General features: G+C 53.0%; 47 protein-coding genes (1 of these 47 running past the window's edge). 34 read left to right on the forward strand and 13 right to left on the reverse strand.

Features of this window, described 5'->3' with window-relative positions:
- Positions 1-371: 371 nt before the first annotated feature.
- Together FS806_RS02360 and FS806_RS02365 are read right to left on the reverse strand one after the other, a co-directional pair.
- Positions 372-1340, reverse strand: coding sequence for a tyrosine-type recombinase/integrase (locus tag FS806_RS02360; RefSeq protein ID WP_144932801.1), 969 nt, complete (start codon positions 1338-1340; stop codon positions 372-374).
- Positions 1337-2317 carry a tyrosine-type recombinase/integrase gene (locus FS806_RS02365; protein WP_144932803.1) on the reverse strand — a complete coding sequence of 327 codons (981 nt, stop codon included), beginning with the start codon at positions 2315-2317 and terminating at the stop codon, positions 1337-1339. Before FS806_RS02365 ends, FS806_RS02360 begins: the two co-directional genes overlap by 4 nt.
- Before the next feature lie 231 nt (positions 2318-2548).
- Between FS806_RS02365 and FS806_RS26040 the strand changes: the two genes are divergently transcribed.
- The 14 genes from FS806_RS26040 (at position 2549) to FS806_RS02425 (ending at position 18573) form a co-directional block, all read left to right on the forward strand.
- Positions 2549-2713, forward strand: a complete 165-nt coding sequence (locus FS806_RS26040) for a hypothetical protein (RefSeq protein WP_222126577.1) — start codon at positions 2549-2551, stop codon at positions 2711-2713.
- A 102-nt stretch (positions 2714-2815) separates the two neighbouring features.
- Entirely contained in the window at positions 2816-3073 is a 258-nt protein-coding gene (locus tag FS806_RS02370; RefSeq protein ID WP_260981953.1) for a hypothetical protein, read from the forward strand.
- A 200-nt stretch (positions 3074-3273) separates the two neighbouring features.
- Positions 3274-5079, forward strand: a complete 1806-nt coding sequence (locus FS806_RS02375) for a cache domain-containing sensor histidine kinase (RefSeq protein WP_186328168.1) — start codon at positions 3274-3276, stop codon at positions 5077-5079.
- Positions 5057-6574: a response regulator transcription factor gene (locus FS806_RS25605; protein ID WP_186328169.1), complete on the forward strand. Its 1518-nt coding sequence runs from the start codon at positions 5057-5059 to the stop codon at positions 6572-6574. The genes FS806_RS02375 and FS806_RS25605 overlap by 23 nt, the downstream gene beginning before the upstream one ends.
- 149 nt (positions 6575-6723) lie before the next feature.
- Complete coding sequence (locus tag FS806_RS02385) at positions 6724-7650, forward strand: ABC transporter permease (protein WP_260981960.1); 927 nt, start codon at positions 6724-6726, stop codon at positions 7648-7650.
- Positions 7644-8504, forward strand: coding sequence for a carbohydrate ABC transporter permease (locus FS806_RS02390; RefSeq protein WP_144932807.1), 861 nt, complete (start codon positions 7644-7646; stop codon positions 8502-8504). Before FS806_RS02385 ends, FS806_RS02390 begins: the two co-directional genes overlap by 7 nt.
- A gap of 32 nt (positions 8505-8536) precedes the next feature.
- On the forward strand, positions 8537-10081 hold the full coding sequence (locus FS806_RS02395) for an extracellular solute-binding protein (protein ID WP_144932809.1): 1545 nt from the start codon (positions 8537-8539) through the stop codon (positions 10079-10081).
- Between the two features lie 181 nt (positions 10082-10262).
- Positions 10263-11837, forward strand: a complete 1575-nt coding sequence (locus tag FS806_RS02400; RefSeq protein WP_144933015.1) for an FAD-dependent oxidoreductase — start codon at positions 10263-10265, stop codon at positions 11835-11837.
- Positions 11838-12466: 629 nt separating this feature from the next.
- Positions 12467-14020, forward strand: a complete 1554-nt coding sequence (locus FS806_RS02405) for an FAD-dependent oxidoreductase (RefSeq protein WP_260981954.1) — start codon at positions 12467-12469, stop codon at positions 14018-14020.
- Positions 14021-14090: 70 nt separating this feature from the next.
- A complete protein-coding gene (locus tag FS806_RS26525; RefSeq protein ID WP_260981955.1) occupies positions 14091-14222 on the forward strand; it encodes a hypothetical protein in 132 nt (43 codons plus the stop codon).
- 106 nt (positions 14223-14328) lie between these two features.
- Positions 14329-16590 (forward strand): FAD-dependent oxidoreductase, encoded by a 2262-nt coding sequence (locus tag FS806_RS02410; RefSeq protein WP_144932811.1) that lies wholly within the window; start codon positions 14329-14331, stop codon positions 16588-16590.
- Positions 16591-16881: 291 nt separating this feature from the next.
- On the forward strand, positions 16882-17211 hold the full coding sequence (locus FS806_RS02415; protein WP_144932813.1) for a PadR family transcriptional regulator: 330 nt from the start codon (positions 16882-16884) through the stop codon (positions 17209-17211).
- Entirely contained in the window at positions 17198-17740 is a 543-nt protein-coding gene (locus FS806_RS02420) for an HAAS signaling domain-containing protein (RefSeq protein WP_144932814.1), read from the forward strand. The genes FS806_RS02415 and FS806_RS02420 overlap by 14 nt, the downstream gene beginning before the upstream one ends.
- Complete coding sequence (locus FS806_RS02425; protein ID WP_144932816.1) at positions 17737-18573, forward strand: DUF4097 family beta strand repeat-containing protein; 837 nt, start codon at positions 17737-17739, stop codon at positions 18571-18573. The genes FS806_RS02420 and FS806_RS02425 overlap by 4 nt, the downstream gene beginning before the upstream one ends.
- Positions 18574-18821: 248 nt before the next feature.
- Here the strand turns inward: FS806_RS02425 and FS806_RS02430 are convergent, their stop codons facing one another.
- From FS806_RS02430 to FS806_RS02440, 3 genes are all read right to left on the reverse strand, one after another.
- Positions 18822-19649, reverse strand: a complete 828-nt coding sequence (locus FS806_RS02430) for a sugar phosphate isomerase/epimerase family protein (RefSeq protein WP_144932818.1) — start codon at positions 19647-19649, stop codon at positions 18822-18824.
- 14 nt (positions 19650-19663) lie between these two features.
- Positions 19664-20671, reverse strand: a complete 1008-nt coding sequence (locus FS806_RS02435; protein WP_186328170.1) for a Gfo/Idh/MocA family protein — start codon at positions 20669-20671, stop codon at positions 19664-19666.
- 115 nt (positions 20672-20786) lie between these two features.
- Positions 20787-21596 (reverse strand): helix-turn-helix domain-containing protein, encoded by an 810-nt coding sequence (locus tag FS806_RS02440; protein ID WP_144932823.1) that lies wholly within the window; start codon positions 21594-21596, stop codon positions 20787-20789.
- A gap of 681 nt (positions 21597-22277) precedes the next feature.
- Between FS806_RS02440 and FS806_RS02445 the strand changes: the two genes are divergently transcribed.
- The 4 genes from FS806_RS02445 (at position 22278) to FS806_RS02460 (ending at position 27082) form a co-directional block, all read left to right on the forward strand.
- Complete coding sequence (locus FS806_RS02445) at positions 22278-22943, forward strand: response regulator transcription factor (protein WP_397346655.1); 666 nt, start codon at positions 22278-22280, stop codon at positions 22941-22943.
- Positions 22940-24316, forward strand: a complete 1377-nt coding sequence (locus FS806_RS02450; RefSeq protein WP_144932827.1) for a sensor histidine kinase — start codon at positions 22940-22942, stop codon at positions 24314-24316. Before FS806_RS02445 ends, FS806_RS02450 begins: the two co-directional genes overlap by 4 nt.
- Positions 24317-24390: 74 nt before the next feature.
- A complete protein-coding gene (locus FS806_RS02455; protein WP_144932829.1) occupies positions 24391-26613 on the forward strand; it encodes an MMPL family transporter in 2223 nt (740 codons plus the stop codon).
- Positions 26614-26641: 28 nt separating this feature from the next.
- Positions 26642-27082, forward strand: a complete 441-nt coding sequence (locus FS806_RS02460) for a hypothetical protein (protein WP_144932831.1) — start codon at positions 26642-26644, stop codon at positions 27080-27082.
- A 479-nt stretch (positions 27083-27561) separates the two neighbouring features.
- Here FS806_RS02460 and FS806_RS02465 read toward each other — a convergent pair whose 3' ends face one another.
- Positions 27562-28245 carry a response regulator transcription factor gene (locus FS806_RS02465; RefSeq protein WP_144932833.1) on the reverse strand — a complete coding sequence of 228 codons (684 nt, stop codon included), beginning with the start codon at positions 28243-28245 and terminating at the stop codon, positions 27562-27564.
- 71 nt (positions 28246-28316) lie between these two features.
- Entirely contained in the window at positions 28317-29822 is a 1506-nt protein-coding gene (locus FS806_RS02470) for a sensor histidine kinase (RefSeq protein ID WP_144932835.1), read from the reverse strand.
- Between the two features lie 138 nt (positions 29823-29960).
- Between FS806_RS02470 and FS806_RS02475 the strand changes: the two genes are divergently transcribed.
- From FS806_RS02475 to FS806_RS02515, 9 genes are all read left to right on the forward strand, one after another.
- The gene (locus FS806_RS02475) at positions 29961-31283 is read left to right on the forward strand and encodes an ABC transporter substrate-binding protein (RefSeq protein ID WP_225312643.1); all 1323 of its coding nucleotides are present in this window, start codon (positions 29961-29963) and stop codon (positions 31281-31283) included.
- A 170-nt stretch (positions 31284-31453) separates the two neighbouring features.
- A complete protein-coding gene (locus FS806_RS02480; protein WP_144932837.1) occupies positions 31454-32338 on the forward strand; it encodes a carbohydrate ABC transporter permease in 885 nt (294 codons plus the stop codon).
- 21 nt (positions 32339-32359) lie between these two features.
- On the forward strand, positions 32360-33238 hold the full coding sequence (locus FS806_RS02485) for a carbohydrate ABC transporter permease (RefSeq protein ID WP_144932839.1): 879 nt from the start codon (positions 32360-32362) through the stop codon (positions 33236-33238).
- A gap of 61 nt (positions 33239-33299) precedes the next feature.
- The gene (locus tag FS806_RS02490; RefSeq protein WP_144932842.1) at positions 33300-34712 is read left to right on the forward strand and encodes a sulfatase family protein; all 1413 of its coding nucleotides are present in this window, start codon (positions 33300-33302) and stop codon (positions 34710-34712) included.
- 94 nt (positions 34713-34806) lie between these two features.
- Positions 34807-38088, forward strand: coding sequence for a chondroitinase family polysaccharide lyase (locus FS806_RS02495; RefSeq protein WP_144932844.1), 3282 nt, complete (start codon positions 34807-34809; stop codon positions 38086-38088).
- Positions 38089-38153: 65 nt separating this feature from the next.
- Positions 38154-39335 (forward strand): glycoside hydrolase family 88 protein, encoded by a 1182-nt coding sequence (locus FS806_RS02500; RefSeq protein WP_144932846.1) that lies wholly within the window; start codon positions 38154-38156, stop codon positions 39333-39335.
- A 368-nt stretch (positions 39336-39703) separates the two neighbouring features.
- On the forward strand, positions 39704-40711 hold the full coding sequence (locus FS806_RS02505; RefSeq protein WP_144932848.1) for a LacI family DNA-binding transcriptional regulator: 1008 nt from the start codon (positions 39704-39706) through the stop codon (positions 40709-40711).
- 246 nt (positions 40712-40957) lie between these two features.
- Positions 40958-42748, forward strand: a complete 1791-nt coding sequence (locus tag FS806_RS02510; protein ID WP_144932850.1) for an L-fucose isomerase — start codon at positions 40958-40960, stop codon at positions 42746-42748.
- 11 nt (positions 42749-42759) lie between these two features.
- Positions 42760-44427: a ribulokinase gene (locus FS806_RS02515; RefSeq protein WP_144932852.1), complete on the forward strand. Its 1668-nt coding sequence runs from the start codon at positions 42760-42762 to the stop codon at positions 44425-44427.
- A gap of 362 nt (positions 44428-44789) precedes the next feature.
- On the opposite strand, the gene FS806_RS02520 is transcribed toward FS806_RS02515, so the two are convergent.
- Both FS806_RS02520 and FS806_RS02525 read right to left on the reverse strand, forming a co-directional pair.
- The gene (locus FS806_RS02520) at positions 44790-45278 is read right to left on the reverse strand and encodes an NUDIX domain-containing protein (RefSeq protein WP_144932854.1); all 489 of its coding nucleotides are present in this window, start codon (positions 45276-45278) and stop codon (positions 44790-44792) included.
- 239 nt (positions 45279-45517) lie between these two features.
- Positions 45518-45841 (reverse strand): hypothetical protein, encoded by a 324-nt coding sequence (locus FS806_RS02525; protein WP_144932856.1) that lies wholly within the window; start codon positions 45839-45841, stop codon positions 45518-45520.
- 63 nt (positions 45842-45904) lie between these two features.
- Here FS806_RS02525 and infC point away from each other — a divergent pair, with 63 nt between their 5' ends.
- The gene (gene infC / locus FS806_RS02530) at positions 45905-46378 is read left to right on the forward strand and encodes a translation initiation factor IF-3 (RefSeq protein WP_144932858.1); all 474 of its coding nucleotides are present in this window, start codon (positions 45905-45907) and stop codon (positions 46376-46378) included.
- Between the two features lie 159 nt (positions 46379-46537).
- Here infC and FS806_RS02535 read toward each other — a convergent pair whose 3' ends face one another.
- On the reverse strand, positions 46538-47608 hold the full coding sequence (locus tag FS806_RS02535) for a hypothetical protein (protein ID WP_222126578.1): 1071 nt from the start codon (positions 47606-47608) through the stop codon (positions 46538-46540).
- 898 nt (positions 47609-48506) lie between these two features.
- Between FS806_RS02535 and FS806_RS02545 the strand changes: the two genes are divergently transcribed.
- From FS806_RS02545 to FS806_RS02555, 3 genes are all read left to right on the forward strand, one after another.
- Positions 48507-49592: a lactonase family protein gene (locus tag FS806_RS02545; RefSeq protein WP_144932862.1), complete on the forward strand. Its 1086-nt coding sequence runs from the start codon at positions 48507-48509 to the stop codon at positions 49590-49592.
- Positions 49593-50186: 594 nt separating this feature from the next.
- Entirely contained in the window at positions 50187-51407 is a 1221-nt protein-coding gene (locus FS806_RS02550; protein ID WP_144932864.1) for a sn-glycerol-1-phosphate dehydrogenase, read from the forward strand.
- Positions 51408-51449: 42 nt separating this feature from the next.
- Positions 51450-52532, forward strand: a complete 1083-nt coding sequence (locus FS806_RS02555; RefSeq protein ID WP_144932866.1) for a DUF3900 domain-containing protein — start codon at positions 51450-51452, stop codon at positions 52530-52532.
- A gap of 210 nt (positions 52533-52742) precedes the next feature.
- Here FS806_RS02555 and FS806_RS02560 read toward each other — a convergent pair whose 3' ends face one another.
- From FS806_RS02560 to FS806_RS27055, 3 genes are all read right to left on the reverse strand, one after another.
- Entirely contained in the window at positions 52743-53111 is a 369-nt protein-coding gene (locus tag FS806_RS02560) for a hypothetical protein (RefSeq protein WP_186328171.1), read from the reverse strand.
- A gap of 55 nt (positions 53112-53166) precedes the next feature.
- The gene (locus FS806_RS02565) at positions 53167-54090 is read right to left on the reverse strand and encodes a DMT family transporter (protein ID WP_144932868.1); all 924 of its coding nucleotides are present in this window, start codon (positions 54088-54090) and stop codon (positions 53167-53169) included.
- 332 nt (positions 54091-54422) lie between these two features.
- Complete coding sequence (locus tag FS806_RS27055; RefSeq protein ID WP_222126579.1) at positions 54423-54515, reverse strand: putative holin-like toxin; 93 nt, start codon at positions 54513-54515, stop codon at positions 54423-54425.
- Positions 54516-55000: 485 nt separating this feature from the next.
- On the opposite strand from FS806_RS27055, the gene FS806_RS02570 reads away from it, so the two are divergent.
- The 3 genes from FS806_RS02570 to cysW all read left to right on the forward strand — a co-directional run.
- Positions 55001-56035, forward strand: a complete 1035-nt coding sequence (locus tag FS806_RS02570; RefSeq protein WP_144933022.1) for a sulfate ABC transporter substrate-binding protein — start codon at positions 55001-55003, stop codon at positions 56033-56035.
- A 109-nt stretch (positions 56036-56144) separates the two neighbouring features.
- Entirely contained in the window at positions 56145-56972 is an 828-nt protein-coding gene (gene cysT, locus FS806_RS02575) for a sulfate ABC transporter permease subunit CysT (protein WP_144932870.1), read from the forward strand.
- A 49-nt stretch (positions 56973-57021) separates the two neighbouring features.
- Positions 57022-57671 carry the 5' portion of a sulfate ABC transporter permease subunit CysW gene (cysW, locus tag FS806_RS02580; RefSeq protein WP_144932872.1) on the forward strand. 244 nt of this gene lie beyond the right edge of the window, so the window shows 650 of its 894 coding nt (coding positions 1-650); its start codon is at positions 57022-57024; the stop codon falls past the right edge of the window.

Genomic DNA, 57671 nt, shown 5'->3' on the forward strand with positions numbered 1-57671 from the left:
CCCGGCAATGTGGTCGGTTCCGGTCGCTACCAGCATATCCGGCTTGCGCCGAATCCGACGCTCGCTGGCATCGTCGATGCAATGCAGCAAAAGCTTAGAGCATTGGCCATAAGCTTCATTCCGACTCTACATGCGGCCTAACGGTTCGATTCATCCCTGGCCATAACGACATTTCGACCTGTAAAAGTCAGGTCTTCTTTGGGCTGTGCAAAAAAACGCAGGATCACATCAGAACGTAAGAAGACTTAAAAGCCCGGCCCCAAAAACTCATTGAAACAGGCATTCCGTGGTGCGATGGCGGGTTATCCACAGGATTGAGTTATCCACATTCCGATTTCATGTTAAAGCATCCTCTCTTCATTGATTAACTATTAAATAGTCCGTTTCATTTTCTCAATCGGACTGAACTTCTTGTGTTGCTGCCGTATATCGCTGTTGAATAGCTCTACATAATACTCGACCATTTCCAGCGTGGCATGTCCTAAGATACGTCGCAGTGTGAACGGATCACCGCCGTTTAGGATATAAAATTTCGCCATCGTATGGCGAAACGTGTGGGGCGAAACACGTACTCCCTGTATTCTAGCCGCTTTACCGTATACCTGCATTTTTTCTTGCAGAGCTCTGGTGCTGATCGGTTCGTTGTTGATATTGACGAACAGAGCGTCCGTTTCCAGGTCACCCCGAATGTCCAGGTATTTGCGGACGATTTTTGCGCACGTTTGCTGAAACGGTACGCGGCGGGCTTTTCCTCCTTTTCCCTTGCTAATCCGAATCTCCTGCTCTTTGAAGAACAAGTCCCCGGTTTTCAGGTTGCATAGTTCGCTGATCCGCATGCCGGTTTCTAGCAGCACAATCATCATAGTATAGTCACGGAAGCCGGTGAACGTTTTGCGGTCCGGTTGTTCCAGCAGATCGGCTACTTGTTCTCTGGTAAAAGTTTGAATCATCAGCTTTTCCGCTTTGACTACATGCAACTCGTCCGCGATATTATTTGTCTTCCAGCCTTCCTCGAACAAATACCTGAAGAACTGCTTGACGCCTTTAATACGCCCGTTCACCGTATTGTCGGACTTTCCTCGGTCGATCAGATAGGCTACAAAATGGTTTTTGACCTCGCGGGAAGTCACAGAATAGATATCGAGCGGAACTTCCTGTTCCAGAAAAGCATCTTTCATTTGTTGAACGCAGTCCTGATAAAATCGAAGCGTGAGTGGCGAAAGGTTTTTTGCTTTGCAATCGAGAATAAAAGAATGAAGTAAATCGTCGAAGCTTAATTGTTGCTTTGCGGAACTGGAACCATCGACGGTAGTCAGTACGTTTTGCCTGCGTTTATTCATTGGCTCACCCCGCTTTTGTCGATGGCGTCTGGAAATTCGTTTACCAGATGTTCGACCGGGCTGAACTTTCCATGTTGAATTTGCAGGTCTCGAGAAAACAATTCGACATACATTTCCGTCGTTTCCATCCGCTCGTGCCCCAAAATGCTTTTAAGCGTAAATATGTCGCCGCCGTTTAGTAGATACTGTTTCGCCATCGTATGTCGAAAAGTGTGGCAGGAGCATTGGATACCTTTGATACCCGCTGCTTTGCAATATCGGGAAATCATAATCCGAATTCCCGCAGTTTCAAATGGTCGGTTGTCCAAGTTGACCCAGACGCGCTCGTGTTCCAACTTGCCACGTTCCTGAATATATCGTTTCAGCTCGAATGCGCATGTGCGTTGAATCGGCACATGGCGGGCTTTCCGTCCTTTACCTTGTTGGATGCGCAGCGATCCTTCTTCAAAGCGAATGTCTGTAATCCGGAGGTTCGCCAGTTCTTTTAAGCGGATGCCGGTCTCGAGCAGCACCAGCATCATGACATAATTACGATAGCCGGTGAAGGTGGATCGGTCCGGTTGTGCAAGCAATCGTTGCAAATGACCATCCGTGAAGGTATGCGTCAATGAAGGCTGAACCTTGAACGGTTTCATATTTGCGGCAATGTTCGTTTCCATCCAACCTTCGCAGGTAAGGAATTTGAAAAACTCTTTAAGGATGCAAAGGTTACAGTTCACCGTCCTCAGTGCCAATCCCTCGTCCAGCATGCTGGGGATAATGCGGTGGGTCAGATCATAAGGGGTTAGCGTACCCAAATTCAGTTTCTTAGTTTCGAGGTGTTGCTTGAACTTGGTCAACCCTTTGAGGTAACGGCGGATAGTTTCTTCCGTCAGATTTCGGATTTTACATTCCTGTAAGAAAAGATAAACGGCTTCATCGAAAGTAACGTTTGAACTTTGCAATCTTTTTGCTGGATCATTTTTTTGGCGTAACACTTCGCATATCCTCCATTGAGTGTTATGCGAGGTAAAGCGGATATACGAGTCGACTAGGGGGTGGTTCGTATAACAACCCGGTATACGATTTCGTAAAACTTTCACGAAAAACCGAGTTATTTACGCTCAGATGGAACAATTTATCCATCGGCTAAAACCTTTGATACATAAGGTTTTTCGGCATTTTAGAGGGTTTTGTTCACCTCCTTCCGGCTCGTATAACTCCGTATTATGCGAACCATATTTCGACCCGTCATCGCGGCCGAGCAGGCGAAGCTGATCGGATCGCTTCAGTACCTGCTGGTTGTCGGCGACGATGCGACCACAGTCTCTGTGTTGCGGGAGCTTGCGCCGACTTACAACCGTCTGCGAGAGGCGCTGATCAATCAGCTGTGACCGCAATGAGCTTTAAGTTGATGACGGGAGGCTTGCATAGATTTCTCCATTTTTATGCAGAATAATTAAAACTAATCATACGCCCAGGGAGGTCATGCCGGCTTGAAAGCAAAAGATCATGGTCAGGAACAGGAGCGGGAGGAAGGTAAACATCGGGATGAGCTGCTCAGGCGGGATATGGAGGTAGACTCCGATGTTAACGAAGACCGCAATCGGGAAAATCTGTTGGACGCCTCTTTCGAGGCATGGTACGAGAATATAGAGTACTGGGTGAAGCAGAAAGATGAAATGACCCGGGTGCCGGAGGAGAACGTCTTCGAGGCTGCCGAGGACATGGACGCTGAAGAAGAGCAGGGTTGATTGGAGTCAGGGCGAAAAAGCGGCGATCAAATCGGGACTGCCCCGGAAGGTCTTGAAAAGACCGGAAGGGGCGGTCCTTTTTTGCATTGCCAAATCCTCCGATAAGAGTTTTGCTCTTTTCAACATTCGACATTATGTCCCCGAGGTTTATGCTAGAATCTATTGAAAACGCATACAATCTATTCCGGGAGGAGATTGGATTGTCCCGTATTAAAGCTTTGATGCCCAGTTCGCTGAAAAACCGCTTATTCTTATCTTTTGTCCTTTTTATTGTTCTGCCGTTCTTTCTGGTGCAAATCCGCAGCTACGATCAAATGGAGTCTCTGTATGAAGAACGGATCGGCGAGCAGAGCCAGTATCAGTTGGACCAGATGGTATCCTATTTCGAGCAAATAAAGACGAGAATTCTGATGACTTCTCTTCAATTGGAGAAGGAACTGCAGATATTGCTCGCCCAATCGGAGGAAGGCCGGGTGGAGAAGGAGCAGATCCAGCAGCTGCTTAAGGAGGTCAAGGCCAATCTGTTTGCAGACGGCGCATTCGTAAACTATACGTTGACCGGATTGGACGGCGTTTCATATACCTCCATTGACAATGGCATGGGTGTCGAGGATGAAGCTTGGGCCGCCGGTGCAATCGGCTGGCTCCGGCAACAAGACCGTCCGTCGATGCAATGGCTTCTCCTCTCCAAGGATTCGAGGCCGAACGGGCAGGCCAACACGGACCTGCTTACGCTCTTTAGTGTCGTTCAAGACCGGGACCGTCTCCCGCTGGGTGTTCTCCGCATCAGCTTCGATTACCGGAAATGGCTGCAGGACCAGACCGGCCGTTTTCTCATCCAGCAGGACTATTTTCTACTTAATGAACAGGGAGGAGTGCTGTTTCAGACCCGACCCGATGCGAGCATGCCGACAGGTCTGCAGAAGTGGGTGCGGCAGAAGTGGGTGCGGCAGCAGCATGCCACCGGGGAAAGGGAGCCTCTGGTCGATCGGCAAACTTCCTCTATTCTAACCTCCAGCGGCATCGAGTCCTTGAACTGGACGCTGGTAGCCCAATTCCCGCTGCAGGTGTTCTTCGGCGATATCGGGGCTGTGCAGCGTCAAGCTTATGTTACCTTCGGTTTATTTACGTTAGTTTTCGTCGTGATGACTTTCTTCATTTCCTCAACCGTTACCCGCCCTTTACGACTCCTTCGCAACAAAATGTCCGATCTGACCCGCAGCCAGTTTCGCGTCCATCTGCCTACGGATAAATATCGGGGGGAAATGATGGAGATGGCGGAATCGTTCAACCAGATGGTCCGGGACCTGAACCGTTCCGTAGAGCGGCTGAAGATCGAGGAGAGACGGCGCGAGGCGGTTCATTTCCAGATTTTGATGCAGCAGATGAATCCCCATTTCCTATTAAACACCTTGAATACGATCAAGTGGAATGCTTATGCCCGGGGGGACGGGACGACGGGAGAGATCTGCATCGCCCTGGGGCGCCTGCTGGAAACGAGCTTGAACACGGAGGAGGAGCTTATTTATTTGCAGCGGGAGATGGAGCTTATTGAAGCCTATATCAAAATCCAGCGTTTCCGTTACGAACAATCCTTTGTCATCCGCTATGAGTACGAAGAGGGGCTGCGCTATGCCCTGGTGCCGAAGTTTTCTCTTCAGCCGCTGGTGGAGAACGCGATCCGCCACGGCTTTGCCCGTATGAAGGAAGGCGGAGTCATCGTCATTCGGGCATGGCGGGAGGAAGGGAGCCTGCTTGTCCATGTGGATGATAATGGAGCCGGATTACAGGCATCGGCCGCTGAGAAGGAGATGTCCAGGCGGCCGTCCATCGGTTTGAACAATATTAGAGAAAGGCTTCATCTGTTATTCAAAGGGGAAGCCGGATTGGAGCTGGCGTCCTTAGAGAAGGGGACACGGGCGGCGCTGCGCGTTCCGTTCCTGAATTCCACCCCGTATGAAGCGGACAAAGGAGGGATTGAGCGTGTGGAAGGCTTTACTGGTTGAAGACGAGCCTTATGTTCGCCGCCATGTTATTCAATTGGTCGATTGGGCCGGAAGCGGCTTTGAGCTGGTTGGGGAAGCCGGTAACGGGGAAGAGGCTTTGGAGATGATGAAAGTTCATCGGCCGGATTTGGTTATCACGGATATCCTCATGCCGAACATGGATGGCCTGGAATTGCTGCAGCGGGCCAGGGAAACCGGTTTTGAGTCCATGTTCATCATGCTCACATGCATGAGCGAGTTCGAATATGCCCGCAGGGCGTTGGAACTGGGGGCATCCGGATACGTGCTGAAATTATCGATGGGCCCCGATTCCTTGAACGAAATGATCGGTAAAGCCCATAGAGAGCTGCTTAAGCGGTATAAGGAAAAGACAGAGGCGGCCTATTACCGCCGTTATGCGTCGGTGTGGGAATCGTTCGCCGGCCGATCTCCGGAGCCCGGTTACCTCCGGGCCAAGGGAATGATCATGGAGCCGCAGGAACGCTTCTCGGAGGTCTGGATCGGGTGCGCTCTAAGCGGCCCGGTTCCGGTGGAAGAACAAACTTGGTTGAGAAGGGCGGCTTCCAGGTTTCCGGCCGGCAGCTTGACCCATCATTTTCAGGCATCCGGCTACACCACTCTATTTTGCTGGAGCCCGGTTTCCATTCAGCACGAGCCGATCCTTGACTATTCCCCTTCCATTCCGGTTGCGTTCGCCACGGGGAAGGCTTCGGAGTCCTGGATATCTCTCTGGTCCTCTGTAGTGAAAAAACTCGATGAAGCCTGGTATGAATGCCCAGCGGAGGAGGAAGCCGGCCCTTCGGGCATAAGCGGCGATGGGGACAAAATGGAGGAGAACAGCCTGTGGACCCGGGAGCTGGAGCTGCTGCAAAGTGCGGAGCAAGGAAGGAAGCAAACCGGCTTGCTGCTCCGCGAGCTGATGGAGGAGATGAGGCAAAGTGCCTGGCCTGCTCTCATGGTGAAGGAATGCGCGCTGCGCTGGGTCCGCTTCATGAAGCCGCTGATTCCGGAAGCGGCACAGGCCGCCAAGCAATCCATCCGGGAAGCGACCAAGCATGCTATGCTGCTGCAGAAGCTGGAGCCGTTATTCGCGGCGTATGTGCAGCGGCGCCTTATCCGGGACCTCCCGGTAACGGATCATCCGGAGGTCAACATCCTGCTGCGCCATATCCACAGCCGCTACAATGAAAATTTGACGTTAAAATCGGCCGCCACCCTTGTTTGTATGGATGAAACCTATTTAAGCGGATTGTTTCGCAAGAAAACGGGGACCCCGTTTATTCAATATGTGCAAAAAGTCCGGGTCGAGCGGGCCAAGCATTATCTTTCCCATACGGATCTTCCTGTACTGGAAATTGGCCATCGCGTTGGCTTTATGAACACCAATTATTTTTTTCGGATATTCAAGAAACTGACGGGCATGACCCCGATGGATTTCCGCCGCGAAGCTTCTGAGCCCTCTTTGGGAAGGGAGAGTGGTTCCGTTGAAATGTAAAGGCTTACAAAAAACCAAATATGTGCAGTCGAACCGTTAAAATCGTTCATTATCCGCTAACAGGGCCGCGTGATATGCTGAATCCAGATTAGCAAAGGAAGGAGGAAGATGGGGTGAAGGCTCGTATGGTGCCTGTTGGCTCGGCCCGAATGCCGCCCGCCGCGCGGCTCGCTAATTATATCAAGCTGCTCTGGAAATTCAAGGCGCTGTATATCATGCTGCTGCCCGGCATGCTGTACTACCTGGTTTATAAGTACGTTCCTATGTACGGGGTCATCATCGCCTTCAAAGATTTTAACATTCTCGAAGGCATCGTGAGCAGTCCTTGGGCGGATCCGTGGTACAAACATTTCCTGCAGTTTTACGAATCGCCGTATTTTGCCGAACTGCTCCGCAACACCTTCCTGATCAGCATCTACAAGCTCTTGTTCGGCATGGTTCCGCCCATTCTTCTCGCACTTGTGCTGAATGAATGCAGGGTGTATTGGTTTAAATCGCTGGTCCAGACACTGAGCTACATGCCGCATTTTTTGTCCTGGATCATTATTTACGGCATCGCTATTATTTTGCTGTCGGAGGATACAGGCATTCTGAATCGATGGCTGGTGGAATCGGGAGGGAGAGCGATCCCTTTTCTGACCTCGACCGAATGGTTCCGAAGCGTGCTGGTCGGCAGTGAAATTTGGCAAAACCTCGGCTGGGGCGCCATCATCTATTTGGCCGCCATCGCGGGCATTGACCCGACGCTGTATGAGGCGGCAAGGGTGGATGGGGCAAGCCGCTTGAGAATGATCTGGCACATCACACTCCCCGGAATCCGGCATGTAATCATTCTGCTGCTCATACTCAGACTCGGACATATTCTGGATGCCGGCTTCGAGCAAATCTATATTTTCTATAACATTCATGTCTACTCTGTGGCGGACATTCTGGATACTTGGGTGTTCCGCACGGGGCTGGAGCAGCTTAATTTCAGCCTGGCTTCGGCCGTCGGACTGTTCAAGGCGGCGATCGGATTCTTTCTGGTTCTGGCCTCGAATGCATTGGCCAAGAGATGGGGGCAAGGAATATGGTAAGAGGATGGGGAGACAAACTGTTCAATACGGTCGTCTATATCGTGCTGACCCTGGTCGGCCTGTCGGCGGTTCTGCCGATTCTGTACGTGGCCGCAGTCTCCGTGACTCCGTATGCGGAAGTATTGAAGAACGGCGGTTATGTCTTGGTCCCGACGGAGCTGACCCTGGCGGCATACCGCAAAATATTCGGCACATCGGATATTCTCCGATCCTTCCAAATCACCTTGTTCGTTACCACCGTCGGAACGGCCATCAATTTGCTGCTGACCATGCTGACCGCCTACCCGTTGAGCCGCAGAGCACTTCCGCACCGCAATCTGTTTCTATTTCTCGTCGTCTTCACGATGCTGTTCAGCGGCGGAATTATTCCCACTTATCTGGTTGTCAAAAGCACCGGACTGCTGGACACGGTATGGGCCCTGATTATCCCTTCGGCCGTCAGCAGCTTCAATGTTCTCATTATGAAAAGCTTCTTCGAGCAGCTTCCGGAGGAAATTTTCGAATCGGCACGCATGGACGGAGCTTCGGAAGCACGGCTGCTGCTGCGCATTGTGGTTCCTCTGTCCACCCCTGCCCTGGTCACGATCGGGTTGTTCTACGGGGTTGCTCATTGGAATCAGTTTTTCGCCGCCATTATGTATATTACGGACCGCAGCCTGTTCCCGCTGCAGATCGTTGTCCGCGAATTGCTGATGCAAACGGTCGAGCAGATGGAGAGCCCCGAGAACATGGTTCCGACCGTGACCATGCAGATGGCCGCGGTAATGGTCGCCGTCGTTCCGGTTGTCGTCATTTATCCGTTTTTGCAGAAGCATTTTACTAAAGGCATGCTGCTTGGTTCCATCAAAGGGTAAATTCCAAATGAACGATAAAGGGGAGTTGGATAATGGTTGCCAAGAAACGTTATGCAGCGCTTGCCGCAAGCATGCTTCTCCTGACAGGAGCGGTATTGGGGTGCTCGACGGGCAAGGATAGTAATAACGCGGGTCCGTCACCGAGTGGAGCCCCCAAGAAGGAGGAGACGAGGACGGAAAACAAGGAGCCGGTGAAAATTACGGTTGCTATGGAAGGCTCCGGGAAGCCGGCTCCGCAGGACGATTTCATTAAGAAAGCTCTGGACGAGAAGCTGAACATCGATTTGCAGATGACGATGATTCAGGGCTTCAACGATTATATGAACCAAATCAAGGTACGGACTGCAGCCGGCAATTATCCGGATATTATGCATCTCGATCTGGTTACCCTTAACGATTTTGCGCAGAAGGGCCTGCTGCTTGATCTGACTCCTTACCTCGATTCGAAGCTGCAGACGGCCAAGGACTTCATGGGCGAAAGCCTGCTGAAGAAAGGGATGGTAAACGGCAAGTACTACGCCATTACGAGAATTGCCGATGTGGCGTTTACGTCCTTCTGGATCCGTCAGGACTGGCTGGATCACCTGAAGCTGGAGATGCCGACCAATCTCGAGGAGCTGTATGAGGTGGCGAAGGCTTTTATAGAGAATGATCCCGACGGCAACGGCAAGAAGGATACGTACGGATTTACGGGAACGGAACTCGGCACCTTCGCCCCGATCTTCGGAGCCTTCGGAACAGCCGGTCCCGGAACGACCTTTCTGAAGGACGGGAAGGTGGTCAATTCCTTCTATGTTCCGGGAATGGAGGAAGCTCTTGCCTATATCAAGCGTCTCATTTCCGAGAATTTGGTGGATCCGCAAATTATGACCAACAAAGGAACGATGGCGCGCGATCAGGCATTCCAGGGGAAAGCCGGCATCATCTGGTCAGGGTGGACGGATATGGGCAAGGTGGAATTCGTCGAGCAGTACAAAACCATTAATCCCGAGGCAGAATGGGTGCAGATGGGCCCGCCCGAAGGCCCTTACGGCCAATATGATACGGCATTCGACGCCGAGAAGCCGTCCCGCCTGTTCGCTCTGCCGAAGACACTCGAGAAGCAGCCTGACAAGCTGGAGAAAATTTTCGAGCTGCTGAACTATATTTCGAGCAAGGAAGGCAATCGTCTGGTCATGTATGGAATCGAAGGCCGCCACTATAATGTGGAGAATGGCAAAATCGTGCTGACGGAAGCGATGGCCAAAGAGGGCAACTACTTCCACTACTATCAAATGACCGGGCGTCCGAACGAAGAGTATTTGCCCACGAAGTTCCCGACGGAGGAGAAGTTCATCGAGTATGCGCTCAAACTGCCGCGGCTGCAGAGTATCGACAGCAATCTGCTGCCTCCGGCAGGCTATAATGCGGCGGACGCCGACCGTTACGCCAAGGAAGAACTGGCCAAGTTTCTGTACAACAAGCGGCCGCTTGAAGAGTACCCCGATTTCATAAAAACGCTGGAGAGCTCATTCAAGTATAAGCTGTTTGTCGAGCAGGCGGAAAAGCGGGCCAAGGAGCTTGGGCTCGTTCAGTGAATTAGCTTCAATGGGAGGAGGGCTGGCCAGTTACGTATGCAGGAGCGGGATTTTGTCATTTGCCGGGCCTCGGAGCATCGGCAGATCGAAATTCCATAAATAATCCCCTGCGTCTGCTCGGGCTTCGCATCCGGCTGTCCGAGCTTTTATTCTACGACATTGGAAAGGAGCCAGGCGGGTGATGAAACAGCTTCATGCAGACGTTGTTATTATTGGAGGTGGAACGGGGGGATGCGCGGCTGCCTTGGCTTGTGCCAAGATGGGCAAAAAGGTGCTCATGACCGAGGAAACGGACTGGATCGGAGGTCAATTGACAAGTCAGGCGGTTCCCCCGGATGAGCATACGTGGATCGAGCAGTTCGGTTGCACCGCCAGCTATCGGCAATTCCGGAATCGGGTGCGCGATTACTACAGCCGCAATTTTCCGCTGACGGCAGCAGCCCGCTCCGCTCTTTATTTGAACCCGGGCAATGCCACGGGAAGCCGCCGGGTAGCCCATGAGCCCCGTACCGCCTTGGCTGTCCTGAATGACATGCTGGCTCCCTACATTCATAACGGGACGCTAATCGTACTGACCCGTTATAAATGTGTCCGTGCGGAAACATCGGGCGACGAAGTTGCAGCGGTCCATGTCCGAAGCCTGGACACGGGGGATGAGGTCGTGCTGACCGCCCCGTATTTTCTGGATGCCACGGAAGAGGGGGATGTGCTCCCCTTGGCCGGAGTCGAGTATGTAACCGGCTCGGAATCCGTCAGCCAGACCGGCGAGCCGCATGCCTTGGAAGGAGAGGCCGATCCTCAGGATATGCAGGCCTTTACTTACTGCTTCCTGGTCGATCATCTCGAGGGGGAGGATTTCACCATTCCGAAACCGGCCCAGTATGATTTCTGGAGGGAGTACCAGGCGGATTTCTGGCCAGACAAACAGTTAAGCTGGATGGGACTTGTTCCGCATACGCTGGAGCCGGTCCGTTACAGCTTCTTCCCGGACGGCAAGTCGTTCTCGTTATGGCAATACCGGAGAGTCATTGACCGTTCCCTGTTTGCGGAAGGGACTTTTGACAGCGATATGACGATCGTCAACTGGCCGCAGAACGATTATTGGCTCGGCTCCATCATCGATGTTCCGGAGGAGGAACGCATCAAGCATCTGGAGAACGCCAAGCAATTGAGCTTGTCCCTGCTGTATTGGATGCAAACCGAGGCCCCGCGTCCGGACGGACGGTACGGTTACCCGGGGCTGAGGCTTAGGAAGGATGCTGTCGGCACGGAGGACGGGTTGGCCAAAAGTCCGTACATCCGCGAGGCAAGAAGAATTCGGGCCGAATTGACCATTCTGGAGCAGCATCTGAGTCCCGCATGCAGACCGGGATTAACGGCTGAAGATTACCCGGATTCGGTCGGCATCGGCTTCTACGGGATCGATCTGCATCCGAGCACGGGGCTGCGCACGTATATTGATATTCCGAGCCTGCCGTTTCAAATTCCTCTAGGCTCGCTCATTCCGGTCCGGGTCAACAATTTGCTGCCCGCATGCAAAAACATTGGCACGACCCATATTACAAACGGTTGCTATCGGCTGCATCCGGTCGAATGGAACATCGGCGAAGCGGCGGGTTATTTGGCCGCCTACTGTGTGGAGCACGGAGTCAAGCCGCGCGAAGTGCGCAATGATAAGCAGAAGCTGGAGGATTACCAGTCGATTCTGGTACAGGCCGGTGTGGAGCTGAAGTGGCCATCCATTCACGCGGTCTAGCGGGTAGGGCAAACGGGCGCACGGAGGAAATTTGGGAACGGGGATAACTATCGCCGCTCCTGCCCCTTTGACTACTATCCCCTTCGTTCAGGTTTAGTGGGGCAGAACCGTAGGAGCCTTATGTTTTGGCGAAGAGGAGAGCGGAGCAAAGAGGTATGGCCGGGAATAACGATCGCTCCAGCTGCCTTCGACTACTATCCCTTTCGCTCGGGTTTGGCGGGGTAGAACCGCTGTGAGCCTTATGTTTGGCCAAGAGGAGAGCGGAGCAAAGAGGTATGGCCGGGAATAATGAACGCTCCTGCTGCCTTCGACTACTATCCCTTTCGCTCAGGTTTGGCGGGACCGAACCGCTGGGAGCTTCATGTTTGGCGAAGAGGAGAACGGGGCAAAGGGGTTGGAACGGAATAGCTATCTGCTTGTTACGGAAATCTATTACGTCATGAACGGAAAGGGTTCGCTTATGCCAAAGCTGTCATCAGGAATCAGATGGAGGCTCCTCAAATAGAATAGCTTAAGCCAAGCATCAAGCATCAAGCGTCGCTTCAGGAGGGGCCTTGCTCTAAGCGGATCCGCCTATTGGGGTGAGGGTTGAATCCTAAGGGACTATCGAACAAAGGAGTGGTAGGATTGTGACGGATTTTAGCGGATTGTATTATTATAGGGCAAAAAAGAACCCGGCCCCGCCCATTCATGTTAAAGCCGATGTCTGCATCTACGGCGGCAGCTCGGCTGGGGTGGCGGCAGCCGTACAGGCGGCCCGGATGGGAATGAAAACGGCCCTCGTCGAATTCGGACGGCATCTGGGAGGTCTGACATCCGGCGGACTTGGGCGAACCGATTTCGGGAATAAGGCTGTGATCGGAGGAATATCACGCGAGTTTTATCGGGAGATCGGCCGGCATTACGGGAGCTCCGAGCCCGACGGCTCGGGGTGGATGTTCGAGCCGTCCGTGGCGGAGCGGATTTATCTGGACTGGGTGGAGCGTTATGATATCCCTGTCTATTTTGAACAGCGACTGGATCGGGTGGAATTGCGTGACGGCCGGATTGTCCGAATAGTCATGGAGGACGGAAGCACCTTCGAAGCGGGAATGTTCATTGATGCCACTTATGAGGGAGATTTAATGGCCCGGGCGGGCGTGTCCTATACGGTCGGACGCGAGGCGAATTCGATCTACCGGGAGACGCTGAACGGCATTCATTTCGGCAGTCCGAATCATAACTTCAAGGCCTGGGTCGATCCGTACGTTGTTCCCGGCAAGCCGGACAGCGGGTTGATCGCCGGGGTCCAGGATCTGGAGCCGGGCAGGCAGGGTGACGGCGATTCGTGTGTACAGGCGTACAACTTCCGGATCTGTTTGACCAATGTGGCAAGCAACCGGATCCCGTTCCCCGAGCCGCCGGGATATGACCCTGACCGCTTCGAGCTCCTGCTTCGCTATATTAACGCCGGGGTCTGGGATGCGATGCGGTTGCATGTCATGATGCAGCGCGGGAAAACAGACCTGAATAATTTCGGGGGCGTTTCGACCGATCATATCGGAGGCAACTACGCCTGGCCGGATGCCGGCTATTCCGAGAGGGAGCACCTCTTCCAGGATCACGTTAATTATAATCTCGGGATGCTGTATTTTCTGGCGAATGACGAACGGGTGCCGGCTTGGATTCGCGGTGAAGTGCGGCAGTGGGGGCTGCCTGCGGACGAATTCCCCGGATCGGCGAACTGGCCCCATCAGCTCTATGTCCGGGAAGCGCGTCGGATGGTTTCGGACTTTGTCATGACCGAGCATCATTGCCGGCACTTGGCGGTCGCGGAGGACTCAGTCGGGCTGGCGGCTTATGGTATGGATTCGCATAATTGCCGGAGGATAGTAATAGACGGCCGCTGCATTAACGAAGGCAATGTGGAAATCAGCCCCCCTGGGCCTTACCCGATCTCCTACCGCTCGATCATTCCGAAGGGTGAACAGTGCCAGAACCTGCTGGTGCCGGTCTGCCTGTCATCTTCGCATATCGCTTACGGCTCCATCCGGATGGAGCCGGTATTCATGGTCCTCGGGCAGTCTGCGGCAACGGCCGCCGGAGTGGCTCTGGCGCGCAGTCGAGCCGTGCAGGAAGTGGACTACACCATGCTTAGGGAGCATCTGCTTAGTGACGGACAGATACTGGAGTGGAAAGATTGAGGCTCATAGGAGCGGCAAAGTCCATCGGGCTCTGATCCGAGGCGGAGATGTTGTAGCAAACACCGGTCCGATGCAAGAACGGTATAAGGAAATGAACGTGATTACTTTGGAGCGGCAGGACCGGATTCGTTATAGGCGTGATTTGCTCTTACAGGAAAGCAGAACTCGTATGGCCGTAGTTGCCTCCGGTGCAGAAAATTGAACTCAATATGGGTATGGTTTCCGGAAGCGACAAGACGGACAGCAATGGTCGATATGACCGATCCCATGCTCAAGGAGGAGCCATTCGATATGGATGAGATGTCCGCATGAGTATTCAAAAGGAAGAAGACGCACGGTACAAAGTCGATGTGTTCGTTTACGGTGCAACTCCCGGTGGAATCGGAGCCGCCCTTGGCGCCGCACGAAGGGGCCGCCGGACACTGCTTGCGGAGCCGACCGGCCACTTCGGCGGGCTGATGACGAGCGGGCTGGGGCGCACAGATATTCTGTCGCTGGAGGCATCCGGCGCGGTTTTCCGTGAATTTGCCGGTAAGGTTTACCGGTATTACGCCGATACGTACGGAGAGGATTCGGAGCAGGCAAAGGCCTGCAATCAGGGGCTGTTCTTCGAGCCGTCGGTAGCGCATCGGGTGCTGACGGAGATGGTGGAACAGGAGCCGCTTCTGGAAATTATCATGCAGTGGGAATTGGAAGCCGTAGAATGGGAAGCTGAGGAACAGGCGGCCGCGGAAGCGGGTGTCGTGGAGTCTTGTTCGGCGGAATCTGATGCAGTGAAGCAGAAAGCCAAGGAGCCAAAGCCGGATATGGAGCCGGAAACACTGGAAGCGAATGAAGCGGGGCCGGGTACGATAAACAGGGCGGAACAGGCATCAACGGCAGCCTCTGCCGTAAAGCTGACGGGCGTTCTGTTGCGGCGGAGGGCGGATGAAGGCAGCGGCGGACATTTCGTTGCCGACATGGCCGAATCCCTGGAGAGAACGGCAAGGAAGACCGTGCGGGCCGGCATGTTTATTGACGCTACCTATGAAGGGGATCTGGCCGCAATGGCGGGTGTGCCTTGGCATTCGGGGCGGGAGAGCCGCGACGAGTGGAACGAGGAATATGCCGGCAAGCTGTACATGGATTTTGCGGCCAGCAAGGAAGTGTTCCCCGGAAGCACGGGAGAAGGAGACGAACGGATCCAAGCGTACAACTTCCGTCTGTGTCTGACGCAGAGGCCGGAGATCCGGATTCCGTTCCGCAAACCGGAAATCTACTGCCGGGAGGATTATGCGAGCTTGGCCGGGGACGTAGCCGTCGGACGGGTACGCTCCATCCGCGACGTCATGAACATGCTCCCAATTCCGAACGGTAAGACCGACTGCAATAATCATCATTATTGCATGTGTTCGACCGACTTGCCGGAGGAAAACCAGGAGTATGCGGACGGGGATGCCGCAGTGCGTGCCGCTTTCGTCCAACGCCAGCGGGATTATGTTCAGGGGCTGCTATGGTTCCTGCAGAACGATGAAGCACTGCCGGCGGAGTTCCGGGAAGAAGCGTTGACCTGGGGGTATGCCGGGGACGAATTTGCGGAGCATGGGCATTTTCCGCCGCAAATCTATGTCCGCGAAGCGCGCCGGATAGAAGGGGAGTACACCTTCACCGAGAACGATGCCCGGGTCGCTCCCGGTTTGGAGCGGGCTCCGGTGCATCCGGAGAGCATTGCGATCGGCGATTATCCGATCGATTCCCATGCGACCCGCAAGCGGGAGGCCGCCGGACGGGATCGGGCGCTTGAGGGCTTCCTCGGACTCGGCTGGCTGACGAAGGTGTACCAGATCCCTTACGGAGTCATTGTGCCGAAGCGGGTGGACGGCCTGCTCGTTCCGGTAGCGGTCTCGGCTACACATATGGGGTTCGGCACGATCCGTATGGAGCCCTGCTGGATGCAGCTCGGATTCGCGGCGGGCGTGGCCAGCGATCTGTGCCTGGCCGAAGGGACGACTCCGCGCAAGCTCCCGGTCGATGCGCTACAGCTTGAGCTGTTGGCGGCCAACCAGCGGATCACCTATTTTGCCGATATTCCGTGGAGCCATCCGGCTCGGGCCGCTGCGGAATATTTCGGCACCAAGGGCTTTTTTACCTCGTATGAAGCCCGACTGGACGATCCGCTGCAGGCCGCCGATGCTTCGCGCTGGATAGCGGCGGCCCGACTGCTGCCGGGGGGCCGAGCGCTGCCGTCTCTGCCCGCCACCGACCGGCTGCTGCCCGCCGGCGCCGACATGGGCCCGCGGCTGCCGCGGGAGGAGCCGCCGCCCGAGGAGCAGTGGCGCGAGCGGCCGCATTTGCCGTCGTGGCTCGCGGGCCGCTGGCACCGCGCGGCCTGCCGCGCACTTGGCGCCGGCGATGACGCGGGCGGCTGGGCCACGACGCTGGGCGATGAGCGGCGGCCCGTCACCCGCGGCGAGTTCTGCGCGCTGCTGTACAGCTTGCTGGCCGGTCAGCGGCAGCAGGCATCGGCAGCGAGCAGCGGCGTTAATGCGGCAGCAATAGCGCAGCCGACATGGGAGCGGACGGGTCTCTAAAGGTGATGAGGGCCGGGAGGTCAAACGAAAGGGTTGGGCATGAAACTTCTGCCCGACCCTTTTTAGCGTAGATAAGCAGTGAACGCTAAGCTTGCCGAAACAAAAACCAGTCATCGTGAAGCCAATCGCATAAGGGTATTTAATATTATTCGGCTGAGATCGAAAATCGGGAATGAAATAAACTTCAGTACCTTGCATTATTTTGTACCTTGTGATATTTTAATAATATACAGTACTATATAATATGCAATAGCTAGTAACGTCTACTACTACGAGACAGGTGTGATTCTGTTGAACGTACAGTTCAAGAAAGGTGTTCTGGAGTTGTGCGTGCTGGTACTGACAGCGAAGAAGGACCGGTATGGCTACGAATTGGTAAACCGGATATCGGAGAAGTTTCAAATCGCCGAAGGAACCGTCTACCCGCTTCTGCGCAGACTTACTCAGGAAGGTTATTTCACGACTTATTTGCAGGAATCTCAGGAAGGGCCGCCACGCAAATACTACAAGCTTTCCAAACAAGGCTGGATGATGATGACAGAGCTGGTCGTCGAGTGGAGGCAATTCACCACAGCGGTAGACGAAATCATTAGGGAGGCATTAGGCGATGACGAAGGCTGAATTTTTGGATGAATTGGAGCATTTGCTGGCAGGGATTCCCGCCCAGGATCGGCAGGAAATTATGGCCGATTATGAGGAGCATTTTGCAATAGGGAGGATACAGGGGAAGAGTGAAGCGGAAATTGTTCGGGCGCTGGGCAGTCCGAGACTGATCGCCAAAGAGATGAATGTACATTATCATCTTAAGCAGGCCACGGAAAAAACTAATTTCGGGTCCACCATGCGTGCCGTGTATGCGTCGGTCGGACTTGGTTTTTTTAATCTGGCTTTTGTTCTCGGGCCGTTTGTAGCTCTATGTGCCGTTTTGGTGGCTTTTTTTGCCGTTGCCGCCGTTTTAATTGTGTCCCCCGTCTTGATCCTCCTTGAACCGGATAACGATTTGCTGTGGACGCTGCTGCTGGGTGCTACGCTTTGTTCGCTGGGAGTGCTTATCGGCGTCGGCACCCTTTCGCTGTCCAAGCTTTTTTACCGCGGGGTATTGAACTATTTGCAGTGGAACTTAAAGGTGATCAGGGGGAAGCGTAGATGAAAATAGTAGCGCGAACGGCCGCTGTCGTGTTCGTACTCGGATTAACCGGATGCATCCTTATGTGGATGACCGGCAGATTTGATCCTTTCATAACGGTCGATGAGAAACAGGTGATAGACGGTTCCTCCGTCCAGGCTATTGAGGTGGAAGCGGACTCGTTCGATGTGAGTGTGATACCTGGTGACGGCAATGATATCGAGATGCATTTATACGGGGAATATATAGACAGAAAGTTCAAGGACAAGTTTGAAATAACGGCTTCCGCTTCGGGAAACAAGCTTAAGATCAAGGCGGAATCTACGAAAAAATGGGCATTTCTCACGATGGGAAGAACCAGCCCCGAAATAATCGTCAAAGTGCCGGAGAAGCTGTATGACGAAGTCCGTGTTCTTATGACCTCGGGGAATGTGGGCATCGAGGATCTGCAAGCCGGCAAGCTTGCTGTTCAGAGCACCAGCGGAAATACGAAAATCAGCGGGTTTAGTGGAAATCGCCTGGAGTTTCAGGGGACATCCGGCAATGTCTCGATCCAAGAGGCTCAAGGGGAGCTGGCGGTCACTCTGACTTCCGGGAATGTGAAAATTTCGAACTCCACGCTTTCGGAAAACGCAGCTGTCAAAACGACGAGCGGGAACATTAACTTGTATGCGGAGGAATTTCCTTCATCCCTTCAGTTGGACTTGCGGACGGAATCCGGCAATGTGTCGGCGAAAGTCCCCAACTTAGTGTATCAGGAGAAGGAGGAGAACCGGATTGTCGGCCAAGTGGGGCAGGGTGGGCCGCTTCTGAAATTGCAGGCAACCAGCGGTAACGTTAAAATAGCCCAACAGTAGCGGATGAACCGCAGAGTCCCCGTTGATCGAAAACATCATTCCGACATTCTTGAACAGTCCGGCTATGGCCGGGCTTTTTTTATGCTTTGTGGCAGGGGGGCAGTGTTACGGAGGTCCGTCTGTTAATGGCCTTGGTTTCTTCTTTCTGGAACTGACCCATTCTCACAGACCTATACACACAGGAAGTCCAGCCCCGCCAAATTGAAAAACCGTCCGGTAGTTCAAATTTCGCCGGACGGTTTGGACATTCATCGCTCTCTGCCGATAATGATATCCAGATGATTGGACGTATCGAATACTGCCTGCAGCGGGTCTGAAGCGTATCTTCCGATTTCGGCGGTAAGCGTATCGGTATAACCGATATCCCGCAGGGCGGCTCTAACTTCTGGCCAGTTCACATCCCCTGATAGCAGGGGGACGAAGCCTTGCCCTGTGCCTACGCCGGGACGGAAGTCTTTGACATGAACTTTGAAAATATGCGACTGCAGGATGCGAATCCACTGCTGCGGATAACCGAATGCCAGAATGTTGCCTACATCGAAATAGACGCCGACCCAGGGAGAATTTACGCTCTCCACATAGCTTTTCATTTCGAGAGGTGACAGCAGAAACTTGTTCCACACGTTCTCGATTCCAATCTTCACCCGGCGCCGCTCCGCCTCCCGAGCGAGTCCATTCAGCTCCTTCAGGCTTCGCTCATAGCAAGCGTCGTAGGAGGTCGTCTCATTGACGGCGCCCGGAACGACCAGCACTGTATCGGCTCCGAGCAGCTCCGCCAGCTCCAATTGCTTGCGGACGACCTGACAGCCCTGCTCGCGTACGGTCGCATCATCGGAGGAAAGGGGATGCCGCCAGAGGAGGGAGGTCGAGATGCTGCGAAGCTGCAGCCCGTATTGGCGTGCGAGCCGGCCAATCTCCTCTGCCTCTGCCGCGCTTGTTTCCATAGTCAGCCCGACTCCTCCGGCAGGGTTTACATTAAGCTCCACAGCATCGTAACCCGCCTCGCGGCTTACTTCAAACAGACGTTCCAGCGGATAACCTTCAGGAAAACACCATTGATTGACTCCTTTTAGCATCGATAAGTCCTCCTTTATTCAAAAGTAGGCGGATGCTCCGAGGAGGCTGCCGGCGGCGTTGACTCTATTCCGTGTGCCGCTGCCGATTCATTGGCGGTTAAAGTAACGGCCAATGTTTTGACGGCCTCGGAATAATCACCCAGCACCAGCTCGCGATTACCGGTTCTGACCGCTTCGACAAAAGCGCGGTCCTGCTCGAATACAAAGTCGGTTTCGCATTTTTCCTCATGACGCTGCCCGTTGTCGATAATGAGAAGGGATTTGCCGTTAATGGAAACATAGAAATTATGGCCGAACAGCTCCACCTCTCCTCGGCCCACATATTGGGACAGACAAGTGTTGCTGATCGTTCCGACCGCTCCGGATTGCAGGGTGAACGATACGACGCCGACGTCGGGTACGGTCGCTTCCGGATGCTCCCGATGGATGTGCCTCCGTCCGTAGATCGCCTGGATGTCGCGGAAATCCCCCGCCAGATAACGAATGAGGTCGACCTGATGAGTCGACATTTCCACAAGCTGTCCGCCGGACCGTTCCATGATCCGCCACCAGGGAACGCCGGGCATGCCCCCGATCCGATACGCCAGGATCATGTCGATCTGTCTGCCGGCCAGGAACTGCCGGGCTTTCTGTACGGTATCCAGATAACGCAGACAGTAGCCAGACGAATGAATGATGCCGGAGTCGCGAATGATGTTCTCCTTGCGGCGGGCTTCCTCCAGGTTCAAGCCGACGGGCTTCTCCGCCAGCAGGTGGAGTCCTCTTTGGGCAGCGGCCTCTTCAATGTCTCCCCGTGCAAACGGAGGGGTACAGATGAACAAGGCGTCCACCTGGCCGGAATCCATAAGCTGATCTCTGCTTTCATAAGCCGTCGCCCCGTACTCTTGAGCGATTTGCCGCGCTCTGGCTTCATTAATATCGAAGACAGCCGTAATTTCGGCGCCCTCTATCCTTTCGAGCGCTTTCATATGCCCTTCGGCCATACCGCCAACGCCGATAAATCCGATTCTGACTTTGTTCATTTTAATGCCCTCCTCGTCTTCAAGAGTCGAGTATGTACAGACACAACGATAGTACATCCGCGCATGATTGTATTTATGGAAATAGAGCTATTATTTACGCAAAAAAAATCGGCAGTCAGTTTTTGGACAGACCGCCGTTTTTCATCTGATGGTTTCTTCGCCAAACCGTCGGAGAAACTCCCTCTACCGCCTTAAACCATTGCGAGAACGAGTGCAAGCGGCCGAATCCGACCTGCGCTGCGATTTCATTGACATCTTTACCGGTTGAGTTGAGCAGCCATTTTGCTTCCTGCATGCGGCATTGCTGCTGATATTGCTTGGGGCTCATCCGGTACACCCGCTCGAACATGCGGCGAAAGCCGGCAACCGTCATTCCGGCCAGCTCGGCGAGGTCGGCCATTTGTACAGGCTGACGCAGATTCTCGCGAATATAGTCTGCCGCCTTGGTAACCGTCATCGCTTGCAGATCCGACTGTGTATGCTCCAGCAGAAACAGCAGCAGCACCTCAATCCAGGCTGCATGAGTTCTGGACCTATGTTTCAGCGGCGAGGTCAGCAAGCGCAGCCATTCCCGGAACAACTGCTCAAACCGTTCCTTATCCAGGTTGGACAAAGCGGCCAGGGAGGGCTGGCGCTTCTCCGGGGCAAGCTCCGCAGTGAGTTCCAGCAGCCTCGGAGGCAGGCCTTCCAGATGGATAACTCCGAAGCGGACATGTGAAACAGCGGCAAAACGATGGGGGATCGAAGGCGGAACAACAATGACGTGACCGGCCTCGATATGCCTTTTTTTCTCCGGCCACTCGAACAATCCCCGCCCTTCCAGGACAAGACTGATCTCGAGGGTAGGATGATGATGAAACCCGTCGTCGTACCAGTTTTCTTCGTGAGTGCCTATAAAGCTCCTGACTTCGAAAGGTGTTTGCATGGTAACGGACCTCCACGGCCTTCGGGCCGTAAAATTTGTCGCTAAAGGGATTATGGCACTGAATCGGATAAGGCGCAATAAGCTTATTTAAGATTACTTTTTGATCCCCTCTTTTATCCCTTCAGCGATGCATCTGTCTGTTATCCCCTCGAGTCAGAAAGACCTGCGTGGTTGAACTCCTCGCTGAAGCCTCGATCCATTAGTTGGGCTTCCTCTGTTGATGCATCTGTCTGTTATCCCCTCGAGTCAGAAAGGCCTGCGTGGTCGAGCTCCTCGTTGAAGCGTCGTTCCATCGGCTGGGTTTTTGCCGTTTTATCGGATCTTATTTGATGGAAGTCCGGATGTAAGTCTTCTAGAATCCTGAACGAAAGGGATAACGGTCGGAAGGCCGTGGGAGCAGATATGGGCAGATAAGAAAGGTACTGAGGTAAGGGGAACTGAGGTTAGGGGATAACACCCGGAGGAAGGAGAAAGAGACACGTCCGCATAAAGTTACTGTTCCTCACGAAGCGCTCTCAAAGCGTGCAGCCATGAAAATTTGCTATTATTCATAATAAGAGTACAATTCCGCATGGGGTGTCAAAGGCACAGATCATACTAAGGATATGATCCCAACGTTTATTTTTTACCGTACATAAATACTTTGGTTGAAGGGGTCGGGTGAACTTGAGAATCCATATTATGACGGCAGACGATGATCCTAATATTCGCGAGCTGCTTCGTTTTATTCTCCGGAAGGAGGGGTATGCCGTATTCGAAGCGGAGAACGGGCAGCAGGCCTCCGCGTTGCTGGAGAGCGAGCAGATTCATCTGGCGATTGTTGATGTGATGATGCCGGGGAAGAACGGCTGGGAGCTGTGTGAGGAAATCCGCAAGCATTATGATATTCCTGTCATTCTGCTGACCGCCAAAGGGGAACTGGCCGATAAGGAAAAAGGTTTTATCTCCGGAACGGATGATTACCTGGTAAAGCCTTTCGAGCCTAAAGAATTGCTGTTCCGGATCAAAGCGCTGTTGCGCCGGTATCAAATGGTCTCCTCCGAATTGATTAAGCTGAACGATACCGTCATTGACCGGAAAAGCTACGAGGTCAGGATTGGAAACGAGACGGTCGTTCTTCCGCTGAAGGAGTTTGAGCTGCTCTCCCAATTAGCCAGCCAGCCGGGCCGTATCTTTACAAGGGAGCAGCTGCTCGCGCTCATCTGGGGGAACGATTATGAAGGGGATAGCCGCACAATAGATGTGCATATCAAACGCCTGCGCGAAAGGTTCCATGAGCGGACCGGGGACTTTAAAATTACGACGGTGCGCGGGATTGGATATAAGCTAGAGGTGCCCGAAGAATGAGAACCTTATATATTCGTATTGTCGCTACCTTTATCGGCATAGCGCTGGCCAGCAGTATTGTGGCCATCGTTCTCGTTAATTTTTATTATCTTGCCCATATGAGGGAGTACAACGAGCAGAAGATCATGAACATCGGTCAGGAAATCCGGGACCTGTTCGAAGAGACACCCGGAATGGACCTGGACAATTATTTGACCCGGATCGGTCATATGGGCTTTCAAATCTATGCCGTCAACGACCGGATGGAGGGAGTCTTTTATGGGGCTCCCTTTAAGCATACGGATTTTGAGGAGGATCAGGTTCGCCAAGTGCTTGCCGGGGATATTTATCACGGGATTCTGGAGGAACGTCACTTGCTGATGGTCTCCGGTTTCTTCGAGAACAGCATTCGCAACAGTGTTGGCTTGCCTATCGAAGCTAACGGACGCACTTATGCCATATTCGTGCGTCCCAATTTGGAACAGCAGATTGGCGAGGTGCGGATATTGATGGCCTTGCTTCTCGCGTTCACCTTCTTGTGCAGCATTGCTTTGATCATTATTTTCACGAGATATATTGTCAAACCGTTGAAAAAGCTGACGGAAGCCACGGACAAAATTGTGCGGGGAGATTACAACATCCAGTTGGATGCTGCGAGGCGGGACGAGATCGGGGATTTGGCCAGCCACTTTCAATCGATGGCTCGTTCGCTCAAGCAATTGGACGAGATGAGGCAGGAATTCGTCGGCAACGTCTCGCATGAAATTCAATCTCCGCTAACGTCGATTCAAGGTTTCGCCCAAGCCATTCTGGCCAAAGAAGCTTCTCCCGAAGAGGAGGAGCGCTATTTGCAGATCATCGAGGAGGAGAGCGGGAGGTTATCTTCCTTAAGCAAGCAGCTTCTAACCCTGGCGGCGTTAGACAAGGAAACGGCTGTCATGAAGAAAACGGCATTCCGCTTGGACGAACAAATCCGGCAAATTCTGATCGTTACCGAATGGCAATGGTCGGAGAAGGGATTATCGGTGGAGCCGGAGCTTCCGGAAATCGTTATAACCGCGGATCCCGAGCTTCTGTATCAGGTGTGGCTTAATTTGATGACGAACAGCATTAAATTTTGCCGTCCGGGGGACACGATTCGCATCGAAGTTCAGGTAAACCGGGAAATTGTCATCCGCTTCATCGATACCGGTATAGGCATTGCTCCCTCCGAGCTTCCTTATGTGTTTGACCGGTTCTATAAGGCGGACAAAACCAGAAACCGCCTCCAGGCCGGAAGCGGGCTGGGTCTGTCCATCGTCAAAAAAATCATAGACCTGCACGGCGGGACCATACAGGCGGAGAGCGTGCCCGGCCAAGGGACGGTTTTCACGGTGTCTTTGCCGCATTTGTAATGCTCCGTTCATCTTCCGTTCATATTCCTGTCCTACAATCATGGCAGAATCAGGACAGGAGGTTAGAAGTCGGAATGGATCGTTTCTTTCACCGTTGGGCCCGGATGGTCAGCAGCCCGAGAGGCGCCAAAACCGTTATCGCTTGCTGGCTGATCTTGATCCTCGCGCTAAGCGCTTTTGCTCCCGGGTCGAAGCCTTATGCGGTCAGCAGCGGGGAAGGGAGTGTGCGCAACAACACTCCATCTGCCGAGGCCCAAGCAATTATGGACGAGCATTTTCCGTCCGGGGAGGGTCTGGCGGCTCTTCTCGTATTTCATAGTCAAGGAAAAATGCCTGCGGAAGACCGCGATAAAATCAAGCGGATCAGTGAGTGGCTGGCTTCGGAGGACAAGCCGCAGCATGTCGCGAGCGCTCTGCCGTTTCACCAGTTTCCCGATGCCGTTCAGGACAAGATGTTCTCGGAGGATCAATCAACCGTGCTGCTGAATGTAGCCTTGGAGAAAGATTTGGAATCCGATCAAATCTACGAGACTTTGCAGGAAATCAGAAGCCGGGTTGAGCAAATTAAGGGGGCAGGCCTGCAATTTGAAATAACAGGCCCGGCCGGAATAGCAGCCGATACGATAACTCTTTTTAAAAACGCGGATTTTGTCTTGATGCTGGCTACGATCGGCTTGATTCTCGTTATTCTGATCTTCATTTACCGTTCCCCGCTGCTGGCGCTCCTTCCGTTAATCATCGCGGCCATGGTCTACCAGGTCGTGGATCGCGTGTTGGGAATCGCAGCCTGGAACGGATGGTTGATCATTGACAAACAGGCATTATCCATCATGATGATTCTGCTGTTCGCCGTTTTGACCGATTATTGTTTATTCGTGATTTCCCGATACCGGGAGGAATTGAAGAAAATCGGTTCCAAGTACGACGCCATGAAGATTGCAATGGCGCAGGTAGCCGAGCCGATTTTGTTTAGCGGAGCTACCGTTTTTATCGCCATGCTCACTTTGTTTGCAGCGGTTTTTAAGCCCTACCACCATTTCGCCCCGGTGTTTTCGGTAGCGGTGATCGTCATGCTGATCGGTGGGTTGACGCTGATCCCCGCCTTATTTGCTCTGATTGGCAGGAAAGTGTTCTGGCCCTTCGTTCCCAAGCTGCAGGATGGGACAAACAAGGCTACAGGCTTTTGGACCCGCATAGGTGCTGTTGTCACTAAAAAACCGGCGGCCACGGCAATGATTTTATTGCTGCTGCTTGGCGCCGCATCCTTCAATATCGGCAGTATGAGCTATTCCTTTAATTTAATGAAATCCTTCCCCGAACATATTTCTTCACGGCAAGGCTTTGAAATATTGGAGGACCGTTTTCCTCCGGGGAAGCTGGCTCCGGTTTCCGTCGTTCTGCACTCGGACAAGGAGATAGAGCTGACGGAGTCCTTTGTCAACAAGTTGGCGGCTCTCGCAGAATCACTTCAAGGGGAGGACGGGATCTATGAGATCAAGCCGGATATAACACCGGATTTGGCCCAGCCGGATGCGCCTCTGCCCAGAAGCTTAATGGCGGAATCCCGAAAGGCTGTTAAACTGCAAGTCACCTTGAAGGAAAATCCTTATGACCCGGCTGCTTTAAATTTGATAGAAGCACTTAGGGAGAAGAGCACCGCGTTATTGAAAGACAGCGGACTCGACCCGTCCCGTTATTCAATGCACTATGCAGGACAGACCGCGGAGCAAGCGGATGTGCGTATGATGAATCAGCGCGATATTCTCGCCACCTTTTCGCTGATTACTCTGTTCATAACGATCATGCTCGCCCTGCAGACGAGATCGATTCTAATGGCCATTTGTATGATGGCGACCATCTTGTTGTCCTATACAGCGACAATGGGGCTTGGATGGATGATCTTTCATCACATTCTCGGATATGAGGCGATCAGCTACCGTCTTCCGGTATATACCTTTGTATTCCTGATTGCACTAGGGGTTGACTATAACATTATGCTCGTGTCCCGGATCAAGGAGGAGGCGGAAAAGCATGAATGGAGAGAGGCCATCCGCAGGGGAGTTTCGAGAACGGGAGGCGTCATTTCATCGGCGGGGATTATTCTGGCAGCGACCTTCTGCGTTCTGATTACACAACCGCTTCAGGAGCTGTTCTTGTTCGGAATGACTATGGCGCTCGGAATTCTGATGGATACTTTTCTCGTTCGCGGGCTGCTGCTTCCTTCCATTCTGAGCTTGACCGGAGGAAGAAGAAGATATTTTCAGGGGAGCAAGATAAATAAAGCTATTGGAGAGTAACTATTAGGGACTCAAGGGAGGAGAAGCAATGTTCGGATTTTGGTTGTTCCTGCATCTGGCAGGCTTGTTCCTGTGGCTGGGCGCACTCCTGGCGCAAACAGTCGTTCTCGGTATTCTGCAGAAGCAGCTAGACTCGGATACGGGCAATACGCTGGCTATAAAAGTTATCCGCAACTTCAGCCTGTTTTCCCATCCCGGGGCTGTGCTGGTTCTGATCAGCGGAGTATTTCTCATCGTCCAAATGGGATTGGGAGCGGATAAGCCCATGTGGCTGGAGGCTATGGAAAAGGGCGGGGGAACGATCACCATTCTCGCTTTAATCATTACGGGAATATGGGGAAGGAAGGTGAAAAGACGGCTTCGCGGAGGTTCGGGTCAAGCCGTCAAGCTAAACGGTTATTTGACGGTATTAACCAGTTTCATGGTGCTGATTCTAGGAATAGTGCTTGTCGTCAGTCTGAGAATATAAAGGCATGGAATCCATACTCAACTTTTGAAGAACGAATATCGATTAGAAGGTATATACTGCACAAATATCAAATCATCGCTTCGTTTGGCGGTAGCGATTAACTGTATTTTATGTAGGTAAATTGCCAACGAATGGTAAAAAGTGATTGAGTAAATGGAAAAACTACATTTAGAATCAAGACTTTTTGCTAAAATCACTTTTTTGCACAAACTAGCTGTAGTTTTTCCACTTTGTTTCCGTCTTTTGCTCCAGAGGTGAAAAACTAGCTGTATAAAATCCAGTTAGATATGCCATGTCGCTTGAGAAGGCACCGGCGGAAAATGGAAATAGACGAGTTCCAGTCAGACGCACCTTTCTGCGAGTAGACTGATTGCAAGGCATCCGCAGAAAATGAAAATAGACGGATTTACATCCAAAATTAAATCCGCCCGGCACATCCATTATATTTTGGACGTTTCCGCCGGGCGGATTTCTCATGCTTACAGCTTCTTCAACACCTCGAAGATCCTCAGCTCATTAACGGCGCCGATAACGTCCGCCGTGCTCGGCATATCGAACTTCTTCAGAATGCTGCTGATCTGCTTCTTGACGGTTTCCGGCTCGACCGATCGTTCAGCGGCAATCTCCCTGCGGGACTTGTTGTCGCACAGAAGCTTCAGCACCTGCAGTTCGCTCGGAGTGAGCTCGGAAATTATACGGATAATGTATAGAAGGCTCGCTTCATTGCGCTTGACCCGTACAAATTCATCGCGGATTTTCTGGGCGATGATCGGTCGGATCGGTGATTGGTCTCCATGGGCCTGCCGAATGGCATCGGCAATCTCATCCGCAGGGGCCGACTTCAGGATATAGTCCTTAATCCCGCTCTGAAAAGCGGCAAAGATAATATTATCATCATTGTGCACCGTGATGACAATAATCCGGATGTGCGGCAGCTTCTCATAAATCTGCTTGGCGGCATGGATGCCCGCATAGGCGTCCTCCATCTCGATGTCCATCAGGATGATGTCCGGCTGGTGCATGGCGGCATACAGTACGGCTTCGTAGCCCGACTTGGCCGAAGCGACCAGCTCCATGTCCGGACACCCGGAGATGATCCGCTCCAGACGGCGGCGATGCGCTTCCATGTCGTCTGCGATCAATACCCGGATAAGTTCTTTCATGGAATTCACCTCCCGGGGGTATGTTTTATACCCCCTGCTTTCTTAAGCGTAATCATAGGGATGCCGTTGAATTAGAGGATAGGCAGCACAATTTTGAAGGTGGTGCCCTCTCCTTCGCGGCTCTCCGCCGTAATTTTGCCGTCATGGCCTTCTACGATCCGGTGACAGTAGGACAAGCCGATTCCCCAGTTGTTCACGGATGCCTTCGTCGTGAAGAACGGGGTGAAAATCCGCTCAAGCAGCTCTTCATCCATCCCCGGCCCGTTGTCGGTTATCGAAATGATCCCCCACCGGTTCTGTTTTTCCAAGTAAATAACGGTTCGCCCCTCGCGGTTTAGCCTGGACATAGATTCCGCTGCGTTCACCAGGATATTATGGATGGTCTCTCCCATTTGTTGAACGTCGATATAGGCAACAGGCAGCTCCGGCGCCGCGGAAACGTTAACCTCTATCTCAGGGTAATGCTGCCTGAAGCGTTCAACGGCGGCATGCACCGGCTCCTCTATAGAAACCGGTTGCAAGTTTAGCTGGATATTGCGCAGCTTGCCCGCAGCGGAATGAATGTTGTCCATCGCTGTGCGGCATGAGGACAGCATCAGGTCGAGGCTGTAGACGGTTTCCTCGTCAGCGGCATGCTTTTCCTTCAAATAATCGGCCTCTGACTGAATAGCGAGCAGATGATTTTTGAGCGCATGGGTGAACGCGCGAATGCCCAAGCTGGCGGTGTCGATGCTTTTGTTAATTTGAATATCCCGGTTCCGGCGGTACGTTTCTATCGAGTTATAAGTGTAGATGATGTAAATCATGATGGCGAATGCCAGAAATACGATATACGGAAACAGGTTGAAGACCAGACCGTTGGCGCGAATTTGCGGCTGCAGGTAGTTCGTGTAGCCTTCAACGACCGTTGCCCGGACAAGCACCCGGGGAGCCCAGGAAAACAAAAGACAATAAATGACCGATACCGGAAGCAGGCTGAGCAAATGAAACAGAGAATAGTTCTTCAAAAACCGGATCTTCGGATAGGTTACATAATCATAGGCCAGCAGCAGGAATGCGGCCAACAGAAACAGGCGATTGATCCAGCGAAATCCCGTATCGAGCCCGTGAACGAAGGCAGCCGTTCGATCCGGGGCAAATACGCCGCCGTCGAACATCCAGTTTTGCAGCCAGTTCTGGAATCCGGGATCGTAATAAACTGCTTGTACAATAAGAATAACCAGGGCGGGCCATTGAAAATAGGCCGGCCGCAGCATTCGGTCCCTGCGTGTAAACGTAACGGCAAACCCGAGCAGGCAGTAAGGAAACATCAATACGCCCACGTTCAGCATCCGGATGAGAAGGTCCGGATTCAAGCTGTTCAGCACCAGATAGTTCCAGGTCCCCGGGCTGAAATCGAAAAACCGGTGGATCACGTTATAGTAAAAATTGAATTTGCTCAAATATAAAACCAATGAGACAAACGAAACAATCCAGCCGAACAATATGCCGTAAAGCCAACGGGTCGAAGAGCTGTTCAGCTTGCGATACGTCAGCAGGACCGCAATGACAACGAAGCTTATCGTGAAATACAGCATGCTTTCATCTCCGATGATGGTTGCGGCGGGGGAGGGGGTATAATGTTTTCACCTTCACGAATAGCCTCTGGCCCCGATACAATCAGAAGTACAAAAATTAAGCGATTTCATCATACTAAACTTCAGGGGGGTTTTCAAATGAAAATAAACAAGAAGGTAATGAACGCGGCAGCGTTTACCGTCATTGTCGGACTGTTGGCAGGCTGCGGCTCCAATACAGTCAATCCGTCTAATGGAGCATCTCCGGACGGCGGGAAGTCCCCGGCAGGCGAGGTCAAATTGAAAATGACGGTGCTTCCCGATGATTTGGACGAATTCCAGGCAGCCTATGAGGAGTTTCAGAAGGAAAATCCTAATATCAAGGTGGAATTCGAAACGATTCCGCAGAAGCAGTATTACGATAAGCTGCGGCTTCAATTGTCCTCCGGCGAAGCTATCGATCTGTTCGGAGGCAATATGGATTCCTTCCTTGATACCGGAATTTTGGAAGAGCTGGATGATTACATCAAACAGAGTAATACAGATGTTTCCGGCTTCGGTCCGCTGTATGACACTCTTAAAGTAAACGGCAAGGTATACGGTCTGCCGTATCGCAAATCGAATTGGATGCTCTATTACAATAAAACGCTGTTCGATCAAGCGGGAGTCGACTATCCGAAGGCCGATATGACATGGGACGAGTTCCGGGAATTGGCCCAGAAGATGACGAAAGGCAGCGGGGCGGACAAAATTTACGGCGCATACCTGCAGCAATGGCCGCAAACCTGGTACATGCAGGCTGTGCAGTCGGGCGCTTCGATCATCGACAAAGATTTGACTCCGTTCCATAAGGCGCTGCAGCTCCGCGTCGATATGGAGAAGGACGGCTCCATCATGACCTGGTCCGAGCAGGTAACGACTTCGGCTCATTATAACTCGGCTTTCCAGAAGGGCAATGTAGCGATGAACCTCATTGGCGATTGGCATATTGCACAGCTTCGCAAGGCAGAGGATGAAGGGAAAATCAGCTTCGATTGGGACGTCGTGCCGATCCCGCATCCGGAAGGAGTACCGGCCAATACAAGCCTGGCTACCCCGGTTTCCGTCATGATCAACAAGAACAGCAAGCATAAGGAAGAAGCCTATAAGGTGCTGGAGTTCATGACCGGTCCCAAAGGGGCTAAAGTGTTCGCGGCCAACGGATTGCTGACCGGCTTTACGAATGAGGAGATCAAGCAGGCTTACATCGGCGACGGATCGCGCAAGCCCGAAAATATTCATTATTTCCTTGAGCAAAAGGAATACCCGGAATACCCGCTTCTGCCCGGTGTGAAAAACATCGTCGTCAACACGATATTCACTCAGGAAGGCGAGCTGGCTTTGTCCGGGGAGCAGACGGTCGATAAGGCCATCGAGCGAATTTCCGATCGCGTTCAGAAAGAATGGGCCGACAAGTTCGGCAAAGATTTCGCGGCGAAATAAGCGGAAGACCGCCTTTATTAATGCCGCTCCGGCTTGTCCGATTCGCGGGACGGCACGTCGGCATCAGCAAACCTGATAACATGGCCACTCATCGGAGCCGCTATACGCATACGGCTCCGATGGCCGTAAGAAGGTCTGCGAACCTTTCTTAGAAATGAAGGAGTGATAGAATGCGCAAGCTTCAGACTGCAGGACGCGCCAGATTAGTCGGTTATGCGTTCCTCCTTCCGAATATCCTCGGTTTTCTTATATTCATTCTGTTCCCGGTCATTGCCTCGTTCTTGATGAGCTTCACGGAATGGAACGGATTTGGAAAGATTCAGTTTATCGGATTGGACAATTATATCCGGTTATGGTCGGATGAGAACTTCCGGATTTCCTTCTGGAACAGCCTGGTGATGACGGTCGTTTCCGTTCCGGCAACGCTATTCCTGTCCATTCTCGCGGCAGTGGCTTTGAACCGGGGAATCCGCGGCCTGAAGTGGTTCCGGACGGCTATGTTTCTGCCGCATATCACTTCGACCATCGCGATCGCGGTCGTTTGGCAGCTTCTGTTCAACCCGACCATGGGACCGATCAACGGATTCCTGCACAGCATCGGGATCGAGAATGCGCCGGGCTGGCTGTCCTCGACGAAATGGGCGCTTCTGTCGGTCATTATCGTCAGCATCTGGCATTCCGTCGGGTATTATATGGTGCTGTATCTCGCCGGATTGCAGGGCATTCCCAGAGATTTGTACGAGGCGGCGGAAATCGACGGAGCCGGCAAAATCTCGCAATTCAAAAACATCACCTTGCCGATGCTGTCGCCCGTCATTTTCTTTACCGTCATTATGGCGATCATCAATTCCTTTAAAGTGTTCGACCTTATCTTCATGCTGACGCAAGGCGGCCCCGGTCGTTCGACCCGGGTGCTCGTGTATGACATCTATTATACGGCGTTCCAGAGATACGAATTCGGCTATGCTTCCGCAATGGCCTATGTCCTGTTCGCGCTTATTCTAGTCATTACGCTGATCCAGTTCCGCGGCCAGAAGAAATGGGGCCATTATTGAACCACCGGAGGTGAATAGCGCATGAATACTGTTTTGACCCCGTCGCCGGGCCTCGGATCCGCACGCCGAAGCGGAAGAGCGCTGCCGCGAATTCGCAAAGCTCTGTTGTACATTTTTCTGATCCTGGTTGTACTCTCCATGATTGTCCCGCTTCTCTGGATGATTTCGGCATCGCTCAAGTCCGAGGCGGAAATTTTCGGGTTTCCGATCCAGTGGATTCCAAGCAAGTTTTATTGGAGCAACTATGTTGAAGTCTGGACGAAGGTTCCCTTTCTTACTTACTATCTGAATACGTTGAAAATTGCCGGAATCACGACCGTTTTACAGGTGTTTACCTGCTCGATGGCGGCTTACGCCTTTGCCAAGGTGCGGTTTCCGGAACGCGACAAGCTGTTCTTGCTGTATCTTGCCACGATGATGATTCCGTATCAGGTGATGATGATTCCCCAGTTCCTGCTGATGAAGGAGCTAGGTCTGGTCAATAATCATTGGGCGCTTATTTTGCTCGGCGCGTTCAGCCCGTTCGGGGTGTTCCTGTTCCGGCAGTTCTACATGACGATTCCGGAGGAGCTGTCCGAAGCGGCGCGCATCGACGGTTTGAATGAATTCGGCATTTACTTGCGGATTATACTGCCGCTTACCCGGCCGGCCATCGCCAGCTTGATCATTTTTACTTTCATGCATTCCTGGAATGATTTCCTGGGGCCTCTCATTTACTTGAATTCGGATAGCTTGTTCACGCTTCAGCTCGGAATGCAGCATTTCCAAACCGAGTACAGCACCGAATACGGCCCGCTTATGGCTGCTGCGGTATCGGCGATCGTCCCGACGATCATCGTGTATTTCCTCGCTCAGGATCATTTTATCGAAGGAATCTCGGCAGGCGCAGTTAAAGGCTGATTGTAAGGAAAAAACGCTACTTGACCCCCGAACATGTCACTATCGGATCAGGAGGGATGATATGGCTGCCAAAGGCCCTAATATATTGTACGTATTTGCCGATCAATGGCGGCGGCAGGCGGTTGGCTTCGCCGGAGAGGACCCGGTGCTGACGCCCCATATCGACCGGTTCGCGCAGGAGAGCCTTGTCTTCCGCAACGCTCTGTCCAGCACCCCGCTCTGTTCGCCGCACCGCGCGGCGCTCATGACCGGACGATATCCGCTGTCCACCGGCGTTTATACTAACTGCAAACTGGGTGCGGACCTCATGCTGCGCCCGGAGGAGATCGGCATCGGGGATGTGCTGAAGGAAGCGGGATATCAGACCGGTTACATCGGAAAATGGCATCTGGACCTGCCGGAGCAGAATGTGTCGGACGAGCCCGAATCGGGCGCTAGGCACTGGGATGCCTACACTCCGCCGGGACCGAAGCGGCACGGCTTCGATTTCTGGTATTCCTACGGAGCCTATGACCATCATCTGGAGCCCCACTATTGGAGGGACACCCCGGAGATGATCCAGGTCTCGCAGTGGTCTTGCGAGCACGAAACGGACGTGGCGATCGATTATATGCGCCGATTGGATAGGGACCGCCCATTCGCCTTGTTCCTGTCATGGAACCCGCCGCACAGCCCGTTCGAGCTGGTCCCGGACAAGTACAAGGAGATCTATCGGGACCGGGAGGTACCGTTCCGGCCTAATGTCCGGTACGATACGCTGCAGGCGCACACGGGAGAGCCCTTCGAAGCCGGCCGCGACAAGCTGGAGCAGTATATGCGCGATTATTATGCAGCGGTAACGGGGATCGATGAGCAGTTCGGCCGGCTGCTTGCCGCGCTGGAGGAGCTTGGGCTCGAACGGGATACGATCGTCGTGCTGTCCTCGGATCACGGCGAGCTGATGGGGGCGCACGGTCTGATGGCGAAGCATTCCTGGCACGAGGAATCGATCGGGATTCCGTGCGTCATTCGCTGGCCGGACCGGATGGCGCCGGGAACGACCGATGTTCTGTTTAACAGCCCGGATATTATGCCGACGCTGCTGGGTCTCGCAGGTATTGCCATTCCGGATACGGTCGAGGGGACGGATGTCTCGGGATCGCTGCTCGGAACGGAGGGGAACCGGCCGTCGTCCGCCTTCCTCGCGGCCGTACCCGGGAGAAAGGATGTGCTCGAGCAATTCGCCCGGGCGGGTCTCGACAATAAGCAGTATGGCTGGCGCGGGGTTCGCACGGAACGGTACACCTATGTCGTGAACCGGGGCTATTCGCCAGGGGAAGGGACGGAGCGGCTTCTGTACGACAACGATGCCGATCCGTACCAGCTTAATCCGGAGCGCCTCTCAAGCGCAGCGGAGTCGCCGGTGGCTGCCCGGTTGGAGGAGGAGCTTCGGAAGTACCTGCAGCGCACGCAGGATCCGTTTGTTCTGGACTGACCGTCAATACTTCAGTGGAATCCGCCCTGTACAGGGCGTTCCTATAAATCATTTTTGATAGCGATTTCATACCGAAAAAGAGAGGGGAATGTTGATGATGACACGACCTCGCGGTCAAAGAATGGATCGACTGAAGCAGGAACAGAGCAAGGGAAACGGCTTGCATCGCGTGCCGGCGCTGCCGTTATCCGAATCTGGGCTGAATCGCTGGCGGAGGCTTATCGCCCTGCCGATCGCAGCGGCAATGCTGGTGCCGTCAGCCTGGCCGGCCGAGGCATTGGCTTCGAGTCCGCAGCAGGTGATGGCGGCGGCCGGGGGCGCCATGCAGGCGGAGAGCAGTCTGCCGCTCGCCGAGAGGCTGGAGCAGGAGGCTGCGGCGATGGGCATTCCGCTCTTCACGTTCGAGAAGGGGGTCCCCAAGAGCTTTGCCGCGGAAGGCGGGGGCAAGCTGGAAGTGAGCGCCCGCCATGCCAAGGACGGGGGCCATTCGCTTCGCTGGGATTACGAGAGCGGGTCCAGGCTGGTCGCGAAAGAGAAAATCGGCTTTCGGCCGTTCGTTCCGAACGACCGCGACCAGTCGATCCGGACGTTCGTCGTCTGGGTTTATAACGAAGAGCCGAAAGACGATACAATCACCTTCCAGTTCGGGAGAGGCAACAAAGCGGACAGTTGGTTCGAGATGAAGCTGGATTTCAGCGGCTGGCGGACCGCCTGGGTATCGTTCGAGCGCGATATGGAGGGAACTCCTCATCCCGCGATGAACCGGATGACCGTCATGGCTCCCGAATCCGGCTCGGGGACCCTGTATTTCGATTCCATGATGCTGTCCACTCCGCTCGACCCGCGGCATCATACGCCGGATTTGCAGGTTCCGTTCGTCAACCCGGGGGTGATGGAGGCCGCCAATGCCCATTGGCTGGGGCTCCTGCATTATTCGCAGCAGACGCCTCCGGAGCCGCCGGCAGCCGTGAACGAAGCGGACCTGGCCGCATTCCGCGCCCTGGAGGGCAAGTTTACCGAGCTCGTATTTAAGAAGCAGAAAATTACGGAAGCACTGCTGGCCGACATCCGCAGCAAATACGCTGCGTTCGGAATGGTGCGCGAAGACGGCGCGATCCGGGGGGGCTCGCTTTTTATGCCTCATTTCGACCAGGTTCCCAAAGAGCTGAAGGAGCCTTTCAAGCAGTTGAACAACACCGTCGATCTGAGAGCCTTTACCGATTTCATGCAGTTGGTCGCCAATACGTACCTGTCCGCCGAAGAACCTGCATTGCGTGAGGAACTGGGTCAAATGTATATCGATCTCGCCGATCATTTGGCCGATCAGGGCTGGAATTACGGCAGCGGCCAGGGAACGATGCATCATCTGGGCTATAACATACGTGGATTTTATTCCTCTGCTTTCTTGATGCGGGATGTGCTAAGGGAGGCCGGTCTGCTCGAACGGACGCAGAAGTCATTGTTCTGGCTGAGCGGTGCCGGAAAAATGTACATGCCGCCGGAGCAGGTGGAGGGCAATATCGACATCCTCAACACGACGCTTAACGGCATGCTGGCCAGCATACTCGTGCAGGAGGACGCACCGGCCAAGGTGCGGGATCTGCAGAGCTTCTCCGCCTGGCTGTCGAAGGGGCTTCGCCCGGCCAAAGGACTGGAGCCGGCGTTCAAGAAGGACGGCTCGGCCTATCATCACGCGAATCATTATCCGGCTTACGCCAAGGATGCTTTCAACGGAGTGACCCCGATCATGTATGTCCTGTCCGGCACTCCGTTCCGTGTCGAGGAGGATGCGCACGAGACCTTGAAGCAAGCCCTGCTTGCCATGCGCCTGTACTCCAACAAGACGCAGTGGCTGATCAGCATCTCCGGCCGGCATCCGGACGGCAAGGGTGCCCTGGTTGTTCCGCCTTTCCGCTACATGGCTCTGGCCGGGTCCCCGGACGGCAGCGAGCCGGTGGACCGCGACGTGGCGGCCGCTTACTTGCGGCTGGCGGATAAAGAGGATGCGACCGTCCGCCAGTTCCGGGCGTTGGGCATCGCAGCCGAGCCGGATCCGAACGGACATTGGGCGATGAATTATGCCAGTCTCGGTTTGCACCGCCGGGATCATTGGCTGGTAGGAGTCAAAGGGTACAGCCGTTATCTATGGGGAAATGAAACTTATCTGGACGCCAATCTGTACGGGCGATACATGTCATACGGCCAACTGCAAATCATGGGTCAGGGCGCTCCGGTCAATCACAAGGACAGCGGATATGTGCAGGAAGGCTGGGACTGGAACCGCTGGCCGGGCACGACGACCATTCATCTGCCGCTGGACCGGCTTCGCTCCGATGTCCGCAACGTGGACCGCTTCAGCGGGTTTGAGGAAATGCTGTTGTCCGATGAGACGTATTCGGGCGGGTTAAGTCTGGAGGGTCGCAACGGAATGTTCGCGATGAAGCTTCATGAGCACCCGAAATATGACGGGTCTCACCGTGCCCGCAAGTCGTACTTCTTCTTCGACGACCGGATCGTAGCGCTCGGTTCGGATATCGAGAATGATAACCGGGAGTTTCCTACGGAGACGACCTTGTTCCAGAATCATATGCCGGAAACTGCGGACCCGGTCTGGATGTCCGGGGAAGGGGCCATTACCGAGTTCCCGTATGAGGAGCGCCACGAGCTTACTCGGGACGCCTGGCTGGTCGACAACAAAGCCAACGGCTATTACGTCCCGGCCGGCCAGACCATTGCCATGACGCGATCGGAGCAGCATTCGAAGCATCAGAAGGATGACTCTGATACTTCCGGAACATTCGCGACGGCCTGGATCGAACACGGTAAGGCGCCGAAGAACGGCAAGTACCAATATGCCGTCCAGGTAAATACGGATGCCGACCGAATGGCCGCCTTCGCGGAAGCGATGGCCGATCCGGAACAGGCCCCGTACCGCGTTCTGCAGCAGGATCGCATGGCGCATATTGTGCAGGACCGGGCCACGGGAATTACCGGATATGCCCTGTTTGAAGCGAGCGAGCAAGTGAATCAGGGGCTGATCCGTGCCGTGGATACTCCGTCAATGGTCATGACCCGCCAGGAGGGAGACCGGCTCGTTATGAGCGTAGTCGATCCCGATCTGCGTTTGTATGAAGGGATCGAGGAAGATCAATATGACGAGAACGGCGTACAAAAGGAAGTGAGCATCTATTCGCGCAGTTGGCAGCACTCGGAGAGTATTATGCACACGATGAAGCTGACGATTGAAGGGGAATGGGAGACGGCTTCCACGGATCCCCGGATTCGGATCGTGTCCTCCGAAGGCGGGCAGACTGTGCTCGAATTAGACTGTAAGGATGCAGAGCCGCTGGAGCTTATTCTGCAGCCGAGAAGCTGACGGATTTGCGAGCTTTGGCGAATTCTTGCCTTAAATATATAAATAGGATAGGAGTGGCCTGATCAATGTGGAAGCAAGCGATTGAGGATGCAGTATTAAAAACGAGACGAAATATCGAGAAGCATGGGTTGAGGTTTCCCCATATTATCGACAAGCAGCCGGACCGGAAGCTTTCCGCGCGCGGAGAAAGCCGCTACCAATGGGAAGAAAACAACGATTGGATCGATGGATTCTATACCGGCATGATTTGGCTTTGCTATCAATATACGGGAGATGAATTTTTCCGGGAGGCGGCCCGGGCGCAAGTAAGGAGCTTCAGCGAGCGTCTGGATAAAGATCTATTTCTGGATCACCATGACATCGGCTTTCTGTACTCCTTGTCGGCCAAAGCGGGCTGGATCGTAGAAAAGGACGAGGAGGCCCGGCAATTGGCGCTTCGCGCCGCGGACAAGCTGATGAAACGCTGGCGACCCCGCGGACAATATATTCAAGCCTGGGGACCGGAGGGAGATCCCCGGAACGGCGGCCGGATCATCATTGACTGCCTGTTGAATCTGCCGCTGCTGTATTGGGCGTACGAACAAACCGGCGATGCCGGGTACCGGGACGCCGCCATCATCCAAGCCGATAAGAGCCGGCGTTATCTGGTGCGGGGAGATGATTCTTCCTACCATACGTTCTATTTCAATTCCGAGGATGGTACTCCAATCGGCGGCGGCACGCATCAAGGCTATCATGACGGATCCACGTGGACGCGCGGCCAGGCTTGGGGAATCTATGGATTCGCCCTGTCCTATCGTTATACGAAAAATCCGCTGTATTTGGAAACGTCCAGACGGATGGCCGATTATTTCATCGAGCGGCTTCCGGAAGACCAGGTCGTTTATTGGGATTTCGATGTACCTGTCAACGAGGACACCTCGCGGGACAGCTCGGCTTCGGCCATTGCCGCTGCCGGTCTGCTTGAACTAATTTCCCATCTGGACGAGAAAGATCCGGAACGGGCCAAATTCGGGGAGGCGGTGCGGCGGACGATGGAGTCGCTGGTCGAAAATTATTCGACGATGGCCATGCCTGAGGCGGAAGGCCTGATCAAGCACGGATCCTACCATGTTCGCGGGGGAAGGGGGCCTGACGATTTCATGATCTGGGGCGATTATTACTATCTGGAAGCGCTCCTGAGATTGGAACAAGGCTTGACCGGATACTGGTATGAGTCAAGGATAAACGGCTATCGCCGTTCTTAGGACGGGCGCGTTTACCGATGAAATACAAGAACAGGTATAGATGAAAACTTATACTTTCTTATATTTGAACAAACCCGGCAGCCTCACCTGTTATAAAACGAGTCTCTGTACAGAGAAGGCTGCCAAGAATAGGCGGACATCGGAAGCCTTAGGAACGGTTCGATTTGCTTAAATATGGGCTGATCGGACCGTTTTTCCTGTGTAGAACAGAAAAGTCTTGTCAAAAACCGGCATTTATATTATTTTCATATAAAAGGTTTACATTTTAACAAGAGCGTTATCCGAAAATAATGAAGGCCGGGTTGTTGACGGGCTTTTTTATAAAAAATTGTGTAAACGATTACTGGATGGGAGACGGATGAAGGCAAGTGAGCAGAATAACCATTAAAGAGGTGGCCAAGGAAAGCGGAGTCTCCATAGCCACTGTATCGAGGGTTCTTAACCGTAAGGGATACGCGACGGAAGAGGTCAAGCAAAGGGTTTATACCGCTGTCAAGAAGCTGAATTATCAGCCGAATGCGGTCGCCAGGAGCTTGAAGATGGAGCAAACCAATACGATCGGCATCGTTATTCCCGATATATCCAATCCGTATTTTATGAAAATATCGCGAGGAATAGAGGATGAGGTGCATTCCAAGGGCTACAACCTGATCTTCGGCAGTGGAGACGAATCGCCGGATAAGGAACGCGAGCTGCTGCAGGTTCTGTACAAAAAAAGAGTGGATGCGCTTGTTCTGGCCACATCGGGCGCCAATGACGAGTTGATTCGGAGTATCCAGGCTTCCGGCACTCCTGTTATTCTGGTCGACCGAAGGCTGGAGGAAGAGGACGACTCCATCGATCTTATCCAGGAGGATAACATTCGCGGCGCTTATATGCTTACAGAGTCCCTCATACTACAAGGACACAAGCGGATTGGGGTGATCCACGGTCCATCCAATGTAAGCACGGGGTCCGACCGCTATGCCGGATATCTTCAAGCGATGCGGCATTATCAATTCCCGGTGGAGGAGGAGCTGCAGTTCTACGGCACTTTCACCCAGGAAAGCGGCGAGAAGGCAGCCCGTTATTTCTTGCAACTGAGCCAGCGGCCCACAGCATTGCTATGCTTCAACAACACGATGGCTTATGGCCTGATGCTGGAATTGGTCCGGAGGGGGTGCCGACTGCAGGAGGATTTCATCCTGGCTTCCTACGGTCAAGTAGAGGCTGCGGAGCTGCTGTGGCCCGATATGATCTCGATCAGGCAATCGCCTTACGAAATGGGCCGGGCGGCAGGCCGTATTTTGTGCGACCGGCTGTTAAATGGGGGAACCGGCCCCTATAAGGAAATTTTCAAACCGATTATGGAAGGAACTGAGAACAACAGCCAATAGGGTAAAAAAAAGCAGCAAAAAATCGGACGGGAAATCAGGTTGTTTTTTAGGTAAACAATGACCGTCCTTTTTTTACTGAATCAAGGTAAACGATTACCTATTATCCGGGATTCCTGTGCTTGTCATCACGATCATGGCCATGGAACGAATGTAAGGAGGTGGTTTTGCACGAAAAGGCTGCAGAGTGAACGAAGGTTTTTCTATATAAATATAATTCGGGAGCAAATCCGATAGGAGGACATAACGATGAGCATATCCGTTAAAAATCGATTGAATGGGCAGATGCCCAAGGTTGGCATTCGTCCGGTTGTCGACGGGCGCCGGGGCGGAATTCGGGAATCACTGGAAAATGTAACGATGGAAATGGCCAGGTCGGTGGCCGCTTTAATTTCACAAAAGCTGAAGCATTCGAATGGGTTGCCCGTGGAATGCGTTATAGCCGATAATTGTATTGGAGGAGTGGCAGAAGCCGCTCAAGCGGCCGAGAAATTCGCCCGGAACGGTGTCGGGCTGACGGTCACGGTCACTCCTTCCTGGTGTTATCCAACCGAAACGATGGATCAGGACCCGCTGATGCCGAAAGCGGTCTGGGGCTTCAACAGCACCGAACGCCCGGGGGCGGTTTATCTGGCTGCCGTAAGCGCCGCGCATAATCAGAAAGGGCTGCCGGTCTTCACGATCTATGGCAAGGATGTTCAGGATATCGATGATACGACCATTACGGAGGACGTTCAGGAAAAGCTGCTGCAGTTCGTCAAATCCGGCCTAGCGGTTGCGGAAATGCGGGGCAAATCGTATCTGTCCATAGGGACGGTATCGATGGGAATTGCCGGATGCATCGTTAACGAGGACTTTTTCCAACATTATTTGGGCATGAGAAACGAATATGTCGACATGAGCGAGTTCGTCCGGCGCATCCAGATGAATATTTTTGACCCCGAGGAATATGAGCGGGCACTGGATTGGGTAAAAAGACACTGCAGGGAAGGCAGGGATGTCAACCCGGATTCTCTGCGAAGAACACGTGCCCAGAAGGATGAGGATTGGCAGTTTGTCGTCAAAATGGCTCTGATCGCCAAAGATTTGATGGCCGGCAATCCCAAGCTGGCGTCGCTCGGTTACGGCGAGGAAGCGCTTGGACATAATGCGATTGCGGGGGGCTTCCAGGGGCAGCGCGCTTGGACGGATTATTTCCCTAACGGGGACTTTATGGAAGCGATTCTGACCAGTTCGTTCGATTGGGACGGAATCCGGCAGCCTTATATGTTTGCTACGGAAAACGATTCACTGAACGCGGTCACGATGCTGTTCGGGCATTTGCTTACGGATCGGGCACAAATCTTCGCCGATGTGAGAACTTATTGGAGTCCGGAGGCGGTCCGGCGGGTGACCGGAAAGACTCTTGAAGGGCTGACGGCCGGCGGGATGATTCATTTGAGCAATTCGGGTGCCGCCTCTTTGGACGGTACCGGCCGCCAGCAGGCCGACGGCCATCCGGTCATGAAGCCGTTCTGGGAAATAACGGAGGAGGAGATGCGGGCATGTCTGGAGGCGACGGAATGGTGTCCGGCCGTCGACTTTTTCCGGGGAGGCGGCTTTTCCTCACAGTTTGTGACGGCTGGGAGCATGCCGGTAACGATGGCCCGCCTCAATCTGGTGAAGGGCCTCGGTCCTGTTCTGCAGCTTGCGGAAGGGTATACGGCGGATGTACCGGATGACATTCACTCCGTGTTGGTGGAGCGGACCAATCCGACCTGGCCGACCACCTGGTTTGTTCCCAGGCTTACCGGGAAGGGAGCGTTTAAAGATGTGTACTCCGTCATGTATAATTGGGGTTCCAACCACTGTGCTTTGAGCTACGGGCATATTGGAGGCCAACTGATTACGCTGGCATCCATGCTTCGGATTCCGGTTTCGATGCATAATGTGCCGGAGGAGCGGATTTTCAGGCCTAGTGCGTGGTCCGCCTTCGGAGAAGCCGAGCCGGTCGGGGCGGATTATCGGGCCTGCGCGGCTTTCGGGCCGCTTTATAAGTAAGGAGGGACGTCATGGGCAAGTATGTTATAGGGATCGACTATGGGACGGAGTCGGGAAGGGTCCTGCTGGCTGATGCCGGCAGCGGAAGGGAAGCGGCGGTACATATCGTCAAATATCCGCACGGTGTCATTACTTCCGTCCTGCCCGATACAGGTGTGAAGCTGAAACGGGACTGGGCGCTTCAGCATCCGGGCGACTATCTTCAAGTTCTTAAAGAAGGAATTCCCGCTGTGCTGCGGTCATCCGGGGTCAGCCCCGATGATGTGATCGGATTGGGTATTGATTTTACATCCTGCACGGTGATTCCGGTCGATGAATCGGGAACGCCTCTATGCTTCAAGGAGGAGCTTCGCGAGCACCCGCACTGCTGGGTGAAGCTGTGGAAGCACCATGCCGCTGAAGAGGAAGCACACCGGATTACGGAGCTTGCGGCGCAGCGTGGGGAGCCGTTCCTGCAGCGGTACGGGGGGAAAATTTCATCCGAATGGATGCTGCCGAAAATTTTGCAGGTGCTGAACGAGGCCCCGGATCTATATGATCGCACGGACCGGTTCGTGGAAGCGGCCGACTGGATTGTTTATCAATTAACCGGCCGTTGGGTGCGCAACCGCGCCGGAGCCGGTTACAAGGGGATGTGGCACGACGGATTCCCTCCTGCCGATTATTTGCGGGAGCTTCATCCCGAACTGGAGCGTGTCGCCGACACGAAGCTGCGGGGCGAGGTCGTTGCGGTAGGCCATAGAGCGGGGGGCTTGGGCCCGGAAATAGCACGGGAAATCGGGCTTCGGCCCGGCACCGCCATAGCCGCGGGGATGATTGACGCGCACGCCGCGGTTCCCGGTTCGGGAGTTTATGAACCCGGGGTTATGGTCATGGTAATGGGAACGTCAACCTGCCATATGCTCATGTCTCCCGAGGAGAAATTCGTTCAGGGAGTGGCCGGCGTAGTAAAGGATGGCATCATACCGGGCTATTACGGCTATGAAGCCGGTCAGGCGGCCGTTGGCGACTTATTCGGCTGGTTCGTTCAGAATGGCGTTCCTCCATTACCCGGTTCGGCGAACGGCGTAGAGTCATTATCCGTTCATGAACGGTTCGAACAGGAGGCCGGCTCTTATCTGCCGGGGGAAACCGGACTTGTGGCGCTGGATTGGTGGAACGGCAATCGCTCGGTCTTGATGGATGCCGGGTTGACCGGGATGGTCGTCGGATATTCTCTGTCCACCCGTCCCGCGGAGATTTACAGGGCGCTGCTGGAGGCTACAGCCTTCGGTACGCGCAAAATTATCGATACGTTCGAGGCGAACGGGATCGAGGTAACCGAATTGTATGCGGCCGGAGGGCTGCCGAAGCGGAACCGGCTGCTAATGCAAATCTATGCGGATGTTACCGGCCGCAGCATTCAAGTGCCTCTGTCCAACGAAATCGGAGCGCTGGGCGCGGCGATGTGCGGTGCGGTAGCGGCCGGGGCGGCAGAAGGCGGCTACGATACGATGGAGGACGCCATTCGGAAGATGGCTGCCGGCAAGACGGAGGTATACGAGCCGATTCCGGAGCACCGGCCGGTATACGACAAGCTGTATGAAGTTTATTTAAAGCTTCATGATTATTTCGGCAAGGATGAGACGGGCATCATGAAAGATTTGAAGGCTCTGTCGCGGGCGGCGGAGGAAGGATAATGGGTCGTGAAGGTCCCGGGGGCTGTCCGACGATGCGATAATGGGTCGTATCGGGGTCCCAGGGGGACTGTCCGATGATGCGATGTCAATCGGATATTAGTATGGGATCTGAAGATCCGCCATACATAGCCGCAGCGCGCGCCGGGAGAGGCGCGCGCGATGACATTGATGAGGGGCTATGTAATGTCGGGTTCAACTTATCTCTTAGTAAGTGCTAACTTAAAGCTGACACATCGCCGACAATCTGCGAAAAAAACGAGCAATAGTGCAGGTCTTTGCGACCATTTTTATTGAAATCAGCTGAAGCTGATTCCGTCAGTCGGCCCAGCTTTCCTTTTGCATCCGATACTTAGAGGTGAATGTTAATCGTTTCCCCCTCTCTCCAACTGTATTTGGTGCTCCTCGACGTAATTACGATAGTCGTGTCCGTTGCAATAATTCAGAATGTCATCCGCAATTTCCGGGTATAGCTGAACAGAGCCCAATTCCGATAACGGTACCCATTTAACACCTGTCTGGGCCGAGTCGGGACGGTCCGGGAGACGGGGAACAGAGCCGTCCTTAAGCCGGCAGGCGAAGGTAATACCAACGGAATGAACATCCCCATAAATGTAGTTGTTCTTGGCCGGCTGATATTCATAGACGAAGGCAACCGGGCCAACGTCAATATCAACGGAAGCCTCCTCTCTGGCTTCTCTAATAGCGGCTTCAACCAGCGTTTCCCCGGGTTCCACTCCTCCCGCCGGAAGATTGTAGTGAACTCCGTCATCCTGCTCATTTCTGAACTCTACGAGCAGGATCGATTGCTCCTCAATAATTAAAGCGGCGGCTCTAAGTCTGATTTTCTCCAATCCCATTTCCCTCCCATTGAATCGTTGCGTTCGCCACGAGTCTCCAGTCTTGGAGGCGGCTTGAGGCAAAAATAATTATCCGGTTGGACCTATTCGTTAGCCTCATACCGGTTATGATCATGGTGTCTGACTAACCGCCGCCATACAGCGCCCCAATGCGTTCCGATTGGCGCGCGTTTTTTAAAAAAAGTGAAACAGGGCCTGCTTAAATTCCCTATGCCAACTTGGTTTAAGAACATTCAGCGATGGAGCGAGTTCCGTCCCGCTTGCTTCGCTTTGCCGATTTCCTCGGTGACCACGAAGGCTAAATCGTCGTTGCCGAACATGGATAACACGCCGAGCAAAGTATCATCCGGAATATCTCCGGCTTCTTCCTTGGGCACGGTTAGTTCCAACGCTTGCTGCAGAGCAGGATTGGCAGCCTGATCAGGATAGGCCCGCAGGTATAGCTCTACCGGATCCAGGTCGTGGTTGATGCACCATTGGGCGAATATAAGGATCATCATTTGCTCGTCCCGTTCATAATTGGCGATGATTTGCTCTTCCATCTCTTTGCGGCCCATTGAAAAATCCCCTTCCAGGCGGTAATATGGGTTCATTATAGCGAAAGTACAGGTGGATTCACAATGATTAAAAATGAAAAAATCAAAGCCGCCGAGGTTCATCTGACCGGTGTGGATGGAGAGGACTTGGGCATCGTTGCAACATCTGAAGCTCTGGCCATGGCCAGAAAGCTGAAGGTGGATCTCGTATGCACCTCTTTAATGAGTAGTCCCCCGCCCTGCCGATTAATTCGTGCGGGAGCCGCCAAGCAGGAGGCACAGCAGGAACGCAAACGCGAGCAGAAGCCCAAGCTCAAGGAAATTCGGCTGACTCCGAAAATAGAAGCACATGATTACGAAACGAAAAAGCAGCAGGCGGAGCGAATGCTGAAATCAGGCCATTCGGTATGGCTCGTTGTGCGCATTCAAGGGAAGGAAGGTCCGCAGGCGAAGGAGCTGCTGGAGGAATTGACGAAGGATTTAAGCGCGGCGGGCCGCAGGAAGACGGGGATTCAGCTCAGCGGCAAACAGGCGGCGGTGCAGGTGGACCCGATTTAATTTCATAGAATTAAAGGGAAAGGGCTTGCTGAAGGGGAGTGTTGTTCAGCAAGCCCTTAACTGAAATAGCTGATTCTAGTGAAGGTTTTCCCGGCTATTTTCAGTAGAATGGAAAAAATGTTAATTAACCTCAAGATCAATTGAATAACAAATTAAGCTTTATGGGTTATGAGATTTCGGGAATGGAGGCTCTTCATCCAATACAATGATTCTGCCGGTAATCACTCCGTTTTCGTCCCTGTGGAATAGCACCGCCCTGTAGATATCGTCAGCCCCCCCGCTGATGGAGAGCCGTCTATCCGAAAAACCAATTTGTCCTTCCTCGAACAACTGCTCAGGAGACTCCGTAGTGCTCCGACCATCGTCAAAAGTATAAATGATATTTCCCGCATCGTCATAGCTTACTTCCTTCACGGATTCGGGAATAGTTTCGCCGATCCTCTCGCCGTTACGTATCTTGGCCTTAAAATCTCTCATCCAGTTTCCCCATTCTTCTTCTGCATCGGTGTAGCGTTCGTTACTTCTCCAAGACGATAAAAGTGATTCCAAATAAGCTTCCGCCTTGACTGGGTCCGCTTTTGCCGCGTCGAGAGGGAGATCGAACAGCACCGCGGCGCCGGGATAGTCTTCTCTAGGTTGGATTTCCCCTGTAATTTCGTCATATCTAAACGCCTTGATGCTATAAAACGTGGTGCCGCTGCTGATCGCCAAATACACACCTTTGTCTGCAAATATTTCCACCTGATCGCATTCAAGGAGTCTGTACATGACGCCATCTATAACGGTCTCGCTGTATGCGCCGCTCATGGAAGCGATGTTAAACTGCCCTGGGTTCAGGCCTTTGATCAACGGCGAAACGAAGAACCGCTCCTTGCCATATTCAGGATCACGAGTATCCGGCATCGGCTTGCCATCCTGTCTCGCTATCGATACAACCACATATGTCCGGCCAGGATATATTTCCTCCGCGGAATGGGGAAATTCACTAAGACCTGCCCCCGAAACGAGACCATGCAGCGTAAAACGATAGTCTCCGGAAGTTTTAGTTTGATTAATTTGAATGGCATCTTTGCTCTCAAACGCATCCGCTAACAGCTTATCGCCCAAATGGTCGACGATTTGCTTGGCGCTGAATAACTGAGCGGCTGCATAAGCCGATACGGACAGTGCTAGCAGCAATACAGCGGCTAATAATCCAGCGGATAATCTTTTTCTATATTTATGCTTCATCTGACTGCGCTCCTTTAATTGATGGATTAGGCTCTCATTCAACTTGTCTTCGGGCTCAGCTGTGGAAGCTAAAGATTGTTTGAGCAATCGCTCCCAATCCGCGTCCTTCATGGGGAATCTACCTCCAATACTTTTCTCATTGTCTTGCGAGCTTTATGTAGTCTGCTCTTCACCGTTCCCGGTGGAATTCTCAGTGCCGAATAAGTTCTTTCAGCGTTAATACGGTGTAAAAGAAAAATTCCTTTTGACATAAAAAGCTTCCGCTAATACCGGGCTATTTATCTTCGAAAAGGTCCGGTAGGAGCTTTAAATATAAAATCTTTGGGGCTATGGGTGGTTCCACTTCGTTTTGATAAGGTGGCGTGGGATGTGGGATGAAATAGACGATATCGGACCTATCTATTGAATGGTTGGCACGAGTCTGCGAAGCATAGGCGGGGGGGCTTACGGAACTGAGCGACGTTATTGGGCGAAAAAGGGTCAGGTTCGAAATCTTACGGAACGGAGAGACGTTATTGCGTTCAAATTGCGAGTATTTTGATTCTGATTGCTCAAATAGAGGCGCTCAGTTCCGTTGTATACTATAAAGACGCCTGATGAAAGAAATAAGGCTGCAGAGTTCCGTTGCGGTGACGGATGAGCCAAGGGGAGGTCCGAATCTTGCAAGCAACGCCTGACGATAACTCCAACATGAAGCGGCATCAAGAGGAAGATTCAGATCCCGTTTTCTTGTCGAAGATTATAATTGGTCTGCAACAATTCTATTAAAATATGCTTGTCTGGGTCCCTGGATATCCAACGCATATCGAAATTTGTCTTCCCGGTTGGAAAAGTGTACATTAAATATAGTTGTGAAGGTAAAGTACTTTGGTCAATCAGGAAGAGGAGGAGTTATACAATGACAGCCAACTCGGCTCGTATGCTTGTTTTTGTCGGCTCTTATGCGGAAGCTTCAGATAGCGGGGTGTACGTTTATTCTCTCGACAGCACTACAGGGAAGCTGGCTCTGTTGGATCAAGCGGCGGGGTTGAAGAACCCGACGTTCTTAAACCTCGATGCCGAACGGTTAAAGCTGTATTCTATCGAAGAAACCGAGACCGCCGCAGGACGTTCGGGAGGTGCTGTTTCGTTCGGCATTGACCCCCGGCAAGGAACGATTACCCGGCTGAATCAGGCTGCTACGGTTGATTCTCCAACCTGCCATATTCAGAGAGATGCGGAGGACCGTTATCTGGTTGTAGCCAGCTACCACGGAGGGAAGGTAGGCCTGCTCTCTCTTCACGAGGACGGAACCGTCGGCAAGCTTCTCGATACGAAGCAGCACGAAGGCCGCAGCGTTCATCCCGAACGCCAGACCCAGCCCCATCCTCATTCGGCCTTCTTCAGCCCGGACGAACAATATGTTTATGTGCCGGATTTAGGCCTCGACCGCATTATGACTTACCGCATCGATAAGGTGAAGGAAGCCTTGGTACATATCGGCGAGACAGAAATTCATCCGGGAGCGGGGCCCCGTCATCTCGTTTTCCATCCGGAAGGCAAATATGCCTATGTTATTAACGAATTGGATTCGACGATCACTTCCTTGCGTTACGATGCTTCGACGGGGAAGCTCCAGCCGATGGAGACCGTTCCGACGCTGCCTGCGGATTACCATGGGGAAAATACATGTGCCGAAATTACAATATCGCGGGATGGCCGTTTCCTGTACGGCTCGAACCGGGGACATGACAGCATAGCGGTCTATTCCGTTGATGGAGAATCCGGCCGGCTGACCCTGATTGAACATGTATCGACCGAAGGAAAGCATCCCCGCCATTTCGCGCTGACCCCCGACGGAGATTTCTTGATCGCGGCTAATCGGGATACGAATAATTTGACGGTATTCCGGGTGGACCGGGAGAGCGGCAAGCTGACGTTTACCGGCAGCTCCGTTCCGGTTCCCAAGCCGGTTTGTGTGCAGATGGCCTATTTTTCCGCATAATTTATGCCTGAGAAAGCTCAATAGCACGTAAATTAGGGAAAGCAGCGGTTTCAGTCCGAAACGCTGTTTTCCTGTTTTTTTGCATTGGCTAAAAGTCCCGGGTAACTCTCGCGAAGTAATGGTTAAGCCAATATCGAAGCAATGTCATGATGAGCGACCGCGCTTAGAGGAAGGTTTAGACAACCGACTCCGTTGGAGTGCGGGCGGATACGTTCCGAAGGTGAATTTCCTGCGATAATGCATCAATTTTGAAGCGATTCATACCGCTCGTGAGAAAAGCCTGCGATAATACATCAATTTCGGTCTCAAATCACCCGATTACCCCTGGAACGAGAAAAAAGATGTATTTTTTCAGGCTTTGCTGCGGACATGGAGCTAACCAGCCAAAAGCGTGCAGATTTGCATGCTTTTCAGCGGTCGTGGCAGTGAAATGGACAAAACCCTGCCTTAAGGGGATAATAGTCGAAGGCCGGCGAATGACAAATATTGTGCAACAATTGGTCATACTTTTTTGCTGCAATGACGTAAACAACGATCAAAAAATGATACAATATTACCTGTTCTATGAGATTCAACAGGAAAAGAGGAAAACAGATGGAAACCATTCAACAAGCGATCCGCCGGAAAGCTGCCGGATGTACGTGCGGGAATCATCATCCGCTGGCACTGGAGACAATCATGATCGAAGCGGGTGCTTTAAAATATGTAGCTCCCTATTTAATAGAAAACTCCTGGAGGCGAACGGTTATCGTTGCCGATGACCATACCTGTGAGGCGGCGGGCCAACAGTTGATGGACCGCTTGTCTGCAGCGGGGATAGATTGTCATCTATGTCTGGTTAAGCCTGATCGGCAGGGGGATGTGGTGGCGGATGAGGCGGCGCTCGTTCAAGTGATGCTCGAGATTTCGCCGGACGATGACATTCTTGTTGCAGTGGGGGCAGGCACTATTCATGATATGGTCCGATGGATCGCCAGTAAAATGAACAAGCCTTTCGTTTCGGTTCCCACGGCTCCATCCGTTGACGGCTTTACTTCCAAAGGAGCCCCGATTCTGATCCGGGGGGAGAAGAAGACGATTCCGGCCGGAGCACCGGTCGCCCTGTTCGCGGACCTGGAGGTTCTGGCCAAGGCTCCGGCTGCACTGATCGCCGCGGGCTATGGCGACATGCTGGGCAAATATACGTCCTTGTTCGACTGGACCTTTTCTCACTGGATAGCAGACGAGCCTTACTGTCCGGCAGCGGCAGAGATAACCGCGGAAGCATTATCCGCCTGTGTTGACCATACAGAAGAAATCGCCAGAAGAAGCGAGGAAGGCATCCAGATTCTAATGAGCTCGCTGATCCAATCCGGATTGGCCATGCAGCTATTCGGACAATCGCACCCGGCCTCCGGCTCGGAGCATCATTTATCCCACTATTGGGAAATGGAATATTTGCGTCTTGGAAAGAAGCAGCTGCTGCACGGAGCGAAGATCGGAGTGGCGAGCATGGAGATTTCCGCACTCTATCACAAGCTTGGCTCGTGCGGTGAATTTCCTCTTCGCTCCGGTTTGGAAAGCACGGATTTGGTTAAGGGAGATAGGATCCTTGCCCGCTGGGAAGACATCCGCAAGCGGATCAGCGAAATTCCGTCTCCCGATCGTCTGCGGGAATTGCTCGGACGAATGGAAGGGCCGACCGCTCCGGAGGAGCTGGGCATCGGCAGCGAGCTGCTGCAGCGCAGTATGCGGGAAGCTCACCGGGTTCGCGACCGATATACTTTGCTCAAAGCGTTCAATGAGCTTGGAGCGGGCTCTGCCCATCTGACCTAGAAGCCGTAAGGGCTGCTGGAACATTTTGTGAGGGAGAACTTTATGGAATTTTACGTTCATTATTTATCTTTCTTCGTCATTACTGCCGAAGGGGAGGACACAGCGTCCGGTAAACGGTACAGGCATTATCAAACCATGGATGCCGAGCAATATGAGGCCAGCGAGCTGAAGCAGTTTCTTGACGGGGAGTTCGCAAGAATCAGCAAAAGAAAAGTAGAGAGAAATCCGAGCTCAGAGCAGACTCCTACCAAAATCGGGCGGTTCGTGGTCGAACCCGGTCATGAATGGACGAGCAATCCGAATTATAATTTGTTCCAAGGATTACGGCAGGCGGGCAGTCCGGATGAATTTCAGCGGCTCGCCGACGATATGGTTCAAATGTACATGGATACGAGCGCTGTTCGTGGCGGAGCGTTCATAGTAGCGAGCGCCAAATTGCCGTCCTATTTCGACGAGCCCTTCGTCTTTGTCATGAAGTGCGATTTCGAGCCGAAGATTGCCCGGATTTCCGAAGTAAGCCTTGTGGCTCAGGTGGAAATGGCCATCAGCGCCCGCAACATCAAGTCGATTCAGTATCCCTATATGCCGGAGGACGGAATGCTGGAGGAACAGGAGCTGAAAATCCATCAGGCTTCGCATGCCCGTTATTTTGAAGATTTCTTGAAGTTCGTCACCTATGAGAAGCCGATGCCCGAGATTGTGAATGAACAGGTTGTTCATATGGTGCATCAGTATATTGAGCAGAAATGGGAGGAGCAGTCCTCTGAGGAAAGACTGGATGAGGAAGAGAAGCTGGAGATATGGGCGGCGAGCGACAAGCGGGATAGCCTGCAGGAAAAGTGGGAGCACGAGCAGGTCATGGAGGCGGCTGTCCAGCTCACTCAGCATAAGCAGGATCTGGAGCTGAAATTCAAGCTGGACGGAGTCACGATCAAAGGGCAATTGGCCGATTATGGGAACAAACTGCACCTGGCCCGCCTGGGAGACCGGTATGTCGTCCTCATTGAAGGGGATTCCTTTCAGTTCGAGAAGGGAGTATCCCCTGTAGAGCTGCTGAAGCCGCAAGAACTGACGGAGGTGCTGAAGAGAATCGACGGGGAATCATCCGAATCGTCTTCGGAATAGCCTCGTATGGAAGCTGTGTGCTGGGGAAGCCGGATGCTTGGCCGGATTCCTTCAGCAACAGTGAAAAGCGGAGAATAAACCTTGAAATTTGTCCGCCACTTGGAAACGAAGATTTGACTTCGGTGCGATCCCCATTAATATTCGGTTTTCGTTAAGGGGATCATCCTCGTCCGGCGGCAGCCCATCATTCCGGCTCCACTATCGTACACCTCATTCTTTGTGATAACCATTTGCGAAATAAATATAAATCATGCCGATAGGGGCAATTAACGGACTAAACATATATAGCAACATTATTTTGATTAGTTTCCATATCACCATCAGAGGCAAAGCCAAAATAATAGCATAACCGCCCATCAAAGTATTAATCAAGTCGTCCCATAAAACTGCCGCGAAAGGAAATAAAAAACCGGCTAATAAAAAATAGACCGTTAATAATGCACTGCTGCTATGCTGATCTTCAAAATTCATATACAGAAAAAAGCCCGTTACCGCAATCGAAATAAGGTACGACTTTACTAAATATTGAGTATTCACCCCCAAAAACAATTTTTTAAAAAGACCTAAAATAGTAGACAATGCAAAATGCTCCTTTCTTAACGGATGGTCCACAGAAACTGATACAGTGTCTGTTTTACTTCGATAGTTTTCGCCCAGCCGGCGGGATGGCGGGTAAAGACCCGGAACGGACTGCCGGCCGGTTAACCAGGTATATGCTGCACGCGATCATTATCAATCCCAGCAGAAGCAAGAGATGGAACGGCTCGTGCAAAAATAATGTGCTGGTCATAACCGCTATTAGCGGAACAAGAAACGTGCTGGCCGCAACTCTGCTGGTTTCGCCTGAACGGACCAGCGTGAAATAGATGACCCAGGCTGTGGGAATCCCCAGGATAGTGCCGAACAGCAGGCCTGACAAATAAGGAACGTTCCAGACGATGTCCGACCACGACTCCATCATCGTACCGGCTCCGGTAAGCAATAAGCCTCCGACCATGCTCTGAATGGCAACGAGCCATAAGGGGTCGGCTTCACCTCCTTCTTTCTTCAGGAAGACAGCGCCAAACGCCCAACTGACGGCTGTCAGCAGGGCGAGCACTACCCCGATAATGGAGAAGCTTCCGGATAGCCCGTCTGCGCTGATTACGGCCACACCGACAAAACCGAGCAGCAGCCCTATGCTCTTCAGTACGGACATCGATTCTCCAAGCCATAGCCACGCCATCAACCCGACCAGAACGGGCTGAAAATAGACCAGGGCAGAGAACAACCCTCCCGGCATATAGGTTAATCCTACGGTCTGTAAACCGAAGAAAAGGAAGACGTTTAATAAGGAAGAGACCAAATACAGCTTGAGATTTTGTCTGAGACGGATGTTCCTCCAGCGTGGGAGTGCCACCAGCATCAGGGCCAGTCCGCCAAGGAATGTGCGCAAGCCGGCGAATAGAACCGGAGGAGTATAGACCAATGCGATTTTATAGATCGGCCAGGAAATACCCCAGATCAGAACAAGGGCGGCAATTAATCCTATCGTTTGTATTCGTGAATGTTGTGACATGCTGCCAGGACTCCTTCCGGTAAGTCAATGATGAAAGTTTTTAAAACACTCTACATTATCGAACAAAAATCCTGATCTGTAAATATGTCTTGGTGAGAAGGCAAGCGCCCCCCGGAAAGACAGGGGAAAAGCATCAAGAAAATTAGCTTGACCGAAGGGGTTCTTCCCTATTTGCATAGCTTGTCCTATGTGTTAAAATGGAAGTAATCAACATACAATAAAAAATGTGACCGTCAGGTGGTGGCACACCTAACGGTCAAAGTCACGATTAAGCGTGGTGGCTGAGCAGAAGGACAAGGAATAGACCGTTACCCTCCTGACATAAGGGCGGTCTATTTCTTTTTGTGGAACCCAAGGATCAGAACGACTAATGTAGCGAAGCTTATCATTAGTGTAAACGCTTGGTAAACTTCCACGGGCTTCACCCCCTTTCCAGGGGATTAGCCTCCGCGCTTAAAATTAATTCTATATGGTTAATTATACCAGATTTATGGGCTCAGGGGAATGTCTAAATAGACGATTGCCTGCTTCGGAGACAGGAGTAAATAAAAAAATTTCAAAAAAATGGATTGACATCTGTTATGGGCAATGGTAACATGCAATTATAATTCCAAGTAAATGCATGGGAATAATAATTTACGGTAATCGATGAAAGTCGACCGGATCACCGGAGACACAAACCACACCTGACAAGGGGGGGATTGTGTCTTTTTTTAATATAAGAAGGTATAAGTTTTCATCTATACCTGTTCTTATATTTCATCGGTAAACGCGCACGTCCTAGGGACGGCGATAGCCGTTTATCCTTGGTGCTTGTTTGTTAGAACGGGCAGAGATAGATGAATAAAACTACGGAAGAGGAGAGAACCCAAAATTGAAACTGCAAAGCAAAGGGCTGCTGATAGCAATCATGGCCATACTGCTGGCCCTGACCGCCGCATGCTCAAGCGGCCGGTCGGATTCTTCTGTGTCGGCTTCGGGAAAGGGGCCTGCGAATTCCTCCGGGAACAAGCCGGCGGTTGAGCTGCTGAATGTATCCTATGATCCAACCCGGGAGCTGTATGAACAGTTCAACCGGTCTTTCCAGGAGCTTTGGCTGGAGCAAACCGGTCAGACGGTGACCATCAAGCAATCCCATGGGGGCTCCGGAAAGCAGGGGAGATCCGTCATTGACGGCCTTAAAGCCGATGTCGTCACGCTTGCGCTGGCCTACGATATCGAAGAGATTCAGGCTGCGGGATTGATTTCGGAAGGCTGGCAGCAGCGGCTGGAAGCCAACAGCTCGCCTTATACGTCAACTATCGTTTTCCTGGTGCGCAGCGGCAATCCGAAGGACATTAAGGATTGGGACGATTTGATCAAGCCGGGGATTTCCGTCATTACACCGAATCCGAAAACGTCGGGGGGCGCCAGATGGAACTATTTGGCCGCTTGGGGCTATGCCGTCAAAAAATACAACGGTGAGGAAGACAAGGTGAAAGAGTTTATCGGTGCCCTGTTCAAAAATGTCCCTGTCCTCGACTCCGGAGCGCGCGGCGCAACGACGACCTTCGTGGAGCGGGAAATCGGGGATGTGCTGATCGCCTGGGAGAATGAAGCTTTCCTGGCCATTCATGAACTCGGCAAGGATAAATTCGAAATCGTCATTCCCTCCATCAGTATTTTGGCGGAACCGCCGGTGGCCGTCGTAGACAAGGTGGTGGATCAAAAAGGTACCCGGGAGGTCGCCGAAGCCTATTTGAAATACCTGTATTCCGAAGAGGGGCAAAGAATAGCGGCGGAGAATTACTATCGTCCGCGTTCGGAGGAAGTCGCCAAACAATTTGAGGAGCAGTTTCCGAAGCTGGAGCTGTTAACCGTGGATGAAGATTTTGGCGGGTGGCAGAACGCGCAGCAGGTACATTTTGCGGATAACGGCACTTTCGATCAAATTTATGGTCCTTGACCTTGTCGAGGAAAGAGACGCATCCGCCGATCGGTGCGATCGGAACTATATAAAGAGAAGGCTTAAGGGATGGTCTACAGCCATCCAAAGCATATTGGAGTGACTCCGGGTGAGAAGAAAAGAAAATCGTTTGCCGGGCTTCGGTTTATCGATGGGCTTCACTTTGTTTTATTTGGGCATTGTCGTGCTGCTGCCTTTATCGGCGATCTTTCTGCAAACATTCGAAATCAGTTGGGAACGGTTCTGGGAAATCGTGCTCGCCCCCCGCGTGCTCGCTTCCTTTCGGGTCACCTTCGTGACGGCTTTGCTCGCGGCACTGGTTAATGCCGTATTCGGGCTGCTGGTGGCCTGGGTTCTGGTCCGTTACTCCTTCCCGGGCAAAAAGCTGATCGACGGCATGGTGGATTTGCCGTTTGCCCTTCCGACCGCCGTTGCCGGGATCTCGCTAACCGCGATCTATGCGGAGAACGGATGGGGGGGAAGCCTGCTCAAGCATGTCGGAATTCAGGCCGCATTCACTCCGCTTGGCATTACGATTGCGCTAGTTTTTATCGGATTGCCCTTCGTCGTCCGGACGGTTCAGCCGGTGCTGCAGGAGCTGGAGAAGGAAGTGGAGGAAGCTGCCGTATCTCTGGGTGCCTTCCGTTGGAGGACCTTCCGCAGTGTCCTTCTTCCTCCGCTGCTGCCCGCGTTACTGACCGGTTTCGCCCTGGCCTTCGCCCGGGGAATCGGTGAATACGGCTCGGTCGTGTTTATTTCCGGCAATATGCCGATGAAGACGGAGATCGCTCCGCTATTGATCATGACGAAGCTGGAGCAGTACGACTACGCGGGAGCAACGGCTGTAGCGCTGGTCATGCTGGTAATCTCCTTCGTGCTGCTGCTGCTGATCAACTTCATGCAGTGGAGGCTAAGCCGGCGAATGCTTCGGAGTTAAGACATCGGCGTCATTTTAAATTAGTGGGAGGGGGGAGAGAAGTAATGGGGTGACGACAGCTTCAGCCCGGACACCTGCGGCCGCCCGGCCGCAGCATATTACGGAAGCGCGCAGTGTACAGTGGCTGCTCATCGGCTTGGCGCTATTCTTTCTTGGGGTCGTGCTGGTGCTTCCCCTGATTTCTGTATTTACACAGGCTCTGAAAAAAGGGATCGAGGCCTATCTGGCCGCCGTGATCGATCCGGATGCGCTGGCGGCCATTCGCCTGACATTGATAACCGCCCTGATCGCCGTGCCTTTAAATACGCTCTTCGGTATCGCGGCTGCCTGGGCGGTGACGAAATACCGCTTTCGCGGCAAGCAAGCGCTGGTTACCCTGATCGATCTGCCGTTTGCCATATCACCGGTCATCTCGGGGCTGATCTTCGTCCTGTTATTCGGCTCCAGGGGGCTCTTCGGTCCTTATCTGGAGGAAATGAATCTGCAGATCATTTATGCTCTGCCGGGAATTGTGCTGGCCACGCTGTTCGTTACGTTTCCGTTCGTTGCCCGGGAGCTGATTCCTCTGATGCAGGCCCAGGGTACGCTCGAGGAAGAGGCGGCGATGACGCTGGGAGCCAGAGGCTGGCAAATTTTCAAACGGGTAACCTTGCCGAACATCAAATGGGGGCTGCTGTACGGAATGATTCTGTGCAACGC

The sequence above is a fragment of the Paenibacillus sp. 32O-W genome (genome assembly GCF_007679495.1).
Taxonomy (GTDB): Bacteria; Bacillota; Bacilli; order Paenibacillales; family NBRC-103111; genus Paenibacillus_L; species Paenibacillus_L residui.

What these genes read in the sequence shown, in the direction of transcription:
- FS806_RS02360 (WP_144932801.1), bottom strand. Translation starts at nt 1,340, where the DNA reads ATGAATAAACGCAGGCAAAACGTACTGACTACCGTCGATGGTTCCAGT.
- FS806_RS26040 (WP_222126577.1), top strand. Translation starts at nt 2,549, where the DNA reads ATGCGAACCATATTTCGACCCGTCATCGCGGCCGAGCAGGCGAAGCTG.
- FS806_RS02385 (WP_260981960.1), top strand. Translation starts at nt 6,724, where the DNA reads ATGCCGCCCGCCGCGCGGCTCGCTAATTATATCAAGCTGCTCTGGAAA.
- FS806_RS02390 (WP_144932807.1), top strand. Translation starts at nt 7,644, where the DNA reads ATGGTAAGAGGATGGGGAGACAAACTGTTCAATACGGTCGTCTATATC.
- FS806_RS02395 (WP_144932809.1), top strand. Translation starts at nt 8,537, where the DNA reads ATGGTTGCCAAGAAACGTTATGCAGCGCTTGCCGCAAGCATGCTTCTC.
- FS806_RS02400 (WP_144933015.1), top strand. Translation starts at nt 10,263, where the DNA reads ATGAAACAGCTTCATGCAGACGTTGTTATTATTGGAGGTGGAACGGGG.
- FS806_RS26525 (WP_260981955.1), top strand. Translation starts at nt 14,091, where the DNA reads ATGCAAGAACGGTATAAGGAAATGAACGTGATTACTTTGGAGCGGCAG.
- FS806_RS02410 (WP_144932811.1), top strand. Translation starts at nt 14,329, where the DNA reads ATGAGTATTCAAAAGGAAGAAGACGCACGGTACAAAGTCGATGTGTTC.
- FS806_RS02420 (WP_144932814.1), top strand. Translation starts at nt 17,198, where the DNA reads ATGACGAAGGCTGAATTTTTGGATGAATTGGAGCATTTGCTGGCAGGG.
- FS806_RS02425 (WP_144932816.1), top strand. Translation starts at nt 17,737, where the DNA reads ATGAAAATAGTAGCGCGAACGGCCGCTGTCGTGTTCGTACTCGGATTA.
- FS806_RS02430 (WP_144932818.1), bottom strand. Translation starts at nt 19,649, where the DNA reads ATGCTAAAAGGAGTCAATCAATGGTGTTTTCCTGAAGGTTATCCGCTG.
- FS806_RS02435 (WP_186328170.1), bottom strand. Translation starts at nt 20,671, where the DNA reads ATGAACAAAGTCAGAATCGGATTTATCGGCGTTGGCGGTATGGCCGAA.
- FS806_RS02440 (WP_144932823.1), bottom strand. Translation starts at nt 21,596, where the DNA reads ATGCAAACACCTTTCGAAGTCAGGAGCTTTATAGGCACTCACGAAGAA.
- FS806_RS02445 (WP_397346655.1), top strand. Translation starts at nt 22,278, where the DNA reads ATGACGGCAGACGATGATCCTAATATTCGCGAGCTGCTTCGTTTTATT.
- FS806_RS02450 (WP_144932827.1), top strand. Translation starts at nt 22,940, where the DNA reads ATGAGAACCTTATATATTCGTATTGTCGCTACCTTTATCGGCATAGCG.
- FS806_RS02455 (WP_144932829.1), top strand. Translation starts at nt 24,391, where the DNA reads ATGGATCGTTTCTTTCACCGTTGGGCCCGGATGGTCAGCAGCCCGAGA.
- FS806_RS02460 (WP_144932831.1), top strand. Translation starts at nt 26,642, where the DNA reads ATGTTCGGATTTTGGTTGTTCCTGCATCTGGCAGGCTTGTTCCTGTGG.
- FS806_RS02465 (WP_144932833.1), bottom strand. Translation starts at nt 28,245, where the DNA reads ATGAAAGAACTTATCCGGGTATTGATCGCAGACGACATGGAAGCGCAT.
- FS806_RS02470 (WP_144932835.1), bottom strand. Translation starts at nt 29,822, where the DNA reads ATGCTGTATTTCACGATAAGCTTCGTTGTCATTGCGGTCCTGCTGACG.
- FS806_RS02475 (WP_225312643.1), top strand. Translation starts at nt 29,961, where the DNA reads ATGAAAATAAACAAGAAGGTAATGAACGCGGCAGCGTTTACCGTCATT.
- FS806_RS02480 (WP_144932837.1), top strand. Translation starts at nt 31,454, where the DNA reads ATGCGCAAGCTTCAGACTGCAGGACGCGCCAGATTAGTCGGTTATGCG.
- FS806_RS02485 (WP_144932839.1), top strand. Translation starts at nt 32,360, where the DNA reads ATGAATACTGTTTTGACCCCGTCGCCGGGCCTCGGATCCGCACGCCGA.
- FS806_RS02490 (WP_144932842.1), top strand. Translation starts at nt 33,300, where the DNA reads ATGGCTGCCAAAGGCCCTAATATATTGTACGTATTTGCCGATCAATGG.
- FS806_RS02495 (WP_144932844.1), top strand. Translation starts at nt 34,807, where the DNA reads ATGATGACACGACCTCGCGGTCAAAGAATGGATCGACTGAAGCAGGAA.
- FS806_RS02500 (WP_144932846.1), top strand. Translation starts at nt 38,154, where the DNA reads ATGTGGAAGCAAGCGATTGAGGATGCAGTATTAAAAACGAGACGAAAT.
- FS806_RS02510 (WP_144932850.1), top strand. Translation starts at nt 40,958, where the DNA reads ATGAGCATATCCGTTAAAAATCGATTGAATGGGCAGATGCCCAAGGTT.
- FS806_RS02515 (WP_144932852.1), top strand. Translation starts at nt 42,760, where the DNA reads ATGGGCAAGTATGTTATAGGGATCGACTATGGGACGGAGTCGGGAAGG.
- FS806_RS02525 (WP_144932856.1), bottom strand. Translation starts at nt 45,841, where the DNA reads ATGGGCCGCAAAGAGATGGAAGAGCAAATCATCGCCAATTATGAACGG.
- infC (WP_144932858.1), top strand. Translation starts at nt 45,905, where the DNA reads ATGATTAAAAATGAAAAAATCAAAGCCGCCGAGGTTCATCTGACCGGT.
- FS806_RS02535 (WP_222126578.1), bottom strand. Translation starts at nt 47,608, where the DNA reads ATGAAGCATAAATATAGAAAAAGATTATCCGCTGGATTATTAGCCGCT.
- FS806_RS02545 (WP_144932862.1), top strand. Translation starts at nt 48,507, where the DNA reads ATGACAGCCAACTCGGCTCGTATGCTTGTTTTTGTCGGCTCTTATGCG.
- FS806_RS02550 (WP_144932864.1), top strand. Translation starts at nt 50,187, where the DNA reads ATGGAAACCATTCAACAAGCGATCCGCCGGAAAGCTGCCGGATGTACG.
- FS806_RS02555 (WP_144932866.1), top strand. Translation starts at nt 51,450, where the DNA reads ATGGAATTTTACGTTCATTATTTATCTTTCTTCGTCATTACTGCCGAA.
- FS806_RS02565 (WP_144932868.1), bottom strand. Translation starts at nt 54,090, where the DNA reads ATGTCACAACATTCACGAATACAAACGATAGGATTAATTGCCGCCCTT.
- FS806_RS02570 (WP_144933022.1), top strand. Translation starts at nt 55,001, where the DNA reads ATGGCCATACTGCTGGCCCTGACCGCCGCATGCTCAAGCGGCCGGTCG.